Raw genomic sequence first — 56,691 nt, 5'->3', positions numbered from 1 at the left:
TTCCACGACGGAATATATTTGTGCACCGGGTCATCCAGCAGGAAACGCCCCTGCTCATACAGCTGCATCATGGCAATGGAGGTGACTGGCTTGGTCATGGAATAGATGCGAAACAGGGTGTCACGCTGGGCCGGCTTGTCCCGCTCCACATCCATCAGCCCCTGGGCCTTTACCCAGGCAATCTCGCCCTTGCGGGCCACCAGGGTAACCGTGCCCGGGAATTTGCCGGGGCGGATATAGTTCTCATCCAGATGACGGGTGATGTTCTCAAGGCGGTCCAGGGAAAGACCAGCGACTACATTCGGTTCTGACATGGAGGTTCCTGTTATTTTTCGAGGGTTGGTGACAAAACGCCGTTGAACCGGACTCACACCGGTACCATATCATTCAGGTAGCAGTCAGCTTATTTCATAGGGTAAAACAGGAGAAGCCCTTGCGCCTTGTTTTGACACTGTTTTTACTGCTGGGCACTGTGGCAGTAACCGGTTACGCCCATTGGCAACTGTATCGCCAGGTCAACGCCCTGCCCAGCCGTTTGCTTGGCCATATCCTGCTGGTGCTGGTGGCCACCGCCTTTGCCTGGGTGGTGTCCTCCGTCTATATGGGAGCCGAGGAAGGGGGCGAAATGGCAGCCTTCCTGATGGCGTTCGGGGTGGCTCATATGCCACCGGCCATCGTTCTGCTCCTGAAGCAGCAGGAAAAGAAATAAAGCCGGGATTGCACCAGCCCGCTGCCGCCCGTAAGATTGTCGATACTGTACATATAAACAGTATCGGGTGACCCTATGAAAAGCCGCGGCACGGCCATGAACCCCCACAATCGCTTCCAGCCACTGGCCACTGACCGTGAACGGGATGACGGCTGGTACCAGGATCCGGACGATGACCTTTGCCCGGACTCCATGGCCACAGAGGTGGTAGACGAACAGGTACGCACCATCATCAGCCGCAACCAGTCACCGGATGTGCCCTTTGACCGGTCCATCAACCCCTACCGTGGTTGCGAGCACGCCTGCATTTACTGTTTCGCCCGGCCCACCCATGCCTACTGGGATATGTCGCCGGGCCTGGACTTCGAGACCCGGCTGATCGCCAAGCCCAATGCCGCCGAACAACTGCGACGGGAACTTGACCACCCCGGTTACCGGCCGGCTACCATAGCCTTGGGCGTTAACACCGACGCCTACCAGCCGGTGGAACGCCAGCGCCGCATTACCCGGCAGTTGCTGGAAGTGCTGCTGGAATACCGTCACCCGGTATCGCTGATCACCAAGGGTGCGCTGATCCTGCGAGACCTGGACCTGCTGGAGGAGCTGGCAAGCCACGGGCTGTGCTCGGTCCGCGTCAGCCTGACGACCCTGGACAACTCCCTCAAGCGCACCATGGAACCGCGTACCGCGGCCCCTGCCACGCGCCTGAAGATCCTGCGGGAACTAACCGCAGCCGGTGTGCCCAACGGCATTATCATGGCCCCGGTTATCCCTTTCGTAAATGACCATGAACTGGAGCATATCCTGGAGGCGGCCGCCAACGCTGGCGCCAGCCGGGCAAGCTGGGTCATGCTGCGACTGCCCCTGGAGCTGGATGAGCTGTTCCAGGACTGGCTGCAGCGGCACTTCCCCCAGCGAGCCGGGCACGTCATGAACCGCATGCGCGACCTGCGCGACGGCAAGACCTACCAGAGCGAGTTCGGCAAGCGGATGACCGGTTCAGGGCCTTACGCGGACCTGATACGCCAGCGATTCAACCGTCAGGTTCGGGCCGTGGGCCTTAACCGGGGGGAGGAACCCGCCCTGCGCACCGACCTGTTCCGGCGGCCCGCAGGGGAGCAGATGGGGTTGTTCTGAACAAGCTCCCGGCAGACTGGCTGCCGGAAGACCGGATTTACCAGCGGTAGCTCAGGCTGCCAATAACGCTGCGGGACTCACCGTAGTAGCAGTAGTAGTCACAGCTGGCCACGTACTCCTCATCAGTCAGGTTGTTCACATTCACCTGGGCTCGCCAGTTCCGGCTGAAATCATAGCGAGCCATGAGGTCTGCGACGGTATAGGCGTCAACCTCAATCCTGGTAGCCCCCGAGGAGGAGTGGCCGACAGATTCACCATTGTAACGAAGCCCGCCACCGACGCTCAGCCCGGGCACCCAGGCAGCCAGGCTGTAGTCCGTCCAGATTGCAGCCCGATGCCGTGGTATCAAGGGCAGCTGGTTCAGCACCTCATCGTTTTTATCTTCCGCATCGGTATAGGTGTAGGCCAAGGTCAACTGCCACTCGTCCGTCAGGTAGGCATTACCCTCGAGCTCAAAGCCACGGCTCTGCTTTTCGCCTTCCTGAACCGTTCGCTGCCCTTCCTGTACAAGACTGTTTTCCTCTGTCAGCTCGTATACCGCCGCGGAAACATAACCGTCCAGCCAGGTGGGTGCGTACTTGACGCCAGCTTCCAGCTGCTTGCCTTCCAGGGGTTCATAGAGATCACCGTCGGTTTCCGTCGCCAGCAGGGGCTGGAAAGATTCGCTGTAACTTACATAGGGCGACAGGCCGTTATCCGCCAGATACATCACACCACCCGACAGGGACCACTGGCTATCGTCAGACTTCTGGGTATTCGCTCCCGTCTGTGCTTCTGTCTCGGCCCAGTCATGGCGTGCACTGGCCATGAGCACCCACCGGTCATCGATACGGAGCTGATTCTGGACGTACGCTCCGATCTGCTCCTTGTCCGTATCACTGTCCATCAGCTGAGTGTCGGTCACTGGGGTGTAGTTGCCATACACGGGATCAAACATGTCGACAGTGCCAAAGCCAAGAAAGTCGTCGTATTGCTCGCCCTCGCCTGAAAGGTTCTGATAGTCCACCCCAACCAACAGGATGTTTTCAGTCCGCTCGGTAAAGAAATGACCGGCAAGGCGATTGTCGACGGTCAACCCATCGGTTGTACCTTCACGATATACCACCCCCTGGACCACATTTCTCGGGTTGCCAGGGTCCTGGTACGAGGCATAGGAGCTGCGCAACTCCAGGTCCAGCCTGTTGTATCGCAGGTTCTGCAGGAACGACCACTGCTGGTTCAAGGCGTGTTCAAGCTCGTAGCCAACCGCTACCTGGGTACGCTCGTTCTTGTCATAGCCGGGTTGCCCCAGGTTGGTTGACGTATCCACCTTGCCATAGGGGGTGTCATCAACAGTGCCATAGGGCAGCTTGAAGGCGTTAACCGGTACGCCATCGTCCTTCTGCAGGCTCGACAGAAGTGTCAGTCGGGTCTGGTCGGTCAGCTCGACAGCGAGGCTGGGCGCCAGGTAGTAACGTTCATTCTCAGTATGGTCCAGGTCCCCTTCCCGGTCCTTGTATACGCCCACCAGACGGTAGCTGACCCTGTCTGTGAGCGGGCCGGTGGTATCGATGTTCAGCTGACGGTGATCCCGGTTGCCGGCCTGGACTTCCACGATGCCGGAGGCCTGATCGGACGGGCGTTTACTGACCGCATTGATAATGCCCCCGGTAGGCGCTTCACCATAGAGGATAGACGCCGGCCCCTTGAAGACTTCCACCCTTTCCAGGCCGAAGGTCTCGGGCAACCACTGGTAGTAACCCTCACGGTAAATCCGCAGACCGTCCTGGTAGGTGGCCTGGTCAAAACCACGCACCTTGAACCAGTCGGTGTCGTTGTCCGCACCATAGTGACCGGATACCACACCGGAACGGTAGCGGAAGCTCTCGTCCAGTGACTGCACATTGCGATCATCCAGCTCTTCACGGTTCACCACTGACGCAGGCTGGGGCGTTTCCGCAAGCGGCACATCCACTTTCAGCACGCTGCCGGTAACCTCAAGAGCATTCAGCCCAACGGGTTCCTGGTCTCCGTTTGATTGCGCCAACACCACGGGCGCAACCCCGGCGAATACCATTCCCAATCCCGTGAGACGAACAATCCCCTTCAGCCGCAAGCGACCGCCAGCCTGATCAGGCAGCATAAAACTTCTCCAGATTGTGAGCACAACAGGGGCTTTTGCCCCGGAACAACAACCGAAGACGAATACTAATGAGAATTACTATCTCTTGCAATAAAAACTCATCGGAGAAAGGCTTCCAGCAAACCCACCAGACTGACCAACAGCAGCACCACACCCAACACCCGGAAAAACACCGGGGTTTCCGCCTGCAGCATTCGCTGGTGCAGGCGCAGACCGATAACATGCCCGACGGCGGCGCAGGGCAGCAGCCAGAGGTGGTGGATCAACTGCAGGTCAACGTCAGCCCAGATAAAGGCGGCCATTTTGATCAGCACAAGGATGAACCAGAGCGCAAACAGCGTATCCCGGAGCTTGTACTTCTGCAGGTGCTGCGCGGCGACCGCAATGATCAGCGGCGCCCCGATCAGCGAGGTGCCGCTGATGTACCCCCCGACCATCAGGAACATGACATCCACGGCACGGCTTCTGCTGCGAAACGGCCGGTTGACAATGTAGGACAGGGAGTACACCGCCACAATCACAAAAATAATGGCGCTGAGAACCTGGGATGGAAGGGTAATCAGCCCGAACACGCCGATCAGCTTGGGTATGATCATCACCCCCAGCAGATACCAGAGATAGCGCCAGTCAACGGTACTGTCGTGGGGCTGCCCGGCAGACCTGCCGGAGCGGCGGTTATTCAGCCAGATGGTCAGGGAAGAGAATACCAGCAGGTGCACCGCGATAATGGGCAGAAACACCAGTGGTTCGTTGTGTACCAGCAGCAGGAATGGCAACGACAGAACCGCCCCGCCAAAGCCCAGGCCCGAGCGGACAAACCCGCTCCAGACAAAAATCAGTGCGATAAGAACATACTGGTAGGCGACCAGGGACGACATCGGGCACAGCTCCCGGGTTATACTCTGGAGAAACGGGCTGCTGATCATACAGTGTATCCCGCCGCGTTACAGGCTATCCGGCGACCGCAGTGGCTCTCACCCATCGCCCCAATGTTCACCTCATCCACAAGGAGGCCCCATGAACACGGATAACCCGAATGACCCACAGCAACCGGAAAACGCCCAGGACGAAGACGCCATTGCCTTTGCCGAGGGGATCTTCGACCTTGCCCGCAACGGTGGCGCCACCCTGCTGGCCCCGCTGCTTGAGGCCGGCGTACCGGTCAACATGCACACCAGCAATGGCGAGACCCTGCTGATACTGGCCACCCGCAATGGCCACCCGGAAACGGTTCGCCTGTTACTGGCCCAGGGTGCTCGCCCCGACCAGCCCGACAGCCGGCAACGCACCCCCCTGATGGAGGCGGCCATGGCCAACCGTACCGACCTGCTCGACTCCCTGCTGGCCGCTGGCGCCGACCCCGGACTCACCGATGGCGACGGCCATACCGCTCTGGACCTGGCCCGGAAGAACCTGGCCGCAGACACCACCTATCGTCTGGAACAGAGGAACTAGTGTCCCGGGGGGAACCCTGGGGACTGTCACATTTTTGCCCAATTACATTGTGCGCAATATAGTTGCAGGCAATCGTTTTGCCATGTAAGGTGTTCTCACTGTCAACGAGCCAAGGGGCTCAGCCCCAACCAATAAAAGGAGAACATCATGTCACTGGAAAAGGTTCTTTATACGGCGTCCGCTGAAGCCACCGGCGGCCGCGATGGCCGTGCCATCTCATCCGACGGCGTACTGGACGTTGCCCTCACCACTCCCCAGGCACTGGGCGGTGCTGGTGGTGAAGGCACCAACCCCGAGCAGCTGTTTGCGGCTGGCTACTCCGCCTGCTACATCGGCGCCATGAAGGTTGTTGCCGGCAAGGCAAAGCTGCCGATGCCCGAGGACACATCCGTGGAAGGCCTGGTGGGCATTGGCCCGATTGACGGCGGCTTTGGCATTCAGGTGGAATTGCGTATCTCGCTGCCTGGCATGGATGACGAGCAGGCACAACAGCTGATCGACATGGCCCACCAGGTGTGCCCCTACTCCAATGCCACCCGTGGCAACATTGACGTCACCCTTACCCGGGTAGACTGAAACCAGGCCTGGTCAGTCGTTTTACCTGACTATTCGCACAAGCCATCACCAGGACGCCGTTCTGGTGATGGCGCGGGCGGTTCACTTACCTAACGCGCCGCAAGTCGCTAAACTGCAGTAACCCCCACCCGGACGGAGACACCCCCCATGGTATGGATCAAGGCATTTATCAGCGGTTTCCTGGCCACCCTCGTTTTTCACCAGGGATTACTCGGCCTTTTCTACCTGGCGGATGTGGTTCCGATGGCACCATTCAACCTGGGGCCGGTACCACCGTTTGGCGCGCCCGCCGTATTGTCACTGGCGTTCTTTGGCGGGCTCTGGGGTATGGTCCTGTGGGCGTTGCTTGGCCGTCTCGGCAAGCTGGCATTCTGGTGCCTGATGGTCATCCTCGGCGCTATCGGCCCCACTGCAGTGGCCATGCTGGTGGTCTTTCCGCTGAAGGAAATGGAGGTAACCGCCCAGACCTGGATCGGGGGCCTGATTCTGAACGGCTTCTGGGGCCTGGGGGTAGCAGTCTTCCTGACCTTAATGGGCGCACGCAAGCTGTCGCAAGCCGACCACCAGGGGCTGTAACCGGCACCCTTCCAATGTAGCCAGTCCGCACCCTGGCACTATGGCATGTTTGTGGCCAGGGCTGATCGCGTCACCTCAGCTTTGCCATCAGCTTGCGCCAGGCGATAGGCAACTCGGTTTCCAGCTCACTCAATAGTGGGTCGCTTGGCGACAACAGCGGTACCCGCTGTCTGGAGGCCAGCAAGACAGTGTTGTTGGTTTTGCTGGTATAACTGAACAGGCTGCCGAATTGTTGCCGCAGCTGCCGGAAAAGTCTGCCCTCAGGGTCTGGCGGACGATGGTAGTTTATCGCCAGCCAGCCCCGATCCGACAGGGCCTGGTAACACAGATCAATGAAATGGCGCCGTGACTGGGCCGGGCTCATGCGATCAGCGCCATAGAGGTCCGCCATAATCAGGTCGGCACTGCCCTCGGCCATATCCTCCAGGGCCCCGCGAGCTTCCGCAATGGTGATGTGAATCCTGTCGGTCTGCGGCAGGCTGAAGTAATCCCGGGCCACCCGGACCACTTCCCTGCGCATGTCCACACCCTGGATCTCGCACTCCGGCAACAGGTGGTGGAGCGCCCCCACAAGGGTGCCACCCCCAACGCCCAGCACCACCGCACGAGCGGGTCGATGCCAGGCCACAGGCAGCAGCATGGCCCGGTTGTATTCATGCACCGGCAGCCATGGTCGGCGTCGGTCAACCTTGCTTTGCTCAAACACCGAGTCAAAGGTCAGCACCCGATGGCGGCGATAGTCAATCACCATAATCGGGCCGACGGCATCCCGGGTATGGTGTACCACATCGCCTGACAGGGACGGTCTCAACATGGCAGGTCAGTCGCACCTCGCTGGCGGGACGGTTGGTTGCTCGATTCCATATTGCCCAACTTTAACCCAGCCCCCGGGTTTTATTGCTAATCTTCATCACAAGATTCAGTAGCAAGCTGGGCGCAAAAGGATACTGCAGCAGGGCCATGGATGAATGCCCCCATTCAACCCAAACAGGCCGTTGAGGAGTTTTCCCATGGACCTGATCCGCATTCTGATCGCTATTCTTCTACCACCACTGGGCGTCTTCCTCCAGGTGGGCATCGGCAAACACTTCTGGATAAACATTCTGCTGACAATATTGGGCTATATCCCCGGTATTGTGCACGCGGTGTGGGTAATCGCGAAAAAATAATTCCACCAGTCGGGCATGGCTGCGCCTTGCGGCCGTGCCATACTCCCCTTTCGTTCAAACATCGGCAAACCCCGTTCTCTCGTATACAGTGGCGTCATAGCGTCCCGGAACACCTGCCCCGGAACCATGCATCAACCATAACGAGAGCCTCCATGACCGAACTTCAGATCGACATCGTTTCCGACATTGCCTGCCCCTGGTGTGCCATCGGCTATGCCCGTTTGCAGCAGGCCATGGAACAGCTGAAGGACGACATCACCTTCCAGGTCCAGTGGCACGCCTTCGAGCTCAACCCCGACGCGTCCGGCGATGGCCAGCCCATCCTCCAGGCCCTGGCGCGCAAATATGGACGCAGCCCCCAGGAAATGGAGGCGGCCCAGGCCGACATGATGCGCATCGCCACTGAGCTGGGTCTGAACTTTTCCCGCATGCAGGAGCGCTATACCCGCAACACCTTCGATGGGCACCGGCTGGTGAAATGGGCCGGGGAACACAACCGCCAGACGGAAATGAAAATGGCACTGTTTGACGCCTACTTCGGACACGCTGCCAATATTGCCGACCACGACGTACTTCAGGCTCAGGCGGAACGAATCGGCCTGGACGGCGACCAGGCCCGCGATCTGCTCAGCTCCGACCGCTACGCAGACGAGGTCCGGCAGGAGGAAGCCTACTGGCAACAGGCAGGCGTTACCGGCGTTCCCGCCTTTGTGCTCAATCGCCGGTACATGATCTCTGGCGCCCAGGAACCCGGTACGCTGGTGGAAGCCCTGCGCAAGGTCGCCAGCGAAGCCGCGGATGAGACCTGACAGGCCCCGACAGACATTTATGAAACCAGTTGCACAAAAACCCGCTCGCTGGTAATTTTGTGCAACTGGTTGCACCAGAGAGACAACGTCTTCCTGGTAGCGTCTGCCTAACCCCTTCCACCGCGCCCGTCCGTCGGTGGACCTGCTCAGGAGCTGTCATGTCATTACCGGATAACCTCAAGGGCCTGTCGCTGCCGGCAGTTGCCTCTCCCCTGTTTATCATTTCCAACCCGGATCTGGTCATTGCCCAGTGCAAGGCCGGCATTGTGGGGTCCTTCCCTGCACTCAATGCCCGCCCCGCCCACGTGCTTGAGGAATGGCTGGAGCGGATCACCACCGAGCTGGCCGAATATAACGCCCGGAACCCGGACAAGCCGGCGGCTCCGTTTGCGGTCAACCAGATCGTCCACCGCTCCAACGACCGGCTGGAACACGACCTGGACCTGTGCGCCAAATACAAGGTACCCATCATCATTACGTCCCTGGGCGCCCGGGAGGACCTGAACCAGAAGGTCCACGAATGGGGCGGTATCACCCTGCACGACGTCATTAACAACCGGTTTGCCAGAAAAGCCATCGAAAAAGGCGCCGATGGCCTGATTGCGGTTGCTGCGGGTGCAGGCGGCCATGCCGGAACCCAATCGCCGTTCGCCCTGATCCAGGAAATCCGTGAATGGTTTGACGGCCCGCTGCTGCTGTCAGGCTCCATCGCCAATGGCAACGCCGTGCTGGCCGCCCAGGCTGCCGGCGCCGACCTGGCCTATATTGGCTCTGCTTTTATTGCGACCCGGGAGGCCAACGCCGACGAAGCCTACAAGCAGATGATTGTCGACAGCGGCGCCGACGACATTGTCTACTCAAACCTGTTCACCGGCATACACGGCAACTACCTGAAAAAAAGTATCGAGGGTGCCGGACTGGACCCCAACGCCCTGCCTGAATCCGACCCGTCAAAGATGAACTTCGGTTCAGGTAGCAGCGCCAAGAGTAAAGCATGGCGAGATATCTGGGGTGCCGGTCAGGGTGTCGGCGCGGTCAAGGAAGTAGGCGACGTGAACAGCCTGGTTACGCGTTTGATCCGCGAGTATGGCCAGGCGCGCCAACGGCTGGCGCTGACTGACACTAACACCGAAGCTGTGACAGAACCCGCCTGATTGAACTCGACGGGGGCCATTCAGGCCCCCGAATTTACCCTCTGTCGCTCAATACAGCGACCAGAGCCACAAAGTTTGCTTAACAGATCCTGAAATTTTCGTCACCAACTTTCCCCGCCAACCTCCCCCCTTTTGCGAACCAGACCGCGTTTTATCGCCAGTTCGTGAAAGCCGCGACCAATCTCTTTGGTTACCTTTGCTGCGGGTAAGCAAAACCCGAAACAACAAACCAAGAGAACGTCTCAGGGAAACCCCATGATCAAAAAAAGCGTAAATTCGGCATTATCTATACTGGCAGCAGGCTCCCTGCTGTTTTCAGCCTCTGTTATGGCAGTCAGTGGCGGCGGAGACAACGGCACTCCACCAGACCCCTGCCAGACAGACTGTGGTTACGAGCGCGGGCCTGATCCCACCGAGCGCTTCCTGGAAGCTCGCGAGGGACATCTGTCGGTCCGCTCTGAGCGCGTATCCGGCCTGGTCAGCGGCTTCGGTGGTGGCAACATTCACTATCCCACAGGCACCTCCGGCACCATGGGCGCAGTCGTGGTCATCCCGGGCTTTGTTTCCGCCGAGTCGTCCATCGACTGGTGGGGCCCGAAACTGGCCTCCTATGGGTTTGTCGTCATGACCATCGATACCAACACCGGCTTTGACCAGCCACCCAGCCGCGCCCGTCAGATCAACGCCGCTCTGGACTACCTCATTGATCAGAATCGCTCCGCTACCAGCCCCGTCAGCGGTATGATTGATGAAGACCGCCTGGGTGTCATCGGCTGGTCCATGGGGGGAGGCGGCACGCTGCGAGTGGCCTCAGAAGGTCGCCTTCGCGCTGCCATCCCACTGGCACCCTGGGATACATCCAGCCGTTACGCCAGGGATGTTCGTACACCGACCATGATCTTCGCCTGTGGCGCTGATGTGGTGGCTCCTGTGGCCCTCCATGCTTCCCCGTTCTACAGAGCGATTCCCGATTCCACACCCAAAGCCTTCGTGGAAATCAGTCTGGGCACCCATTTCTGCGCAAACGGAGGTACGGTGTACAACGATGTTCTCGGACGTCTTGGCGTATCCTGGATGAAAGTCCACATGGACAACGACAAGCGCTATGAACAGTTTATCTGTGGACCCCGTCACGAGTCAGACCTGGATATCTCCGAGTACCGCGGCAACTGCAGCTAAAACTGCCGCAAACCCGTAAAACAACATACTGACCATCAGGCCTGGCCCTGTCGGACGACAGGGCCAGCTCAGTTACTCAGGAATACCAAGGAAGACCAGACCAAGGATGGCCACCCCACATCGGCAGCACTCATCACCCGGCCCACGGCTGTACGTCTGGAACCGGAACCTCCTGCATTTGCCCACGCTGGCCGCTCAACCGGCACCGCACCGGGTTTTCCAGGACAAGCTGTTGATCAGCCTGGATGGATTTCTCACTATTGTTGTTGATGGTCAGCGGCTAAGCACACGCAGTTGTCTTGTGCCCGCCGGCCATTGGCATGACACATCAACCGTTGATAGCCGTGATGCTGTGACAGCCACCTGGTTGCTGCAACCACTTTCCCAGGACCATCCGGCCCTGGTCAGCCTCATGAGCAGCGCCGGCAATGGTCTGTACTACAATCACCCGGAAGAAACCCGCCTGATTCGTGAACTGCTCGATGCTCGCGATGCCCCCAACCCTGCCAGCGACCGGATCCGCCAACAGATGCACCGGTGTCTGTTTCCGGACACCCTGGCATCAAAGGTTTTCAGGGTCTATGACCCGCGGGTGATCAGGGTAGTGCGGGAACTCCAGCGCACCGCCAGCATGAACATGCCGCTGGAAAGGTTCGCCACCGACGTTGGGCTGTCTGCCTCTTACCTGGAAAAACTGTTCAAGGAACAAACCGGCCTGCCGGTCACCCAGTACCGGCTGAGGTACCGGATCTATGTGGCGTCAATCCTGTTGGGCATGGGGTACTCGATTACCGACGCCGCCCACAAGGCGGGATTTTCCAGCTCTTCCCATTTTTCACGCACCTTCAGGACGCTGACCGGTGAGACCGCTTCGAAGACGTTTTTCAAGTCCGGCACCGAAACCCTGATCGATCAGCGAGCACTCAAGTCAGTACTGCAAGTGATTCGCGACGTGCCGGCATCCGGGGGACGGCCGCAGGTGGTATCAGAGTAGCGGCAGCGTTTCCCGGGCCCACCGCAGCCAGTCTTCCTCTGCCGAAATCCCCTTGAGCAGCACCCGGTGCTGCAGGCGCTGGCCCCGGGGCATGTCGGGCTTCGGGAAATCCCTGGCCTCAATGGCACGATAGCTGGCCAGTCGATCTTCATGCCAGGCAATCAGCCGCTCCAGCTCATGACGGACGCCAATGGGGCCCAACACCGCCTCGGCCCGTATCTTCACCATCAGCGCCTCATTGCTTACACCGGAACTGCCGGGCTCTGACGCCCAGCGCACCAGCTCGTCCTGCCCCTCGGGAAGAACATGGTACACCTTGCGTTTGCGGGTGCCGTCATCGCCCTTTTCTTCCACCTCCACCCAGCCGGCCGCCGCCATGCGGCCAAGCTCACGGTAGATCTGCTGGTGGGTCGCCTGCCAGAAATGACCGATGGATCGGTCAAAACGCCGGGCGAGCTGATAACCGGTGGAGGGCTTCTCGAGGAGCGAAGTGAGTAGGGCATGTTGAATCGACATGGCGGTGATTCTATCCGCAATGGGCCGGCGCGCCAATTCAGATGCCGGTAGTGCTGATCTGACCGAGCTATCCGCCCGACGTAGAATCAAACGACAGTGGAAAACACCACTGGCGAAATCCATGCCCAGATGGAAACTGGACGACACTCAACCCGCCAAACTTTGTGATGCAGTTACGCATGAGTGCCAATTCGTGAAAGCCGACGTTCTGACGGTACTCTAGAGTTCCCGCCAGCATACAGAAACCAAGACCAACAAAAACAGCCAGTTACATTACGGCACAGTTCCCTCTGGCTCACACCGGGCCGTTTGGCGGTTAATCTCTGGCGGGAAATATACAGGCTTCGGAAATTGTGAAGTGCATTGCCCACGCCTGACACGCTACTGCTATTACTAATCATGACAGGCGTCGTTGACAGTTTGTCTCTCGTCCACGGAATGAGGCGACAGGCATGCGACCCTCAATAACAAACGAAAGGATCTCCCGCTGAAAGGCATTCAGCAGGGCTATAAGATGACCAACAAGAACAATACCAACCACATTTCAAGCAAGACCCCCCGACTGTTCATCTGGAGTCGGGAAGTGATGTTCCTTGGTACCTACGTCAGCCGCCAGGAACCCTATCGAACAACGCAAGAGCTTATGGTGGTCTGCCTGCAGGGCACCCTCAACGTCAAGGCCGGTGAGGGCCCTCCCATTTCGACCCGAACCTGCCTCATCCCTCCCGGAATCTGGCTGGACCGTAAGCTGATTGAAAGCCGGCAGGCGGTGCTGGGCATCTACTTCCTGGCCCCGTTCTCCCAGGACCATGCCGCCCTGGCCAGCCACATGACAGAGGTTGGCCAGGGAATTTTCTGCCATCACGCGGATGAGTCGGCGGTGATACGAGCCATGATGAAAGTCAGGAACCAGTCCGTCATCACCACACAGGAGGCCCGCTCAATCATCCGTGACGCCCTGATACCCAAACCGCTACAGGGATTGGTGTTCCGGGAATACGACCCCAGGCTGCTGACAGTAGCCAAACGCATCCGCGCCGAACTCCATGATTCACCCACCCTCACTGAACTGGCGAATGAAGTAAACCTGTCGGAATCCCGCCTGGAGAAACTCTTCAAGGAACAGGCCGGCCTGCCTATCACCCAGTATCGGGTTCGGTATCGTGTCTTTATCAGCACCATTATCATGGCCCTGGGCTATTCGGTCACCGAAGCGGCCCTGCTTGCCGGGTTCTCCAACTCGGCTCACCTGTCCCGCTGCTACCGGCAGGTAAATGGCGTAACGCCCTCTTCAACCTTCCTGAATCCGCCCCACCTGGAGGCAATCCTCGATTCCTCTGCCACCAGTCTGGTGGCCCCCCTGCTGGAGGGCCAGCCAGCGATCTGACCGGGCAACTCCATTAGCACACCGACATGACGCCAAACTAACCTGATTAGTAATTTTCTGAGCCTGTTCAGGGCCTGATTCACATTCCATCCATTCAAAATGGTTACAACATCCATTTTGGTGCGGTGGTTCGCACGAACCACCCGTATCGGAGCGGTTACCGGTTTACTGAACACAATATTAAACAGCTGACAGAAACATCGTCATCCGCGCCGGTTTTGTGACCCCCCCAACATTCCTGCATTACCCGAACAGGCGGCTATCACCTTGTGCAAGCCCCATCCCGCCCCGCGCTATACCGTTCACCCGTCTCCGAGGCTCTGGTCTTACGCCCGGTGACCGCCCGGCAGTCATCTCAATGGGCCGGGCACTCACATTCAGGAAGACATGTTTCGACACGCTTGTGCTGTCCGCGTCGACATCAAAAGCGAGGAAAGAAAAATGACCGAACAATCCCCCAGATCCCGACGTCTACACGCCCGGTTCACCCCCCTGAACCGCATACACATCCGCCAGGTCAAGGAGATGTACGCCATCTTCAAGGCCCACTACGAGCACACTGACCTGGAAACCTTCATGGCCGACCTGAGCAAGAAAGATGGCGCCATATTGCTACGGGAACCGGAACAGGGCCGTATCGTGGGCTTTTCATCCATCGTTACCATGCCCATGGGTGAGAATGGCAACCAGGGCTCCGGCGTGTTCAGCGGCGATACCATAGTCATGCCAGAATACTGGGGCTCACGGGCCCTGCACTTCGCCTTCATGCGTTACATCATCCGCCAGAAACTGCGCCGGCCATCCACGCCACTGTTCTGGCTGCTGATCAGCAAGGGCTATAAGACCTACCTGCTGATGGCCAACAATTTCGACCAGTACTACCCCCATCCGGAAGAACGCCATGAAGACCTGGAACCGCTGGTCAAATCCTACTGCGAGCGGCTGTTTCCGGGTCACTATGACCCCGACACCCGGGTGCTGGATTTCGGTGAATCCGCCCAGCGGCTGCGCCAGGGTGTCGCCGCGGTGACCGATGAACTGGCCCGGGAGGTACCCAAGATCGATTTCTTCCGCCAGCGTAACCCCACCTGGAACCGGGGTACCGAGCTGCCCTGTATTGCCCTGTTGTCCTACACCACCATCTTCCGTGCCCTGTCCAAGTGGTGGCTGCAATCCTCGGCGAAATCCCTTGGCAAGATGGGCGGGCGCCTCAGGGCTCTGGGGGCAAGATGATCAGTACTCGTCTGGGCCATGGTGTTCTGCGGCAGATCCTGAGACCGGGCGAACGTCGTTTCCGGGCCCGGCAGTCCGACCTGGAAACCGCGCAGCGGGAACGTCTGGCCCGCATTCTCCGTCAGGTGAGCGCCGTCCGTGACCAGCAGGCGCTCTGGCACGGCGGCTGGCGGTGGGAGGACTTCGCTGCCAGCGAGCCGGTCACAAGCTATGATCAGTGGCGAGACCTGGTCTCCAATCAGATGGAGACCGGTCGTCAGCGCCTGACCAGCTCACCGGCGCAGCGTTACCAGCCCACCAGCGGGTCCAGCTCGGCCATCAAGTGGATACCCTACACCCGTCAGTTCCTTCAGGAGCTTGATGGCGCCATAGCGCCATGGATGTCGGACCTGTACCGCCAGTTTCCCGGCATTGCCCGGGGCAAACAGTACTGGTCGTTGTCCTGGCTACCCTCATCCATGCGCAAGCAGGGTAGTGATCAGCTCAACGATGACATGAAACTGCTCAGCACCGGCAAGCGGATCCTGATGGGACAAACCCAGGCGGTGCCGGATGGTGTCGCCCTGGCCCCCACGTCCGACGACTCCATGTTCGCCACGGTTGCCTGCCTGGCAGCCACTTCCGATCTGGCGGCCATGTCCGTCTGGAGTCCCACCTTTGCCCTGGGGTTGCTCAGTAATCTTGGAGCCTGGCGAGAAGCGTTGGTCGAGGTGCTGCGCACCGGTTCCTGGGGCGATCGCCAGCAGGCGCTGAAGCACCTGGAAGCGCCCCGGAATCCGGCAGCGGCCTCCCTGCTTGCCACCTGGGACGGCCGTGCCGACCCGGCATTCTTCCGGGAACTGTGGCCGCAGCTGGCGTTGGTCAGCGCCTGGGGAACCGCCTCGGCCGCCCCCTGGGCCAACGAGCTACGCAGGACCCTGCCCCAGGCCGGGTTTCAGGGCAAGGCGCTGTGGGCGACGGAAGGCGTGGTCACCATTCCCTACGGCGACCAGCATGTGCTGGCGGCAAATTCCCATTTCTACGAGTTCGAGGATTCAGACACAGGCCGGATTCATCCTGCCTGGGACCTGCAACCGGGGCAGCAGGTTTCGCCGCTGATTACCGCCGGCTCCGGGCTGCTGCGGTACCGGCTGGGGGATCTGGTCGAGGTCACCGGCCATATGGGCCAGTTGCCCTGCCTGCGCTTCCTGGGCCGGAGTAACACAGTGGACCTGGTGGGCGAAAAAATGGACGCGGTTACGGTTCAGCAGTGGCTCAACGACACGCCCTGGCCGGGAACAGCGCAGCCCGTGACGGTGCTGGGGGCAACCCACGGTGGCCACAGTGGTCGTCCCGCCTATGTGCTGGTGGTTAACCTGCCGCAAAAGGAATCACCGGAGCAGTGGGAAACCCGGGCCCGGTCCTGGGCACACTCGCTGGAGGATTACCTGCGCGCGAGCTTCCACTACCGTCTGGCGCGGGACCTCGACCAGCTTGAGCCGGTGCGCTGTGTCTGCATCCACGATGCCCACCGCCTGTACCTCGAGGCCTGCAAGGCGCGGGGCATGATCGAAGGGGATATCAAGGTGGAATCCCTGAAGCACTGGCCCGGCGACCTCCCTGCGGCCTTTGCACCTGCCCGTGTCGGAGAAAAGGAGGTTCTCCATGAAGCTTGAAGTCAGCCGCGCCCGGCCTGATGACAACGGGGATATCCTGTCGCTACTGTCGACGATCCCCCAGCCCGGCGCCATCAGCCTCAGTTTCGAGCGGTCACCAAACTATTTCCACGGGGCAGCCATCAGCGCTGAAGATCCGGAAGTGTTCATTCTGCGAACCCCGGAGCCGAAGGCGCAATCCACCCTGGGCATTTTCAATATCGGCACCCGCCGGCTGTTCATCAACGGCGAGTTACAGCGGGTACGCTACCTCCATGACCTGCGCCTGGACCCCAGCGTTCGCGGTACCCGGGCCCTGGGCATGGCGTTCCAGACCACCCGCGAGATGATGGCCGACGACGAACTTTTCCAGGCGGTCGTACTGGAAGAAAACCACTCGTTCCTGGCCACCATGATGCGCCCCCGCAAGCTCATGCCGGATCTGAGTGCCAAGGGGAGCATCGAGACCAGCCTGATTTACGGGCGGGCCTCCCGCAAGTTCCAGGCACCCTCGGTGGAGATCCGCCCGGCCACCCCGGAGGACCTGCCCGCGATGCAGGCCCTGCTGGATGAGGAGGGCCCGAAACGCCAGTATTTTCACTACCATGACCTCAATGAACTGAAAGACCCCGGCCCCTGGTACCGGGCGCTGTCGGTCAGTGACTACTACCTGATCTTTGAAGACGGGGAGCTGGCCGGCCTGGCCGGCACCTGGGACCAGAAACCCTTCAAGCAGACCCGGGTGGCCGCCTACAGCAAGCCGGTCAGGCTCGGGCGCCCGCTGTACAATATGTGGGCGAAAGCCACCCGTGGGATGCCACTGCCCAAGGTGGGCGGGTGTCTGAGCTACCTGACCCTGCACACCGTGGTGATCCGCAATCACGACATCAACCTGCTGCGGATGCTGGTCAACGCCCTGCTGCAGGGTCCCGCCCGGGACTACGACGCCATTGCCTGCGGGTTCTTTACCGCCGATCCCCTGAGCCACGGGCCCCGGTCCTTCCCCCGGCGGACGCTGCTGAGCCACCACTTCATTGGCACCTGGGGCCGGGAACACAGACCCTGGATCGACCCGAAACGGATTCCTCATGCCGATATTGCCAGGCTTTAGTTGCTGTCGCGTCGGGGTGGCGGCCATGGCCTCGCCGCATTCCTGGCACTGACTGCCGCTGTTCGAGCCCCGGCCTAGACAACACCCGACATCACTAACCACAGGAGAATTAAGGGGCGACCTTATCCGGCAGCGGCTGCCAGCCCGTCACTGACACCCGCTTCCCAGCTGGCCCGCAGTACATCGTTCTCGTAGGGGTTTTCTGCATGACCACTGTCGGCCGTCTGCAACCCTACACGGTAGGCTTCCTCCACCGAGTCCCGTTCCGACACGGTATGGCCCCTGACACGGAGCCGCCGTATCAGCTTCACCACATCCTCGGCGATCATGATCATCGACGGCACCATGAAGATGGTGGTGAGGCTGGCAAACAGCACACCGAAGCCCAGGGATATCGCCATGGGGACCAGGAAGGCCGCCTGGGGACTGGTCTCGAACGCCAGTGGCGCCACTGCCAGCGAGGTGGTCAGGGTGGTCAGCATGATCGGGCGTATACGCCCGGCCAACGCTTCCAGCAAGGCTTCCCGTTGGGTTTCATAGCGCGCCCGCAGGTGGTTGGCGTGGTCAATCAGCACCAGGTTGTCGTTGATCACCACGCCACTGACCGCCACCACCCCGATGATGGACCACAGGGTCAGCTCGAAACCGAGCAACATATGCCCCAGGAAGGCGCCCACCATACCGAAGGGTATCGCCATCAGGATCAGCAACGGCTGCCAGTAACGGCCAAACATCATGGTGAGCACGAAGAACATGGCCAGCAGGGCGGCACTGTAGCCAATGGTGAGATGATTGACGAACCTGGTGATGCTGATGGGTTTGCCGGCCACGGACCAGCGGGCGCCCGGCCATTGCTGGGCCAGTTCTGCCAGAAAACCCTCCTGCAGGAATGCCATCACCCGTCCGGGGGACGTCAGCCGGGTGTCGACATAGGCGGTGACCGACACACTGCGGTTGCGATCGTAATGCTGGATTACCGCCGGGCGTTCACGCCGTTGCGGCTCGGCCAGGGCCACCAGTGGTGCCACCGAGTCGTCCGACAGGCGGATGGGCAGCTGTTCCAGGTGACCGAGGCTGTTGCTCTGTTCCGCCGGCAACCGCAGCACCACGGGTACATCGTGGTCGCCCTGGGGCAACTGGTCGATGACAATGCCCTGGAAGGCCGACTGAACCTGGTCTCCCAGCTCGGCTTCTGTCACCCCACCCAGACGGGCGCCGGGGCGTACCGCCAGGTTGATCTCCGAGAAGCGGGAGCTCATGCCATTGGCCACTTCGAACACGCCGGATATCTCCCTCAGCTCCTGCTCCAGGGCCTGTGACATTTCTGCCAGTCGGTCGAGGTCCGGGTGATAGAGGTTCACGTGCAGATCCGGCAGCACCCGGTTGATGGTGGAGTGAAAGCGCATGGACACAGCACCGGCGATCTCCGGCTGGAGCCTGCGCCACTGTTCCCTTACCTGATCCGGAGTGACTGGCAGGTCGCCACCAACCATGGCCACGGTGACCCGTGCGCGGAGGTAGGCGCCAGGGTCGTGGGCGGTGGAGTGGTTGTTGCGCCGCCCCTGCTCCACGTAAATATCGTCAATAACAGGCTCACCGTGGTCCTTCTCCAGGGTACTGCTGAGGAACTGGGCGGAGACCTGCAAGGTTTCGGTGGCCCGCAACACCCGCTGGCTGCTGGTGCCCGGGGGGAACTCCACATCCACCATCACCTTGTTGCCGGTAACCTGAGACTGGAAGGTCACGCTCAGCCAGCCACTGTGAAGCAGCGCCACGCATACCCCGAACATTGACAGGAACAGCAACAGGACCATCATCCGGGCATTGAGGGCCGCGCCCATGAAGGGCAGAACCCGCCGCCGGATCTGGCCATCGAACCAACGGTTCACCCGCTGGCTGAACCTGCCCGACACCGCCCGGGAGCGACTCATGGAGTGGGCCAGGTGAGAGGGCAGGATCCACAGCGACTCCACCAGTGACAACGCCAGCACGGTGATCGCCACCACCGGTACCACCCGCATCAGGTCTCCCTCCGGGCCCGGCAGGAACATCATCGGCAGGAAACCGATGGCCGTGGTTACCACCGCCACGGTAATGGGCAGAGCCACCCGGCGCACGCCTTCCAGCACGGCGTCGATGCCCGGCCCCAGTCGCCGTGCCTGGTCGTCGACGCTCTCACCCACGATCACCGCGTCGTCCACCACAATGCCCAGCACCAGGATGAAGGCAAACAGGGAGATGGTATTGAAGGAAAACCCCGTCAACGGCAGGATGATGCAGGCACCCACCATGGCCACCGGAATACCCAGGCCCACCCAGGCCGACAAGCGCAGGCCGAAGAACAAGGCCAGCAGCAGGATCAGCATGATCAGGCCCTGCAACGCATTCTTCCACAGCAGGTCCGAACGATCCCGGTACTGGCGGGAATCGTCCCGCCACAGGATCAGCTCCATGTCCCGGGGGAGCGTGGCATCCCGCACGAAGCGGTGCACGGCTTCGGCGGTTTCCACCACATCCTGGTCGCCGATGCGGTACACATCCAGGGCCACCGCTGGGCGACCGTTGAACCAGGCCGCCATGGCATCCCGGGTGAAGCCGTCCCGCACAAAGGCAAAATCCCCCAGCACCAAGCGCTCCCCTTCCCCGGTCCGGCGCACGGTCACATCGCGGTAGTCTTCCGGGTCGGTCACCGCCTCCCCGGACAGGATCAGCGAGTTGGCACTGGGGCCCCGCAGCATGCCGCCGGAAGCCCGGCCCAGGTTGCGGGAGATGGCATCAGCGACGCCCGCAAACGTCAGGTCGTACCGGTACAGATCTTCCCGGGCAACCTCCAGGGCCACCTCCCGCGCCGGCAGGCCTTCCAGTTCCACGTCAACAATCGACGGGTGGTCCAGCAGCTGGTCCCGCAGCTGCCAGGCCACCTGATGCAGTGCCCGGGGCTTGGCGTCAGCCACTACCAGCAGGCGGGCGACCCGATTGCGATAGACGGCCTCTTCCACCACCGGTTCCTCGGCGTCCGGTGGCAGGGTGTTAAGGGTTTCCACCCGGGCCGCCATGCGGTTACGCACCTCGCCGGAGTCGTACCCTTCCACCACATCCACGGTGATGGAGCAGAGCCCCTCCCGGGATTCGCTGCGAATGTTGTCGATGCCTTCAATGGTATAAAGGGCGGTCTCCAGGGGCGAGCAGAGGGTCTGCTCGATCACTTCCGGGGACGCACCCTGCAGCTTTGCCACCACACCGATGCGATCCAGTGGCAGGTTGGGCAGCGTTTCCTGCCGGGTCTGGGGAATGGCCAGAAAGCCGCCCACCAGCAGCAGTAGCGCCAGCAGGTTGGCGACCGCCGGGTTGCGGGTAAACCACTCGATGCTGCGGAACATATTACACGTCCCTGACGATGCGGCCGGAGGTGGGCTCGTCGCTCTGCGCCGGTTGCGGATCACCCAGCACACGGATTTCCGACCCTTCCAGCAGGTGGTCGGAGCCCTTCTCCAGAATGCGCTGGCCGGCCTCCAGGCCCTCCGTGACATAGACCGACTCATCATCGCGATAAGCCCATTCCACCTGCTGACGACGAAGCCGGTTGGCTTCGTCCACAACCCATATCTCGTTGTTGGTAATCATGGCGGAGCGGGGGATGGTGGCCACCTCGGACAGGCGGCGACCCTGGATCTGTGCATCCACATAGACCCGGGGTTCCAGGGGTACGGAACCGGATTCCGGGTCCACTTCCGCAATCAGCCAGCTCATCTGGTTGCTGCTGACGCCACTCTCCCGACGGGTAATGACCGCATCCCAGTGGCGCTCCCTGCCACCAAAACTGCCGCTTAGCCGTACGGGTATCTCCAGGGCCTTGTCCGGTTCATCCGGGAAGACCGCCATCAGGTCCAACCATTCGTTGCGCACCGGCAGCCGCACCTCCATGCGCTGTGAACTGAACAGTTCCCCGAGGGATTCGCCGCCGCCAACCGTCTGCCCCACGGACACCCGTACCTGCTCCAACCGGCCACTGAACGGGGCCTTCATGGTGGCCCGCTCCAGATCACTGACCGCCTGATTCAGAGCCGCCCGGGCCATCTGCACCCGGGCCCGGGCCTCCCGCAGCTGGGGGACATTGAGAGCAAAGTCGGTAGCGTTACGGCTGGGGCTGCGGCGGGCAATGGTGGCCTTGGCCTGGGCCTGTTCCAGGTGCAGCTTGGCGGATTCCACATCGTGGCGACGCTGGGCCACGTCCAGCTCGAAGGGCTCCGGGTCCAGCCGGACCAGCACCTCGCCTTTCTCCACCCAGCCGCCGCTGGCCATGCTGTCGGCGACCTCGATCACCTCACCGCCGGCGCGGAAGGTGAGCGCCAGGCGATCCTGGGCACGGGCGGTTCCCTGACTGTGGAGTTTCAGTGTGACCGGCTCCAGCTCCACGGAGTGGATACGGAATTCCGGCGATTCCAGCCGGGGGGTATGGGTCACCGTATCGGGCGCACCCCGGTAGATAAACACCAGGGCCAGCACCAGCAGCGCCAGTACCCAGGCTGAGGCATAGCGGGGATCGCTGACCCAACGACCGAAAAAGGATGTTCCCTGATTCATTCCTGCGCTGACTCCTCCATGACATGTCAGGCGCCGGCATTACCTGAAGTGGCGCGGGGGCTCCTGAACATCGGATCTTCCGTTGACTTCCCTTTTGCGGGACCGGGATCACTCTGGAACTGCAGGGGGCCGGAATGGCCTCCAGAGTGCGGGCGATGCGTCGCCGGCCCGGTCCGACGATGCCATAACGCTACGGTGCGCTTGCCACATCCCCGGTCCGGGAGAGGCGATAACATATCAGGACAGCTATCGAATCAGCACCCCTGACTACCGGAAGTGAGTACCGGTTCCACATCCGTCATCTGCCATCCATATTTGCCCTCAAGAAGGGCATGTGGAGCATCTCACAACAGTCGGAAATCCTGACAGGCGCTGTGAGACTTTTGTCACTTATATCATAACGTTACGCTGACCATTTCGTGACCATACGGTAACTCTACGGTGCTTGTCCAAACGCTGAGATGAACCCCACAAATCCACCTTTATCTCCGTGGTACAAACCTTCCCACGAATCGTTACAGGGACAAACGCCAACAAGTGTCCCGTTCGGTTGATTCGCTGACCTACTGAGCCACTGAGAGCCTTGAGAGCAAGGCGCGGTGGCGAAGGTTTGGTGGTTCCAAATCGAGTCAGCGCAACGCGGCTATCAAGGCTCTCAGTGGCTCCCGAAGGGCGCGACGCTGGGGCCTCTGGCCGGTGTTGCCAGCCCTTGATGTGGAACCACCACACCTTCGGACTGGCGCCTTGGCCAGAGGCCCCAGCGTCACGCAGTAGGCCAGCGAATCAACCGCACGGGACACTAAACCTCTGAAGTGTCCTGATGCATTGTTCAGAGTTCGCCAAACCAAAAGGAGGTGGGTAATGCCCCAATTGTTCAGGAGCCTCGTCTCACGAGGTTATCTCTACGTCTTCCTGCTACTGGCCATTGTGGCCATCGCAGCCTTTGACTACGACAGCAGCCAGCTTTTCCTGTGGTTCCTGCTGCCCTACTATGCGTTGGGGCTGGTACTGCAGTTCGTGATGCCAAAGCACAAGAAACCCCTGGAGCAGGGGGAGCTGCTCACCGACGTCGTTTCCAACGGCTTCATGTTTCTGCTGAGCAGTGTCCAGAACCTGATGGTCACCCTGTTCTTCGGTCTGGCATCGTCCAGCCTGCTGATTCACTTCGGGCTGCTGAGCCCCTCCTTCGGGCTGTCCAACCTGCCCATGTGGGCCCAGGTGATCTGTGGCCTGCTGATCTTTGATTTCATGTTCTACACCACTCACCGCATGGCCCATACGGTTCCCGCGCTGTGGAAACTGCATTCCGTTCACCATAGCGCCCATCGGGTCACCCTGATGAATGCCTACCGGGTGCACCCACTGGACGTTCTGGTACGCCGCTTTATTCCGGTATTCGTGCTTCTTCAGTCCGGCATCAGCCAGGAGGGATTTGTGGCCGTGGCGGTGATCGGCAGCGTGCTGGCCACCATCACCCACCTGAACATCGACCTGAAGCACGGCGCCCTGAACTACCTGATCGGCACCAACGAGATCCACCGCTGGCACCACTCCACCAAAATGAGTGAAGCCAAGAACTTCGGCGGCATCATGATCTGGGATCACCTGTTCGGCACTTTCTACTACCCGAAAGACCGGGACATGCCGGAAAAGCTTGGCCTGTCCCATGAGCAGGATTACCCGCTGAACAACTACTGGCAGCAGCTGATATACCCGTTCCGTAAGCCCATCCGGAAACCGGAGAAAGCCGGGTCAGCCCAGGGCCAGGCGGACGCCCGCCCCAACCCGGTGGCTGCAGAAACGTAGCCGGAACGCACTCCCCCGGAAGCCGGGCTCCACAGTCTTCCGGGGGCGTCAGCACAAAGAAGCCCCGGAGAGCCGACGCTCCCCGGGGCTTTTTGCACTGTCACAACCCGGCCATTTCAGAGGCGCGCAAACTGCTCACGAAACGCCTTCAGCTCCCGCCGGGTAAGGATCAGATGAAGGTCCACACTATTGCCCTCCTCCGCAGTGGGCACGACCTTGATCATGCGGAAGGGGGCGGCGGTGGGGGTATACCAAGTGGGCGCGCCGGTACCGAAATCGGCATCATACACGGGCATGGCACAGTAATTGTTCTGCATGAAGCCTCCGTCCAGCCCCCGCAGCACCGACCGGGGCAGGATGCTGCCCAGTCGCTTTTCCTGCCGCTGGCGCTCCATGAAACCGAGGTAGCCGCGCCAGTCGACGGTGCCGGGCCGGTCAGTGGGCTGGCGCAGCTTCAGCGTCAGGGCGGGTACCGAACATTCCTGCAGGTCCCGGGCGGAGAACCCACGCTCTTCCTGACCGATAGCCACCCCGAACAGGCGCCGCGGTATCTCCAGCCCCCGCTTGAAACGGAAATCCACCACCACACCCACGTGCAGATCCTTACGGTAGCCCTGCACACGGGCAATCACCTTCAGGCACTGGGCCGTCAGCAGGTCCACGTCGCTGACCCTGGGACCCTCGGGACAGGCCTTGTCATAGCTGGCCCGCAACTCGTCCAGATAGCGGCCCGGAATTCGGTGGATCTCAAGCCGGTTGCGCATCACCTGCAGCGCCAAGCGTGCGTATAGCCCGAGCCGCTGCCACAGCCCGAACACCTGGACATCCTTGCGGGCGTATAGATGGCTGGCGTACTTCTGGCTGCGGTTGAGCAGGAAGTCCCGTTCGACGATGTCCTCCGGCTCCCCGAGCCCGCGGGCAGCCCGGGACCAGTCCTGCACAAACATCCACACGCTGCTGCCATCAATCAGGCAGTGGACCGGCGCCATGGTGCAGATGGCACCGCCATCTTCAAAACGGAATACCTTGACGCCGAACAGCGGCGTATCCGGTCGGTAGATGGTCCAGGGAAACACCTTGTCGTAGTACTTGCCGATAAAGGACTGGTGGGGGTAATCCGGCCCATAGTCCGGCATGGGCCCATCCACGTCATAGACCTCGAAGGGCACACCGGAATCGTCGGCGTCGATGTAGGGGTAACCCTCGGCGTCCTTTTTCAGGCGGCCGGCCACCAGCGGGTACGTCTTCAGGACCGTGGCCAGGGACTGCTCCATGGCCTCAGGATCCAGCCCCTGGGGGTAGACGTAGAACAGCGGCACCGTGATCATGCCGCCGAAGATGTCGGGGCCGGTCAGATACTGGCGACCGGCCCGGACGCCGGCGCGAACCTGTGTCCGTGACACCAGACGTTTCCTGATCTTTTCCATGGCAAATCCTGCTTCCTCGTCCTGAGCCCGGACACGAGTATAGGGAGAGCGGGGACTGTCGCAAGTGACGCCGGCGCAATGTGGGAACTTCATGGCAACCGCACGTTTACGAACGATTGGTAATGGAACTATGGGACCTGGCGCACTGATCCCGTTGCTTACTGTTGGTGGAATGCGATCCTGACTCACAGGCAAGGACTGGCCTATGGATACCATGACCGCGGTAAAGCTCCTCTCCACCGCCCTGCTGTTCCTGATGACCCTGGGTATGGGCATGACCATGTGCTGGAACGACGTGCGCCGGATTGTGCGCTACCCCCGGGCCGTCACCATAGGCGCGGTGAACCAGGCGGCAGTGCTACCCCTGGTGGGTTTTGGTCTGGTGCTGGCCTTCGACGTGCACCCGGAAATCGCCGTGGGGGTCATGCTGCTGACCTTCTGCCCCGGCGGGGTTGGCTCCAATATCTCCACCCTGCTGGCCCGGGGCGATATCGCCCTGTCGGTGAGTCTGACCCTGATCAGCGGGTGCCTGATCGTCATCACCCTGCCGGTGCTGACCAATGCCGCCATGGTGTATTTCCTGGGCGAGGGGCTCACCCAAACCCTGCCCGTGGGAGAGACCGCTTTGCGGCTGATCCTGATGGTACTGGTACCGGTGAGCCTGGGCATGCTGATCAACCACCGCTGGCCGGCCTTCACCGCCCGGGCCGAACGCTATGTGAAAACCAGCGGGTTCGTGTTGCTGTCACTGATGATCGTGGGCGTGCTGTTCAAGGAATACGACACCTTCATGGCCTACAGTCGGCAGGCCGGGGCGGTGGTCACGGCGCTGTGTGTGACCACCATGACCATCGGCTTCCTGAGTGCCCGGCTGTTCCGGCTCAACCGCGCACAGAGCACCAGTATCTGTATTGAGGTAGGCATCCAGAACACCCTGCTGGCGCTGGTGATTGCCGGCCTGCTGGACAAGGCCTATCTCACCATTCCGGCGGTCATCTATGTGGTGGTCAGTTCCGCCATGCTGCTGGTGGTCATCGCCTGGGCCAACCTGCCCCTGCGCAGGCCGGCGCCAGCAGCGGCCTCGGTCCGTGAGGGGAGGTCGTAACCGTTACCAGGGTAACTCGTCGCCATTGCTGTGCCAGAAGCCACCGGTATTCTCCAGATTCAGAGCCTCAATCCGGTCAGCCAGACCACGGGCGGCTTCCTCCGGCGAGATCAGGCCACCAAAGTTGACCATCCGGGTCTTCACATAGCCCGGATGGAGCTGGGCAACGGCGATTCCCCGGGGCTTCAGATCCACCGACAGGGACTTGCCAAAGGCATTCAGGGCCGCCTTGGAGGCTCGGTAGCCGTAACGGCCCCCGGAGTCATTGTCAGCGATTGACCCCATGCGGCTGGTGATATTGGCAATCTTGCCGCCTTCGGGAATCAGTTCCACCAGGGCTTCTGCGACCCGTAGTGGTGCGTAGGCGTTCACTTCCATCTGCGTGCGGATGGAATCAAAGTCGATACTGCCCAGTTGCTCGTCCTGAAGCAGGCCGGCATTGTTGATCAGCAGATCAATCTGCTCACCCGCCAGCGCCTGCTTCAGGCCCAGCACATCCGCTTCCCGGGTAACGTCGATGCGGTCGATCACTCGAGCCGCCACTGCTTCCAGCTCACCGGACGATTGTCGACACACGCCTATCACCTGCCAGCCGTTGGCGGCATACAGACGGGCCAGTTCCAGCCCGATGCCCCGGTTAGCGCCGGTTATCAGTACCTGTTTCATGCTTTCACCTCCGGTTTGCTATTTTATGGAACCACCGGGCAGGATAAGCGAGCACCATGAACGATCCAACCAGAGACTGGAAAAACCTGACACCGCAACAGGCCATAGAGCTACAGAGGCAGACCGCCGGGCAGGTTATTACCCGCGACCAGCTGCCAGAGATCACCACCGTTGCCGGGGTCGACGTGGGGTTCGAAAACCGGGACACCGCCCGCGCCGCCATCGTAGTCCTGCGGCTGAGCGATCTGAAACCCATCGACCACGCCATCGCCCGCCAGCCAGTGCCCATGCCCTACATCCCCGGCCTGCTGTCGTTCCGGGAATGTCCGGTGATCCTCGAGGCCCTGGGCAAGCTCGACCGCCAACCGGACCTTCTGCTGTGCGATGGCCAGGGCATTGCCCACCCCCGGCGGCTGGGGGTTGCCTCCCACACCGGCATCCTTACCGGCCTGCCCACCATCGGCGTTGGCAAGAGCCGCCTGACCGGCACCCATGCCCCCGTTCCGGATGACAAGGGCGCCTGGGTACCGCTGGAGGACAAGGGCGAAACCATCGGGGCCGTGCTGCGCACCCGCAAGGGCGTCAAGCCACTCTATATTTCGCCCGGGCACCGGATCAGCCTGCCCACGGCCATTCACTATGTCATGGCCTGCGTCACCCGCTATCGATTGCCGGAAACCACGCGCTGGGCAGACGGCATTGCGTCCGACCGGGGCCAGAAATGGCTGGACCAGTTACCAGTTAAACCTGACAGATAAGCCCTACTGACGGGACAGGCGCTCACGGGTGGCCAGCCGCCCTTCCCGACGTATTGCGGCACCGTCGTACCGGCGTTTCTCATCCTCTGATTCCGGCGCGACGGCCGGAACATCCACCGGCTTACCCTCATCATCCAGGGCCACGAACGTAAAGAAGGCCGACAGTATATGGCGCACGTCGCCGGTGTAACTGTTCTCTGCTTCCACCCGTGCCCCGATCTCCATGGAGGATCCCCAGCTGCGGTTCAGGGACAGGCTGAACAGCAATGTGTCATTGCCCTTGGCCGGGGCGCGGAAATGGATGGAATCCACCGCCGCCGTGACGCACACGCGCGCGGAATGCCGTTCGGCAACCACCAGGGCCAGTCGGTCACACTTGGCCATGATCATCCCGCCGAACACCGTATTCTGGGCGTTCATATCGTTCGGAAAGACTTTGTAGACGTGTTTATCGATGGCGGATGCCGCCACGGGCTTGCTGGTTTTTGAAGACATGCCTGGAGCGCTCTCCTGCTGCCGGAAAAGGAAAATCCATTTCACTACTATACGCTAGTGTGCCTTAACCCTGGTGTCCCGTTTGGTTATCCAGGCCCTCAGAAAACCTGGTCATACCTGATCCCGACTACAACGCCATTACACTTATTACACAATCAGCCCCTGAAACCACCTGAAAAGCCCTCAAACGCCTTGGTAAGTCAGTGGAGAAATATTCAATCTGGCAACCGTGAATGATGCACGTTTTGCTGCCAATTCGTGAAAGCCCAATCCTTGTACGTGTCGCTAATTTAGGTTCCGGGGGATGCGGTTCCCCGACAACAACTCACAACAAAGTACTGCAACAGGAATAACAATATGTTCAAGCACAATGCCAACAATTCTCTGCGGTCGCTGATCGCAGCCAGCTCCCTCCTGCTGTCCGCTACGGCCTTCGCCGCCGGCGGTGGTGGCGGCGACGATGGTGGCGACGGATGCACGAGTAACTGTGGTTTCGAGCGCGGCCCGGATCCCACGGTTTCCTTCCTGGAGGCTTCCCGTGGCCCCTACTCAGTTCGTACTGACAACGTGTCCAGTTTTGTAGGCGGTTTCGGTGGTGGCACCGTTCACTACCCCACAGGTACCACGGGCACCATGGCGGCTGTCGTGGTCATTCCCGGCTTCGTGTCTGCCGAGTCCTCCATAGAATGGTGGGGGCCAAAGCTGGCGTCCTATGGTTTCGTGGTCATGACCATCGACACCAACAGCGGGTTTGACCAGCCGCCCAGCCGCGCTACCCAGATCAACAACGCGCTGGATTACCTGATTGAGGAAAACGGCAGCAGCACCAGCCCCTACAGCGGCATGATCGACACCGATCGCCTCGGTGTTATCGGCTGGTCCATGGGCGGTGGCGGCACCCTGCGGGTAGCCGCCGAAGGCCGGCTCAAGGCAGCCATTCCGCTGGCGCCCTGGGATACCTCCAGCTTCCGGTTCCGCAGTATCACCACGCCGACAATGATCTTCGCCTGTGAGTCTGACATTGTCGCGCCGGTTGGCAGCCACTCGGAGCCATTCTACGAAGCCATTCCGGACTCTACCGACAAAGCCTTTGTTGAACTGAACAATGGCAGCCATTACTGCGGTAACGGTGGCAACAGCTACAATGACGTACTGGCACGCCTCGGTGTTTCCTGGATGAAGCTGCACCTGGACGACGACCAGCGGTACAACCAGTTTGTCTGTGGACCGAACCACGAGTCTGACTGGGACATTTCCGAGTACCGGGGCACCTGCCCTTACTGATGAAGCCCGGAGAAAAACAGTAGTATTCAACTGATCGAAACCATGCTGGCTACCTCCCTGCCAGCCTTGACGGGTCGTGGTTCGCCACGGCCCGTTTTTATTGTTACATCCGTTATAGCTCCAGATTTCTCAATGCTCGACAGCAGCCCCATATAGCAAAGTCCCTCCCTGCCCAAAAAGAGCGAGCGCTCGAAACACCAAATTCAAAGCCATTGCGAAACACAAGATACTCATCCACGAAATAATGTGATCGGCGCCTCCAGGGGTGCTAATTCGTGAAAGCTGCGTCTTGAGGACCGAACTAACGTTGACCTCGGGGATAGACAGATCCCCGCCAACAACACTCAAATAAGACAACGTTACAGGGAAATCTATATGTTCAACTCGATTGGAAAGAAATCAGCACTGTCGCTGATCGCAGCAGGCAGCCTCATGTTCTCCGCTTCTGCCTTTGCCATCATTGGTGGGGGCGGCACTGGCGGTGGCGGCGGTGGTGGCGGCGGTTGCGAAAGCGACTGCGGCTACGAGCGCGGCCCGGAGCCCACTGCATCCTTACTTGAATCCTCCAGTGGCCCCTTTAGCGTGCGCACCAGCAACGTGTCCGGCACTGTCCGGGGTTTTGGGGGTGGTACGATTCACTACCCCACCGGCACGAGCGGAACCATGGCTGCGATCGTCGTTATCCCTGGCTTCGTCTCCCCCGAGTCATCCATCGCATGGTGGGGACCAAAGCTGGCCTCCCATGGCTTCGTGGTCATGACCATCGATACCAACAGCGGGTTTGATCAACCGCCCAGCCGTGCTACCCAGCTCAACAACGCCCTGGATTACCTGATCGAGCAGAACAGCAGCAGCCGCAGCCCGATCAGCGGTATGATCGATACCGATCGCCTGGGCGTCATGGGCTGGTCCATGGGCGGTGGCGGCACCCTGCGTGTTGCAACCGAAGGCCGGGTCAGCGCCGCTATTCCTCTGGCGCCGTGGGATAGCTCCAGCCTGCAGTTCCGCAGCATTGACACGCCGACCCTGATCTTCGCCTGCGAGAACGATTCAACAGCACCGGTCAGAAGCCATGCCGATCCGTTCTACGAAGCAATTCCAGACTCTACCGCGAAGGCCTTTGTTGAACTGAATGGTGGCGGCCATACCTGCGCCAACGGCAGCAGCGGCTTCGGCGGAAGCTACAACGACGTATTGAGCCGCCTCGGTGTGTCCTGGATGAAGCTGCACCTGGACAAGGACCAGCGCTACAACCAGTTCGTCTGCGGCCCGCGCCACGAGTCCGACAGCGACATCTCAGAGTACCGCGGCACCTGCCCGTACTAAACCAACCGCGATTCCTGAAAGTTGCAGTACTGTCTATTACAGGCCTGAAGAATGAATAGCCTGAACCGGGCTACGGAGGATCCGTAGCCCGGCTTTTGATTCTGCCCCATCCATCCTGCCAATACGTGACCCTGCTTTGGCTTGCCCCAGTATCGTTCCAAACCCGACACTCCGTTTGACCGGGTGATGGAAATATCGAATGAACGAGGAAGTAACGTTCAGGCGACACGGGCCGGGTAGTCGCAAAACAGAATGCACTGGCCAGCGGTAAAAACTCCAATACCATTGTAAAAAATGCCAACCGGGGAATGACAAAGCCTATCTATCGTCTTCAATGGCATGTCGAAGTCGTTAAATATGCCGAAGCTCCCGAAATACTCTATGGCCTATCCGCTTGGCCGCCCTCTGGGCATCTCAACGGATGCCTGTCTGGCTCCATAAGCCACTGGGTTAATGCATATGCACTTAAATAAAACACAACTGATAATAATACATGTCGAGATGTTTTCTGGGTGCCATCGCATCCGAAAGGTCATAATTCATACACAATAACCCTTTGCTTTTTCTGTATTTTATTATTAATGAAAATATATTCATAAAGGGGCGCCTGCTGGAAGAAATAGAGGACCCTGCTCCGGGACACAATAACTGTCGAAATGCTTTGCGCCGCTTTTTGCTCCATATATTCTAACAAACTGTTTTAAAAGGAAAACAAAAACGGGCACGATTTTCGCTTATATGTTTGGCAAATGGCCTGAAAGACCGAGTCGGGTCATTGTTTCAACCCCATTCGTCATGCGGTGTTGAATAGAAGCCAAGGATCTCTGCAGTACTGGATTGAGACAGCCTGGTTGCTAAAAGAACTAGATGGACATGGTGCTTAACAACTGGAGAATAGTTATGAAAATGAAAATGATCGCCTCAGCAGTCGCTTTGTCTGTATGGGCAGGATACGCAGGCGCTGTCGTTGTTGTGGAAGACGGATACAACGACCTGTCGGACAGGCTGGCCGGCTTTGGTGCAACGGTTGATGCCAACGCGGATCAGCTTGCCGATGGCAACGACAGCCACTGGGAAATTCTCGGCGGCAACGCCACAACCACAATGGTTCTGGAGCTGGCCGGGAAGAAGGGCGTTAACACCTTTGGCATCTACGACCCGGCTGACAAGACCAACTTCTTCCAGCTCTTCTCTGGTGTGGATACCGTGTCTTCCCAGGTATCGCTGAGCATTGCCGGGGATGGCACTGTCACAGTTGGCGGCTCAGACCTGGGAGCCCTGAGCTCCACGACCTTTGGTTTTTACCTTGGCCGCAGTGATCCACTGTTCTATTCCGACAGCTCACTGAACCAGGGCGGAGAAGACCAGATGGCCGCCTTCAAGGGCGACGGAACCACGAACCTGACACTGCCAGTACCCATTGGCGCGACCACGTGGGAACTGGAGGACTACTTCCTGGCGTTTGAAGACCTGCCGTACGCCAGCGGTGACAAGGACGTTAACGATATGGTGGTGTATGTTCAGAGCATCACCACCGTGCCCGAACCCGGCACCCTGGCCCTGCTGGGTCTTGGTCTGGCCGGCCTGGGTGCTGCCCGTCGTCGCAGAGCCTGATATCACGGCCTGAGCCAACGGCACACAAACAAAGCCATAGGGCTACCGCCCTATGGCTTTTTTATTCCAGGTTTGCGACAACCGCCCCGAATGGGGGACGAGAATGCATCTTTGCTGTCTTCCCTGTAGAGCCCGCCACAGAGAGTGTGCAACCGGAACATGTTACGGGTCGGAGCGGGATTCTTCCGACGCTGGCGTGTCGCCTTCGAACCCTGAAGGGGTATCCACCACCCGTGCACGGAGTCGTGGCAGCTGTGAGGGATAGTGCTGCTGGATAAAGGACACCAGCCCTTCCCGGATGGCACATTTCAGGTCCCAGTTTTTGGTGGAGTCCGGAGCGCTCATCAGGAAACGGACCTGCAGCGCCTGATCACTGGAATCGGTCACCTGAACCGTCGCCACGTTGCCATCCCACTGTTTCGCCTTGTCCAGCAAGCGGAAGAATTCCTGTCGCAGGGGTTCAATCGGCATGGTGTAGTCCACCCAGATAAAGACCGTGCCCAGCAAATCCGCCGTATTCCGGGACCAGTTCTGGAAAGGGTTCTCGATAAACCACTGCAAAGGCACGATCAGACGACGCAGGTCCCACACCCGCAGGACCACGTAGGTTGCCGTCACTTCCTCGACCCAGCACCATTCACCCTGCACGTAAAGCACATCATCGATGCGAAACGGCTGGGTAAGCGCAATCTGCATACCGGCGAGAAGGTTACTGAGCACCGGCCGTGCGGCGAAACCCAGGATAATACCGCCAACACCCGCGGATGCCAGCAGACTGGCGCCCACCTTCTGTACCGGCTCAAAAATCATCAGCGCCGCACCAATGCCCATGATAATGATAAGGACATTCAGGCAGCGCACCAGAAAACGGGTCTGTGTCTCCACCTTCCGGGCTCTTTTCCACTGCCCCTCCAGCACCGGGTTGAGCAGCACAATGACCTCGCCAATAACAGAGGTCAGACGGACTGCGGCCCACGTCAGGGACAGAATCAGCAGCAATGTAACCGCCTGCTGCACTGCCCCCAGGAGCACCAGGTCATCCGGTGCGCCATTGAGCACAGCCTTGAGCACCAACAGACTGGTAACTACACCAAGCGCCCTGGCTGCCGCGTCCAGGAACAGTCGGGGGACAGTTCGCCGCTCTGAAAAATGGCGGATCAGGGCCAGCGACACCCGGTAAATGATGTAAGTTGCCAGCACCGCCAGCAACGCCGAAAGCCCCGGCAGCAACCATGCCTGTAACCCCGTTTCCACCGCTTTCAGCATTGCTCTTTCCTTTTGAATTGTTTGGCATACCTCTCGGTAAACGTAAGAGATGCGGCGCCGAAACGCCAGAGGCAACAGATGTCAGTAAACTGGATTAGTCCCACCCCCCTGCCCCCGAAACCTGCCCCCACATTCATTGCTATCCGGCAACGTCTCCTGAACGCGCCTTGAAATCACACGGGTCCGTCATAAGCTCAATAGGTATACGCAACATCTTTTGACCCTGAACTCATCATCAACCCACTGCGGAGAGTGACATGGCAGGAGCAAGCGGCAGTTACCACGAGCCCATAGAGCAACTGACCAACAAGACCAGGGACATGCATCGGGCCCTGGTTTCCGTGCAGGAAGAGCTGGAGGCCGTCGACTGGTACCAGCAGCGTGCGGACGCAACGGAGGACGAAGAGCTCAAGGGCCTGCTGCTCCACAACATGCGGGAGGAAATCGAACATGCCTGCATGGTGTTGGAATGGCTGCGACGCAACCACCCTGATTTTGCCGAACAGATGGACATCTACCTCTACACCAAAAAGCCCATTCTGGAGGCAGAGGAAGAAGACGCGGACCTCAGCGCCGCCGGAGAGGAAAGCCCCGGCAAATCGCTGAATAAATTCACCATCGGTTCCATGAAAGGTGAGTAAACGCCATGAATTATCTCAATCGGGAAAACGCCTCCTTTTCCAAAGACATCTGGGAGAGAATTGATGAAGCCGCCGTCGGTTCAGCGCGGGAAGTACTCACCGGACGTCGCTTCCTGGACGTGGACGGCCCCTATGGCGTAGGTCTGACCGCCATTGAAGTGGGCGAGGAAGGCTACTGCCGTCAGCCCGCTCCCGACGAAGCCGGCGCCGTACTCAGCCGCGCCAGCGCCATTCCCATGCTGCGCAAGGGCTTCGGCCTGAGCGTGCGCCGTATCGAGGGGTACGAGTCCATGGGCCAGCCCCTGGACCTGCGTTCCGTGGAGGACGCAGCTGAAGCGGTTGCCCGCCGTGAGGAAGAGTTCATCTACTACGGCCAGCCGGATTTTGGCCTGGAAGGCCTGCTGACGGCCAAGGGGCGCAATGAGGTCAAGTGCGAGGACTGGAGCAAGGTCGAACAGGCCCTGGAGAATGTGCTATCGGGGGTGAACCACCTGGACGACAACGGCTTTCACGGCCCCTATGCCCTGGTCCTGTCGCCCACCTGGTACAACCTGTTGTTCCGCCGTTATGAAGGCACCGACATGTTGCAGCTGGAACACCTCAAGCGTCTGTGTGAGGTCGGCGTCTTCAAGGCGGAAATTGAAGGGGCGGTTCTGGTGGATCCCCGGGTCGGCCGTATTATCGTCGGCCAGGACCTGATGACAGGGTATTCCTCCAACGACGGCATCCATCACCAGATGTTTGTCAGTGAGAGCCTGGCACTGCAGGTGGAGGAACCCGGGGCCATCTGCACCCTGACCCGGAAGAAATAAACCTGCCATGACGACCGAAGCAGATCTTTCCCGGGGACGCCGTGTTGCCAGGCAGGCACTGGCTGAGCTGGACGGACTGAGCCAGCGCCAGGCCGACTGCGGCGATGACACCCTGCGCTCGACCCTGCGGGACATCAGCCAGCGCAAATCAGGCCAGGCGTGGCGGATGATGGCGTGGTTGCAGCAACACGACAACCACCCGCCCTCATCGCAACGGCAACTGGCACCGGCGCCACAGCAACCGGACCAATCGTCGGCACCGGCAGAGCCCGGGCCGTCGGTCGTCACGGATTCCGTAACGGAGACGCCTTCTTTCGCAGCAACATTCGACGCGGCCCCGGTGATCGAACGCAGGGATGTCACGGCGGATCTGATCGTGTTCCGGGTTGCCCGGCCAGAGGGATTCCAGTTCTCGCCGGGCCAGTCGGTCAAGGTAGGTCTTGGCGATATCCGGCGTTCCTACTCCATCGTGTCCGCTCCCCATGAGCCCTTCCTGGAGTTCTTCGTGGAGCTGGCCCCCGGAGGACAGATGTCGGAACGACTACGACAACTTCAGGCAGGCGACACCCTCAGCCTTGGCAACCCCAAAGGTGGCCTGCGCTTTGATGACCGGGTGCAGAGCCACCTGATGATTGCCACGGTCACCGGCATCAATCCTTTCATCAGCATCCTGCGGGACTATCTCCACCGGGGGCAGCACGAGCATGGAATCGTGCTGATGCATGGCGCCAGCTACCAGGACGAGTTCGGCTACCGGCAGGAACTGGAGGCGCTGGCCGCTGCTCACCCTGACCTGCTGACCTACCTGCCCACGATCAGCCGTCCGGATGAGCCACGCAACCAGGGGTGGATGGGCGCTACCGGTCGTGTCGACACCCTGGTGGAAGACGTATTGAGCAATCATGGCCTGACCCCCGAAAATTCCCTAGCCTATGCCTGCGGTCATTCCGGCATGCTTGAATCCGTGGCCGGGCAGCTCCAGCCGCGAGGGTTCCGGCTGGAAACCGAGAGCTATGACTGATCTCCAGTGACGCGTTGAGCTACAGCGGCTCCATGACCGAAAGCGTGCGGAACTCATCCAGGGCAAACTGGTCAGTCATGCCGCTGACCATGTCCTGCAGCAGACGACAGCGACAGTAGCGCTCCCAGAGCTCGTCATCAGCCCCCGCGGGTGAGTCTTCCTTCATGATGAGGTAGGCCCTGACATGCTTGTCAGGCATTCGCTTGATCAGTCGGCTCTCCAGCAGGAAACCCTTGCGTTTACCCGCCAGCAGGTCATCAAAATGCGCCTTCGACAACATCAGCAGGGGCCGATAGTGTTCCAGCAGCCCCGCGATAATCCGGTAGCCCTGCAGTTCCAGGGTTTCCACCTCGGGTACAGAGAACACCTTTTTTACGGCCACCTGTTTCAGGGTCTCGATAACGCTGTGACACGGTGAATCGTCCTCCAGCAACGCCCGGTTCAGCCTGCCCTCGAAGACGTCATCAATATGATCGATAAAGGTTCCTGCGGCATGATCCACCAGGGGATGGATCAGCCTGACCCGTAACCACACAAAAAACTCATGCTCTGCATTGATGGGTTCGGCGTGGGCCCGGCCCAGCGCCTCTTCAATCAACTCATCAAACGACCGGAGCTTACCGAACACGTTGAAATGAGCTCCTTCGTAATCGTGGGGCCTCAGTTCCCTGAAAGCGGCCTTCAGCTCAGAGGCCACGTCCTCGAATGTCATAATGCCCTTGTCGACACTGTCCTCAAGGTCGGCAAGACAATAGGAGATATCATCCGCCGCTTCCATAATGTAGGCCAGCGGATGCCGGTGCCCGGGCTCCATCGCCAAAGCCTGCTGCATGTCAGCGACAAAGCCGGCTTCGGAGAAATAGTAGCCCGGCTTTTTCTGCAGGTAATCCAGGGGGGAGCCTTTGGCGGGCGCCGGCTCGGTCGCTGCACGGGTGTACTTGAACATGCCGGCCGCCTGCACAAACGTCAGATTGAGCTTTTGCAGGTGGCTGATCAGACGTATCGCCTGGGCATTGCCTTCGAAGCAGGACAACTCCCGCGACAGGGGTTCCTTCAGGGAGCCTGAGTCAGCGTCATCCCGGAATGGCTCAAGCTGGCGCAGGTTATCGGAGAACCAGCGGGAGATGGCGGCCTCCCCGAAATGTCCGAACGGTGGGTTCCCTACGTCGTGCATCAGGCATGACATCTCCACCAGGGTCTCCATCGCCCGATCCAGGCCCTCCAGACCATAACGTGCCGCATCACCAGCCAGCCGTTTGAAGATGGTACGGGTGATGTAGCGCCCGGTCTGCTGTACCTCCAACGAATGGGTCAGCCGGCTGCGCACCGCCGCGTTACGCTCCAGGGCAAACACCTGGGTTTTCTGCTGCAGACGACGCACGGCCGCCGAATTGATGATCCGGCCGCGGTCGCTCTCCAGTTGATCCTCCAGCTTTTCGATGCCGCAGGTTTTCAGGCTGAAATCAGACGCTGAGTTCTCCCGGGCAGGACGGTTATAGGGGCGTTTCAGGGAAAATCGGACAGCAAAGTCCGGGAACCTGGTCATAAGTGAGCTACCTGCCCGTGGCGAAGTTATGAGTCTTGGTGAGTATGATCGGTCGTACCACAGGATGACAAACCCATGGTCGCTATACCCAACGTTCAATCCAGTTGAATAAATCGGGCGGATTTATCCGTTATCACTCGCCGGACAGGATGACTATATTGAAGTCACTTAACCGACTCCGATATTCGGAGCGACATCCGATAGCCCATCAGAAAGGAAGCCCACACTATGTCGCTGAAGCTCCAGACCATCATCTGCAGTACCCGTCCGGGACGAGTTGGTCCGTCCCTCGGCCAGTGGTTCAACGATTTCGCCAATAAACAGGGCCAGTTCGAAAGCTCCCTGGTGGATGTGGCCGATTTCAATCTGCCGGTTTTCGACGAACCCAATCATCCGGCCATGCAGAAGTACGAACACGAACACACCAGGCAGTGGTCCAGGACCGTTGCGGAAGCCGACGCCTACGTGTTCGTAATTCCCGAGTACAACTTCTGTCCGCCCCCGTCCTTCGTCAATGCCATTGACTATCTTTACAAGGAGTGGAACTACAAGCCTTGCGGTTTCGTGAGCTATGGCGGTGCTTCCGGCGGTATACGTTCCGCCCAGATGGCCAAGCAGCAGGTCACGACAGTGCGCATGATGCCCATGGTGGAAGGGGTAATGGTGCAGATGGCGTGGGACCACCTGGACGACAACAAACGATTCCAGGCCCTGGACCTTCACACAGACTCGGCGACGTCCATGCTGGATGAAATGAAGAAATGGGCGACGGCCCTGAAAACCATGCGCGAGTGATCCGCACATGATAGCGGGAATATCAGCCGCTTCACTCTACGGCTGATATTCCTCATCCCACCAGAAACCTTACCAACGCCGCCGCGGCAATGCCGCTGGCAATCGCCGGCAACACCCTTCGTGATGCCAGCATGATAACCGTTGTGGTGGCCAGCGCGGCGATAGCACCAGCATCCCCGCCGAAGGCCATGGGCACGATAATGGCAATCAGCACAGAGCTGGCCATGGTATTGATGAAGCTCTCGATACGCGGATTGATACGCACGAACGACATGATGAACACGCCGCCGAAACGGGTTGCCAGTGTCACCAGCGCCATCAGCGCGATAATGGCCAGGATGCCGGTTGTGGTGGTTTCCAGGGTCATTCTTCCTCCGGCTGTTGCTCAGCGACCTTTCGGGGTTCCAGCCAGAAAAAACCGATAGCCCCGCCAGCCAGTGCCCCCACCACCACATGGGTGTTCGGCGGCAGCCAGTACCAGGCCATCAGCGATGCCGCCCCTGCAACCAGCCAGGCCACCAGGGTTCTCGGAGTCTTGCGCCCGCCAAGTGCCATGGCCAGCAGGAAGCACCCCAGCACCATATCCAGCCCCAGGCTGTGGGGGTCCCGCAGCAGCCCGCCAAAGTAGACACCGAGCCCGGTACCCAGAACCCAGGCAAGCCATAGGGCCAGCCCACCGCCCAGTATGACCTCCAGATTCCTGCGACCGTTCTGGTATTCCTGGGCCGATACCGCCCAGTTGGCATCTGTGAGCAACAATAACAGGCCATAACGGCGCGCCGGTGACATTTCCCGCAGCATGGGGTACAGCGAGGCTCCCATCAGCAAATGCCGGGAGTTGATGGCGAAGACGACCGCCATCATCGGTATCAGCGAGACTTCCTGGCCCCACATGTCCACGGCGGCAAACTGCGAGGCACCGGCAAACACCACCGTACTCATCAGCAGTGCCTGCAAGGGTTCCAGCCCCTTTTGCACAGCGGCGAGCCCGAACGCCGCCCCGAACGCCACCACAAACAGGGAGATCGGAAGCAATCGAAGAAACTCGGCTCGCACGCGGGTTGGCTGGAGCTGGTAAGCGTCACCATGGGAAGTCATATTAGGAATCTAACAGAATTTTCCCTGGCCAGGCACCGGATGTAGGTATATACCGCAGCCCGTCGCCAGGTTGGCCTGATTCTGAGCAGGATCAATGAAAAATCCTCCGGGTCGGTCCATAGTGGTCACATATCACTTATCAAGAACAACATCTGGGGCTCGTATATGAAACTTCGTTTTCTCGGTGGTGTTGGCACGGTTACCGGCTCACGGTATCTGCTCAGCGATGACAAGCACCGTCTGCTGGTGGATTGCGGCATGTACCAGGGCGTGAAGACGTTACGCCGCAGGAACTGGGCGCCGTTTCCGGTTGAGCCCCGCACCATTGATGCAGTGGTGCTGACCCACGCCCATATTGATCACAGCGGCTATTTGCCTGCATTGGTGAAAAACGGGTTCCGGGGGCGTATTTACTGCACCAAAGCTACCCATGAACTCTGCAAGGTATTGCTACCCGACGCAGGCTATCTTCAGGAAGAGGACGCTCGCTACGCCTTTCGCAAGAAGTTCTCCAAGCATGATAAACCCGAACCGCTGTTCACGGAGAAGGATGCCTACGAGGCCCTGAAGTATTTCGAATCACTGCACTACCATGAACCTTTTGAACCGGTACCGGGTTTCCGGGTGGAGTTCACACCCGCAGGCCATATCCTCGGCTCTTCCTGTGTGCACGTTACCCACTCCGACAATGACCGGACCGTGGTTTTCAGTGGTGACGTAGGCCGGCAGGACGATGTCATCATGCGACCACCGGAGCCCGTCCAGAAGGCGGATGTTCTGGTGTGCGAGTCCACCTATGGCAACCGTCTCCACGGCGAGACAGACCCGGAGCAGGTACTGGCGGAGATAATCGGCAAAACCGCCGCACGGGGTGGTGTGGTTCTGATGCCCGCCTTTGCCGTGGGGCGCGCCCAGATGCTCCTGTACCTGGTGCACAAGCTGATGGCAGAGAGCCGGATCCCGAAGCTGCCCGTCTACCTGAACAGCCCCATGGCGATTCGTGCTACCGAGATCTTCAGCCGCCACCACAAGGAGCACCGTCTGAACCAGGCCCAGTGCGAGCTGATTGACGAAAACACCCACTTCGTCCGCACGGTGGAGCAGTCCATCGAACTGACCACGAAAAAGTTTCCCGCCGTTATCATTTCCGCCAGTGGCATGGCCAGCGGAGGCAGGGTGCTGCACCACCTCAAGATGCTGCTTCCCAACCCCCGCAACAGCATCGTCTTCGCCGGCTTCCAGGCTCCGGGGACACGGGGGGATGCCATGGTCAACGGGGTTGAATCCGTGAAAATCCACGGGGAGTACTGGCCTGTGAAGGCCGAGATCCATAACCTAGACTCCCTCTCCGCCCACGGCGACTACGAGGAAATCCTTACCTGGCTGGGACAGGGCCAACTGAAGCCGGAAAGAGTCTATATCACCCATGGCGAGGTGGTAGCGGCGGATGTGATGCGAAAACACATCCGCGAACGCCTGGGCTGGAATGCCGAAGTGCCGGAACTCTACGAGGAAGTGGATATCTAGTGTCCCGTGCGGTTAATTCGCTGACCTACTGAGCCACTAGGCACTACAGTTCTTTCACGTTGGGCGGGGACCCGACTTTGACATCCCGGAGGTGCTCCTGGGTCAGGCCCCGGAAAAGTGCGAACATCATGCCGAATACGAGGATGAACATGGGCAGACCGACCACGGTGATCACCTGTTTGAGCGCGGTGAGCCCGGCTTCTCCAGCCAACACGATAAGCATGGCCGCCAGGACACCTTCCGACACCCCCCAGAAGACCCGCTGACGCCTCGGCCCCGGGTCAGAGGTACCGGTGCAAAGCATGTCGACCACCAGCGAGGCGGAGTCTGACGACGTGGCAAAGAAAATCGCCACGATCACGACCGCAAGCCCCTGGATCAGCGTTGACGCCGGAAAGTTTTCGAAAAAGGCAAACATCGCCAGCGGGACACTCTCCTCCACGGCCTGCGACAGTGCCCCTGCCTGGGCACCCAGGGCGGCCCGGGCCTCTGCGCCAATGCCGTCGATTTCCATGGCAGACCAGCCGAATATCGCGAACCAGACCAGCGTGAAGATGGAGGGTGCGAACAACACCCCCAGCACAAACTCACGAATCGTACGGCCCCTGGATATCCGGGCGACGAAAATGCCGATGAACGGGGACCAGGTCACCGTCCAGGCCCAGTAGAAGACTGTCCAGCTACCCTGCCAGCCCCATCCCCCCTGTTCGTGGGTATATTCCGCCAGCGCATCGTTCCAGAACGCCATAGGCAGGATATTGGTGATATAGATGCCGAACGTTTCCACTGCGGCACGAAGCAGGAAAACCGTCGAACCGGTAAAGAGAACAAAAAACATCAGGCCCACTGCCATGCCAATATTGATGTTTGACAGGACCTTGATGCCCTTATCCAGGCCGGCAACAATCGAGCACACCGCCACGATCTCCAGCACCAGGATTATCAGCAATTTGGCACCAACCGATTCCGGCACGTCCAGCAGTTCGGTCAGGCCGGCGTTGATCTGTTGGGTACCCAGGCCGATGGAGACGGCCACCCCGAACAATGTGCCCAGTACGGCGAAGATATCGAGGGTTTTGCCGACCCGCCCATAAATGCGATCGCCGATCAAAGGGTAAAACACCGAACTGAAACGCATCGGCAGATCATAACGGTAGATAAAGTACGCGAAAGCCAGACCCGGCAAGGTGAAAATTGCCCATGTGTGGAGGCCCAGATGGTAAATGGCGAAGCCCATGGCATCATCGGCGGCTTCCACCGTGAAGGGGTCAACGTCGGGACGCGGTGGATTGGAGAAATGGGTAATCGGCTCAGCTACGCCCCAGAACATCAGCACAGTGCCGATGCCGCCAGCGAAAAGCATGGTGAACCAGGAAATGTTGCCGTAGTCAGGTCTGGCGTCGTTGCCGCCCAGGCGGATGCTGCCATAACGACTGATCGACACCCATAGCAGGAACGCCAGCCAGCTTGTCACGCCAAGAATGAAAAACCACCCCAAGTTAGCGGCGATCCACGCCCGCCCCGCGCCGAATGCATCGCCAATGGGGCCTGGGGCAATCAGGATCGCCGCCAGAAACACCACCATGGTGCCGGCGGATACAAAAAAAATGGTCGGATCGGTTCGAAGCCCGAGTTTTCTGGCAAGTTCTTCCATCACATGCCCTCCCCTTGTTGGTAAAGGTAGGACCTTGGAAAAGCATGGGCCAGTTCATTAGCAATATGTCATGCGTTTGCTGCCCGACGAATCGGTCGCAGTCGTCCTCAAGAATACTATTACCATAAAGTTCACATGTGTACTATATTTAGTCCACACGCGTAGTAATTGAGAAATCCATGGACAAACGCCTTTTTTACCTGCTGAACAAAGCACGCCATCGGGTCTACAGGGTTGCTGACCAACACTGCGAGGAAGCACTCGATGTTTCAGTAACCCAACTGGGGGCACTACTGGTGATCGCCGGTAACGAGGGCTGCCAGTTCAAGGAAGTGGCCGACACCCTGAACCTGAACAACTCCGCCATCACCGGCCTGGCGGGCCGCATGGAACGGCGGGGGTTACTTGAGCGACGGGCCTGTGAACAGGACGGCAGATCCTCACGCCTGTACCTGACCGACCTTGGGCGCCAGAAACTCGATAGCGCCAGACCGCTGATCCAGGCACTGAACGAACGCATGACCGAAGGATTCAGTGACGAGGAAGTGACCGTGATACTGCGGTTTCTCAATCGTCTCGTGGATGAATTCTGACACTCCATAACGCAAGGAGGCCGCCGATGAGCGCCCGGGAAGCCACACTGCACGATGTCATCCGACAGGATATTCCACTGACCACCGATGGCGGCCACCGCCTCGATGTGCGGGTGTTTCCGTCAACCGGTTCCCGCTCGGTGGTGATCATTGCCGGCGCCATGGGCGTGAACCAGCATTGCTATGAAAAATTTGCCCGGTTTCTCTGCGATCAGGGGCATACCGCGATCACTTTCGACTACTTCGGAACTGGTGGCTCACTGCATACTGCGGTAAGGCATTGCCCGGTCCGGGTCACTGAGTGGGCCACGGAGGACTGCCGGGCCTTGATCCGCCTGGCTCGGGAGCGTTTCCCGGAACAGCGGCTGCAGTGGATTGGCCACAGCGTCGGCGGCCAGCTGCTGGGCCTGACCCCCAACGTGAACGAGCTGGACAACATTGTCACCATTGCCTGCGGCAGTGGCTATTGGTTGGAGAACGCCCCTCCCACCAAACGGGTAGCCTGGCTACTGTGGTATTTCCTCGCACCGGCCAGCCTGGGATTGTTGGGGTACTTCCCTGGTAACCGCCTGAACATTGTCGGCGACCTGCCCCCCAACGTCATTCGCCAGTGGCGGCGATGGTGCCTGAACCCGGAGTATGCTGTCGGAGCCGAAGGCCCGCCGGTTCGGGAGCAGTTCGCCAGTGTCCGTGTACCGATCACCACCGTTGCCTTCACCGATGATGAGATGATGTCCCGGCGCAACACCGAATCCCTCCATGGGTTCTACTGTAACGCCCCCGTCACCATGGCGTTTATCGCCCCGGCCGATATCGGCGAACAGCGGATAGGACACCTGGGCTGGTTCCGGGAGCGTTTCCGTGAATCCCTCTGGCAGGAACGGTTACTGCCCCTGTTCGCCTGAACCTGCCTGTCTAACCAAACAGCACCACATGCATCAGACGTCCCGGGAGCAGGGTGAAGACACCTGCCCCGATGACGGCGTAAAAGAACAACGACGACATAATGATGCCATGGCGTCGCATATTGCCCTGCCTTGCCGCATGAATCGCCCAAACCAGAGCGATCAGCGTTGTCACCGAGAGGATATGGATCGGGCTCCACAAGCCCACCAACCGGATCTGGTGAATGAAAAACGATGAAAACGCGGTCACGGCCATGGCAAGAATCCAGGTCCACCCCATGAGCCGGTGCATAGGTGTGCCCCTCTTCAGGGCCAACTGAAGCACCCCGATCACCAGAGCAAGCATGACCGCAGCCACATGGACCTGTATAGGCAGGCTCGCTGCCAGTAATGCATCCAGATTCATCTCTCTTTCTCCTTGATATGCGCTTTTTTGCATAATAGCCACAGCAACACCAATATGCAACAATGCGCATAACAATTCCATAGGAGCTTCCATGTCACTCAAATATGCCGTGCTGGCCGCCCTCCACGAACAACCGGCAACCGGCTATGACCTCACCCGGAACTTTCGTACCCGCATGGCCAACGTGTGGAACGCCAGCCACCAGCAGATCTACCGGGAACTGGCGAAAATGACAGAGGAAGGTTTGCTGGAGGTTGAGGAGGTACCACAGGAGAGCCGGCCAGACCGGAAGCTTTACCGTCTCTCGGACGCCGGTACAGCTTCCCTGGCCACGTGGCTTGCGGAACCACAGGGGCGACCGCCCACCCGCGACCCGCTACTGGTCAAACTGTTCGGGGGTGACCTGGTGGATCCGGCATCCCTGCGGGAAGAAATCGAGCGGCACCGACGGAACTGGCAGGAAGAACTGGGGCGCTATCAGGACATCGAAGCCGAATACTTTTCCAAACCGGAGCAGGTCCCCTTCCGTTTCCGGTTGCAACACCTGGCGCTGAGAAAGGGCATCCTGGCCATGGAAGCCAACCTGGCCTGGGCAGATGAGGTGGCTGGGGTACTGAAAGATGAACTGACAAGCAGGCCGTAGGCGTATATAAGCGGATTTTGATCACCAGGGCCTTTCCCCCTCTGATACCATAATCAGCAGACGATACGTCCGTTTTGCCACATAACGACCCCCCATTAGCTGTCGAGGAGACCCCCAATGAAATCCCGCGCCGCTGTCGCCTTCGGGCCCAATAAACCCCTTGAGATTGTCGAAGTCGATGTGGAGCCACCCAGGGCTGGCGAAGTGCTGGTGCGCATTGTCGCCACCGGCGTCTGTCACACCGATGCCTACACCCTGTCCGGCGCTGATCCGGAAGGCCTTTTCCCGACCATTCTGGGTCATGAAGGAGGCGGCATTGTCGAAGCCGTTGGCGACGGCGTGACTTCCCTGGAAGTGGGCGACCACGTGATCCCGCTGTACACCGCCGAATGTGGCGAATGCAAGTTCTGCACCTCTGGCAAAACCAACCTGTGCGGCGCGGTACGGGCCACCCAGGGCAAGGGCGTAATGCCGGACGGCACCAGCCGTTTCAGCTACAACGGTCAGCCTTTGTACCACTACATGGGCACCTCCACCTTCTCCGAATACACCGTGCTGCCGGAAGTGTCACTGGCGAAAATCCCGAAAGAGGCGCCACTGGACAAGGTCTGTCTGCTGGGTTGCGGCGTTACCACCGGTATCGGGGCGGTGCTCAACACCGCCAAGGTCGAGGAAGGCGCCACGGTGGCTATCTTCGGTCTGGGTGGCATCGGCCTGGCCGCCATCATCGGCGCCAAAATGGCCAAAGCTGGCCGCATCATTGCCATTGATATCAATCCGTCGAAGTTCAAGATCGCCGAGGAACTGGGCGCCACGGACTTCGTCAATCCGAAGGACTATGACAAGCCGATCCAGGAAGTGATCATCGAGATGACCGATGGTGGCGTGGACTATTCCTTCGAATGCGTGGGCAACGTCAACCTGATGCGTTCGGCCCTGGAGTGCTGTCACAAGGGCTGGGGTGAATCCATCATCATCGGCGTGGCCGGCGCCGGGGAGGAAATCAGCACCCGCCCCTTCCAATTGGTGACAGGACGGGTCTGGAAAGGCTCCGCCTTCGGCGGGGTAAAGGGTCGCACCGAGCTACCGGACTACGTCAGGAAGGCCGAAAGCGGCGAGATTCCACTGGATACCTTTATCACCCACAATATGAAGCTGGAAGACATCAACGAGGCCTTCGAGCTGATGCATGAAGGCAAGAGTATCCGGACCGTCATCCACTACTGATCGATCCGGGCCGCGGGCAGTCCGCCGGGGAGTTTACCCCGGCGGATCTGATACTGCCTCCTACCCGTTTGCAGCGGCCGGGTAACGGCGATGACTGACCTTCGCCAGCACAACGGCGGGAATAATCAGCACCGCACTGATCATCGACAGTTGCAAATTAGTGAGAGGAATCGGCCCTCCACCGGGCACCGCCAGCAACAGCCCGCCGACGATCAACGCCAGCCTGACTGGCCATTGCAGAACCCCACTGGCCGCCAGATTTCCTACCCCCAACAACCAGCCCTGCATGGCACCGGCAATCAGCACAACGCCGGCCAGAGCCTGCAGGATAACCACCAGCACCTCATTCCAGACACCCTGGAAGATCAATGCCGGATTGAGCACGAACAGGAACGGAATGAAATAGATGACACTGCCCAGGCGCATGGCCTGGAATCCGGTTTCCATGGCGCGGGCCCCTGCGACGGTGGCGGCGGCAAACGCCCCCAGGGCTACCGGTGGCGTGATGAAACTGAGCATGCCCCAGTAGAGGATAAACAGGTGTACTGCCAGCGGGTCCATACCGCCACCATTGATCAGTGCCGGCGCCAGCGCCACGGCCAGGAAGATATAGGCCGCCGTCACGGTCATACCGATACCCAGAATGAAACTGGTTACCGCCCCCATCATCAGCAACACCAGCGTATTGCCCCCGGCCAGATAGATCAGGTCGTTGGCTATGGTGCCGGAGAGACCGGTTACCGACAGGGCGCCGACCAGTAGCCCCACCCCTGCCAGAATGGCAATCAGCTCCGCGAATAGCTTGCCCGCGTCAAAGAAGAAGTCCTTTACGTCCTGCCACCCCCAGCGCTGGTAAGGCAATACCTGGTTAATCACCAGCAAAAGCGCCGTGGCATAGAACGGCGCGGTGGCTTCCTGACGCAGGAAAAACAGCAACCAGATCAGCAGCACAAACACGAATATGAAGTACCAGCCTTCCTTGAGCGTCGTCTTCAGCGATGGCAGCTCATCCACCGGCAATCCCTTGAGGTCATGGCGGGCGGCGTAGGCGTCGATCTGGATAAACAGACCCAGAAAATACAGCACCGATGGCACCACCGCTGCCAGCGCAATGGTGCCGTAGGGAATGTTCAGAAACGCCGCCATGATAAAGGCGGTAGCTCCCATAACCGGCGGCATCAGCACCCCCCCGGTCGAGGCGCAGGCTTCTACCCCCGCCGCGTAGGACCTGCCGAACCCGACCCGGCGCATGGCGGGAATCGACATCACGCCGGTGGTCATCACATTGGTGATGACACTGCCGCTCATGGAACCCATCAGGCCGCTGGAGAACACCGCCACCTTGGCGGGACCGCCACGAACATGGCCTAGCAGGGCGAATGCCAGATTGATAAAGAATTTGCCACCGCCGGTCCTCTGCAGGGCGACCCCGAATAGCAGGAAGCCGATGACCAGGTTGGCAAACGCCTGCAGGGGAATGCCCATGACCCCTTCACGGCTCATGGCCATATAAATGGCCGTTTGCGACGGTGACGACGGGAAGCCCTGAATGGGGCCCGGCATCACGTCGGCAAAAATCGGGTAGAGGCTCGCAAGCCCCACGATAATGGCAATGGGCAGGCCGCCGGCCCGGCGGATTGCCTCAAGCACCGTCGCCCAGAACAGGAAGCTCATGACAACCGCATACTGGGGTGCAGCGTATTCCCAGCCACGATCCAGGATCTGCTCCGCGTTGATCACGAAAAACCCGCAGATACCGATCGACGCCAGAAACAGCAGGATGTCGTACCAGGGCACTCGATTGCGGGCGGAATGGCGGTTGAAGGGCCACAACACGAATACCAGCGGCAGCATCAGCGCCACCACCGTGTAGAAGAACTGACTCTCCACCTGCGTAACCACATTGATCAGTTGCAGGTTGAACAGGTAATCGATGGCAAACAGTGTCAGCGCCACTGTGGCAAGGCGGGGAACCCACGGCCAGAAGCCGCCAGGGCGCCGGATACCGGCCACTTTCTCCCGGTCCGGGGAGGTGGTTTCAGGGGGTTGGGTCATTGTGCAGCAACTCCGTCGGAAGTCTGCGGCGGGAGGCCGTCAAACCTCCCGCCACCAAAGAAGCCATCGGCCGTGAACTCAACGGAAAATCGGATTCATCCCCGCTCCCGTCAATGCTTCGGCCCTGGCTTCCATCCAGGCGCTGCGGAAGGCATCCTCATCATCCGGCGTGTCGCCGGCGGTAAAGGTTTCCCAGGTATCCAGCAGGATGTTCTGACGACGCACCAGCATGTCCTGGTGTTGCTGCATCTCGTCGGTCCAGTGACCGATCTCCTTGTAGTACTCCACCACGGCGTCATGGAATGGAATCACCCACTGCATGTTCTGGTTTTCCAGGGCGTAACCTTCGTTACCCGGGGCGGCATCCTTGTACTTGTCATAGTCCTCGGTGAAGATCTTCACCATGCTCTTGACCAGGGTGTCGTTGGTACCGGCATTGGCTACCATGATCGGGTAGGGATAGCTGGAGCCGATCCACGGGTCATCCTCACTGATACCAGCGCCAGAGGTGACCTTGTGGGGCTGGAAGTAGGGTGCAACTTCTTTCAGCCGGGCCCAGCCTTCCTTGTTTTCCGGGTCCAGGGTCAACCAGGTAATGCCGCGAGGGCTCGCCGCGAGCTGCTGGGCACCACTGGCCACGGTCACGGTAAATGCAGTATCCGTCTGACCGGCGACGATGCCATCGAATGAGCGACCGTAGCCCGGAAACTCGACACGCTCCACGTCATCCCAGGTCAGATCGCCGAAGGCGAGCATGGCTTCAGTGCCAATGTTAAGTGCGTCATCGCCACGAATGTACGACACCCTTTTGCCCTTGAGATCGGAGGGGACTTCCGCATCGATATCCCCCGCCACCGCAATGCTCAGACCGAAGGTTGCTATGGAGGTGGTGACCACCCGGATGGGCTGGGGTCCCCAGTTTCTGTCGGCAAACAACAGCACACCCTCGGCACCGTAGAAGGAGGCAATGCCACAGGCGCACAAGGGAACCCGTCCCGTCTTGAGGGGTGTCATACGGGAAACATCGTTGTCACCGGGCAATATACGCAAAGAGACACCGTATTCGTTCTGCAGCAGATTGCCGATGGATACCATCTGACTGTAACCGGCGGAGCCGGTGCCGTAAGCGGTCATTCCGAGGGTGTCCGGCAGTTCAATATCATCAGCACTGAAAGCCAGGGTGGGAATTGTCGCCAGCGCGAAGGCGAGCAAGTGCCGTTTGAAATCAGGCATTGGTTTTTCCTCTTGATATTGTTGTATTTTTGATTCAAGTGTCCGCTTTGCGGAGTGTTATTTTTGGAACGGAGGGTTGCATGCCGTTACAGAATCGCCTGTCAGCGAGCTGAGCGTTGAACAACGCCCAGGCCAACGAAAAGAGTAGCAGTGATTTACGGTTAAGCGAGAAATGGCGGCCGGGAGGCCATTTCTCGCTATGCACCTTCCGCGCGGTCCAGATATTGTCGCCTTTCTCCATGACGCAGACGCCCGCCCCCCGTTCAATGGCTCAGGCCCATGAGGATTCGCGTGCAACAGTTGCCCCTACAAGGCGGCAATAACTGTCTCGCAGACCTCATCCTGGTTCAGCCCAGACGCCTTCACCCAGACATCGCAGTAATGTTGATAGAGTGCGAATCGCTCCTGGAACAGGTCGGTAAAGGACTGCGCCGGGCCTCTGGAAATGCCTCTGAGACTATGATCCCCGATACGCCGCATCATTTCGTCCAGGGGAATATCCAGGAATACCACCTCACCATCCTGCTTCAGGTGCGCCATAGCCTGCTGGCTATATACAGCACTGCCTCCCGTGGAAATGATGTGCCGCTCCACGGCAAGCTCCAGCAGAACCTCTTCCTCAATGGCGCGCAGGGCCAGATAGCCCTCGGCGTCCACAATCTCCTGCAGGGTGCGGCCAGCCTTTTGCTGTATCAGCAGATCCGTGTCCACGAAACCGAAGCCCAGGCGCTTGGCCAGCAGCACGCCAACCGTGCTTTTGCCACTGCCTGGCATGCCGGTAAGCACAATATTATCCGGTCTGTTCGCCATTATCGGTCTCCATGAACACTGAACCAGCACTGTCCCGTCAGAAGGGACGAGGGCACCGGCCGCCAGCCTGATCGGACATTTTACAATGTTCTACAAGTCAGCAACGAACCGAACCGTAATGGCGTCGTAAATCATGCGGTCATTCCCGAGCCCCCGAAAGGGGCCTGACCACTGAAAAGGAAGTGTCGATGTCCGGCCACTACGATTACGGCCTTGTTGTTGTGTCTTATTTCGTCGCAGTGCTGGCAGGATACAGTGCCCTGTATTTTGGCGCACAGCTTACACATGCGCTTTCCAGGCGCACGCTGTGGCTGGGCCTGGGGGCTCTCACCATGGGTACCGGCGTGTGGACTATGCACTTCGTGGGCATGCAGGCCCACAAAATGGAGATCTCCCTGAGCTATGACCTGTGGCTGACACTCCTGTCCTGGCTGGCCGCTGTCATCGCTTCGGGGCTGGCTCTCCAGCGCATCGGTCTGCCAAGGATTTCGCCGCTGCAGATCGGTGCAAGCACTGTCTTTATGGCGTCCGGTATTGTGATTATGCACTACCTGGGCATGGAAGCCGTGCGCCTGACGCCGGGACTGCAGTACCACTGGCCCTGGGTTGCGGTCTCCGTTGTTATCGCCCTTGCGGCCTCGGCGGGTGCCATGATTCTCTGTCGTCAACTGGCGGATGCCGAGGGCGATCACGCAAACGTATTCCATTCCGCCGCCGCCCTGGTCATGGGAGCGGCGATCAGTGGCATGCATTACACCGGCATGTTCGCAGTTACCTACCCCGTCGGGTCAGCACCTCATCCCGATAATCTGCTGACCGGCGACTGGATGGGCATTCCGCTAGCTGTCACCATCAGCGCCCTGCTCGTACTGGCGATGGTGGTCATCATCCTGGACCGCCGCAACGCCCGGATTGCTGCAGAGCAGGCCGAGGCCCATCGGGAACGACTGGAGCAGATGGCCTTTGAAGATACCGAAACCGGCCTGCCCAACCGGTCAGCGCTGGACCAATACCTGCTGGATTGCATCGTTCGCGCAGGTCGGGAAAAGCGCACGTTCGCCCTGCTGTATCTGAATATTTCAAATTACCGTGACCAGGCGCCCGCGAAAAGCAGCCGTGAATGCAATCAATGGTTGCCCGGCGTTGCCCACGCCCTGAAACAGCTTGCCGCAGAGAATACTGCCGGCTGGTGGCTGGCCCGGTATTCCGACAGTGCGTTTGCACTGGTAATCGAGGAGCCACACAGCAACGCCCAACAGCCACTGTTCAGGCGTATCCAGGAACTGGTGACCAATGCTCTGAGCATTGGCGAGCACCTGCAATGGGAGGCCGGCCACAGTCTGTTCCCGGACAGCGGGTCCTCAAGCCGCTCCCTGATCCGTGGTGCGATGGTCATACGCAATCCGGGCCAGATCGGTGACTTTTCCCGACCGCCCAGGTTCGCAGATATCAACGGCGACACATCACCGGAGAACGTTAGTGAGCTTCCGCTGACAGAACGGGTTTGAATGGCGTGATGGCCCGGCAGGGCGGCGCTATGCCGCCAGTTCCTCGCGCATCACGTTGAGCAGACCACCCTTGAGCACCATCCGGATCTGGCGGTCACTCAGGTCATGTCCCAGTTCGTAGCGTTTCCCGCTGCGGGCGTTTTTCGCCACGATCTTGTCGCCGGACTGCAGGGCTGAGGCCAGGTCGTTCAGCTCCAGTTCATCGCCCTGCTCGATGTCGTCGTAGTCCCTGTCGCTGGTGAATTTCAACGGCAGTACGCCAAAGTTGCACAGGTTCTGCCAGTGAATGCGGGAATAACTCCTGGCGATGACCGCCCGCACCCCCAGGTAACGCGGGGCCAGTGCCGCATGCTCGCGGCTTGAACCCTGGCCGTAGTTTTCTCCGCCCACAATCAGCGAGCCCGATTCCTGGTGCTGTTTCGCCCGCTCCGGATAGGACGGGTCTACCCGGGTATAGGTGAACTCGCTGATGGCCGGAATATTGCTGCGAAACGGCAGGATTTTCGACCCCGCCGGCAGGATTTCATCGGTGGAAATATCATCACCCACCTTCAGCAGCACCGGTGCTGCCAGGCTGTCCGGCAGGCCGTCAAACTGCGGCAGAGTGCTGATGTTCGGCCCCTTCTCCACCACGCTCAGTTCCGGATGCCGGGCCGGCGGGCGGATATTGCGGTCCTCTACATGGAATGTACGGCTGTCGTCGAACACCGGGTAATCCATCTCCAGGTCCCGCGGGTCGGTAATCACGCCCATCAGCGCCGAGGCTGTGGCCGTCTCGGGGCTGCACAGGCACACCTTGTCTTCCTGTGTACCGGAGCGCCCGGCGAAATTCCGTGGCACCGTGCGCAGGCTTATCTGGTCTGTCGCAGGCGCCTGGCCCATGCCGATACAGCCGTTGCAACCGGTCTGGTGCAGGCGGGCGCCAGCGCCAAGCAGGTCTGCCAGGTGACCAAGCCCGGCCAGGTTTTCCAGCACCTGTCGCGAGGTGGGGTTAATGTCAAAGGACACCCGTTCGTGCACCTGACGCCCCTTTACCATCATGGCGGGCACGGCAAAGTCCCGCAGGCCCGGGTTGGCGGAAGATCCGATATAGGCCTGGTAGATCGGTTCCCCGGCCACCTCGCGAACCGGCACCACTTTCCCGGGGCTGCTGGGAAGAGCCATCAACGGCTCGATCTTCGCCAGATCAATCTCTTCATGCTCGTCGTAGGTTGCCCCGGCGTCGGCGGTTAACGGCTCGAAATCGTCTTCCCGATCCTGCTGCCGCAAAAAGGTTCTAACGGCCTCGTCCGCCGGGAAAACGGTGGCCGTGTGGCCCATCTCCTGCCCCATATTGGCAATCACATGCCGGTCCATGGCGGACAGGTGCCTGAGGCCCGGGCCGTAATATTCAAAGACTTTCCCCGCCCCGCCTTTCACGCCATGACGCCGAAGCATCTCCAGGATCACATCCTTGGCACTCACCCAGTCCGGCAGTTTGCCGGTCAGTTTAACGCCGACGACTTTTGGCATGTTGAGATAGAACGGCTCGCCACAGATGGCCATGGCCACGGCCAGGCCACCGGCCCCCATGGCCAGCATGCCCAGGGAGCCAGCGGCGCAGGTATGGCTGTCAGAACCCAGGAGCGTCTTGCCGGGTTTTCCGAAACGCTCCATATGCACCGGATGACTGACCCCGGAGCCGGGTGGACTGAACCAGATACCGAATTTTTCGCAGGCACTGCGCAGGAACAGGTGGTCATCCGGGTTGCGGTTATCCACCTGAAGGAGATTGTGGTCAACATACTGGGCGGAAAGTTCGGTGCGGACCTGGTCCAGGCCCATGGCCTCCAGCTCCAGCATTACCAGGGTGCCGGTGGCATCCTGGGTCAGGGTCTGGTCGATTTTAAGGCCGATTTCCCGGCCTGTTTTCATCTCGCCCGACACAAGATGTGACTCGAACAGTTTCCGGGTGACATTAAGCGGCCGGGTCTTGCTCTGCTTCGTCATTGGAGCTACCTCCCTTCGCGAACCAGATGGCCAGTGTCCCGTTTGACGGATGCGTTGGCCTGCTGCGGGACAAGGGAACACTCAAGCCAGGAATTTGCGATTTGCTTGCCTACAATATGTACGACAGATTCCGCATCCACAACCTCGTCGGGTGGAATTTCCGGGGTCATGCCACCCGGAACAGTGGCACCAGCTCGGGTGAAAAGTGGGAGACGTTAACCCGCAGACGGTTCTCCGAGCCGTTCGTCACACTGAATGAACTACCCGGCATCAACAGCACGTTGCGTGCGGCCAGTTCCTGGATCAAAGGCGCCAGGTCGTCCATTGACGGGTGGTGAATCCACAGGAACATGCCCCCCGCCGGCTCTATCTCAAACTGCCAGCCAAGCTTGCGCAGTGCCTGTTGGGTCACTTCCTGCTGAACCATCAGTTTACGCTGGATAGATTGCATGTGCTTGAGGTAGGAGCCGTCGGTCATGATGGTATTGACGAACCGTTCGCAGAACCCCGGCACAGCCACCGACGTCAGCAGCTTCAGCTCCACCAGCGAGGCGATGAGATTCAGGTTACAGGCCAGGTAACCGATGCGCAGAGAAGCCGACAGCGACTTGGAGAAACTGCCGATGTAGATAACCCGGTCCAGGCCATCCAGCTCGGCAAAACTCTGGTGAGCGCCGGCGGCGAAATCCCCATAGACATCGTCCTCCACGATCGTGAAGTCATGTTCGATGGCCAGGCGCAGGATCTCGAACGCGACCCGCGCACTGAGACAGCCCCCGGTGGGATTATGGAAGGTACTGTTGCAATAGAACGCCCTTATCCGGTGCTGCTTTGCCAGCCGGGCCAGCGCATCAACATCCGGGCCATCAAGGCCACGGGGAACCCCCATTACCCGCCCTCCGGCCAGGGCAATCAGCTTGATCAGGTTGCCGTTACCGGGCTCATCAACCAGCACCACGTCGCCGGGCTTGATCAGCAGGCGGGTCACCAGATCCAGCGCCTGGGTCGCCCCCAGTGTGGTGAGCACCTGAATGGGCGATACATCGAGACGGATCTTGCTGCTCAGGTGCTGGCACAGCTGAAGCCGCAGCGGACGGTAGCCCTGGATATCGCCATATTCCACCAGAGACCGTCGCTCGAGGCGGGCCGTTCTTCGAATGGAGCGGGTCAGGATATCGGTGTCCCGCCACTTGGTCGGTAGCCAGCCACAGCCGAGTTTGACCGCGTCCGGGTTGCTCTGCAGCAAACGGAACAGGGGATCACTGGACATCTCGAAAGACGACGCAAACGCCAGCGCCCCCGAGGGGCTGTCATGGCCGGAGCGCGTGACAAAGTAGCCGCGCCCCTGCTGAGCCTCTATGTACCCTTCGGCCACCAGCCGTTCATAAAGCTTGACCACCGTGTGGTGACTGGCCCCTTCCGTCCTGACCACATGACGGATTGACGGTATGCGCTGACCGAGCTTCCAGTCGCCATTTTCCAGTCGCGTTCTGAACCTGTTGTAGAGCGCCTGATGATCCATGAACCCGCCTCTTCCCTGCCTTGTCTGCTGCTCGGGTAACTGTTCGCGAATTTATCCTAACAGTTGGCGGAAGTGTTAAACCACTGTGTGCCTTTCAGGACGATAAAACTGTCACGCTAAACACCCAACGTCAGAACAACAATCAAAGGAAGATGATGTATGTCGAGCCCGGAGCAACTCAGTTATACCAATAATCGTGGCTTTACCAACCAGAAACTGGAGGGCGTGGAACTGAAATGGGGACAGGCGGTTACCGTTGTCGAACGGCTGATCATGGCGGCGCTGATGGAGTGCTGTTCGGTCACCCTGTACGACAAACTGAAATACGCGAAAATCATCGATGACCTCAAGGAGACGTGCACCCATGACCTGATCACGTTTTCCCGCAAGGACCCTTCGGCGGGCGGTGAAATCGAGGTCCTGGCCAGGGCCTCCACCTCCTATACCGCCGTGCTGCACTATCGCATCGCACACTGGATCTATCAGAACCTGCAGGAACCCGAAAAGACCATGCTCGCCGCGCTGCTGTCACGGCGGGGCAAACTGCTGTCCGGCGCTGAAATCCATTTCCGGTGCTCTATTGGTCAGCGCTTTGTGCTTGATCACGGCTACGG

52 protein-coding genes (2 of these 52 running past the window's edge) are annotated in these 56,691 nt (G+C 59.7%); 31 read left to right on the top strand and 21 right to left on the bottom strand.

Going from position 1 to position 56,691, the window contains the following annotated elements; all coding sequences use genetic code 11:
* A protein-coding gene (locus tag ACFOZ5_RS04090; RefSeq protein WP_379885589.1) for a serine hydrolase domain-containing protein crosses the window boundary here: on the bottom strand, positions 1-314 show its start. It extends 901 nt beyond the left edge of the window; 314 of the gene's 1,215 nt are visible here — the first part of the coding sequence; the start codon lies at positions 312-314; its stop codon lies off the left edge, out of view.
* A 119-nt stretch (positions 315-433) separates the two neighbouring features.
* Here ACFOZ5_RS04090 and ACFOZ5_RS04085 point away from each other — a divergent pair, with 119 nt between their 5' ends.
* Together ACFOZ5_RS04085 and ACFOZ5_RS04080 are read left to right on the top strand one after the other, a co-directional pair.
* Positions 434-709 carry a hypothetical protein gene (locus ACFOZ5_RS04085; RefSeq protein WP_379885587.1) on the top strand — a complete coding sequence of 92 codons (276 nt, stop codon included), beginning with the start codon at positions 434-436 and terminating at the stop codon, positions 707-709.
* A 75-nt stretch (positions 710-784) separates the two neighbouring features.
* The gene (locus ACFOZ5_RS04080) at positions 785-1,846 is read left to right on the top strand and encodes a PA0069 family radical SAM protein (protein WP_379885585.1); all 1,062 of its coding nucleotides are present in this window, start codon (positions 785-787) and stop codon (positions 1,844-1,846) included.
* A gap of 37 nt (positions 1,847-1,883) precedes the next feature.
* Here ACFOZ5_RS04080 and ACFOZ5_RS04075 read toward each other — a convergent pair whose 3' ends face one another.
* Positions 1,884-3,968: a TonB-dependent siderophore receptor gene (locus ACFOZ5_RS04075; RefSeq protein ID WP_379885583.1), complete on the bottom strand. Its 2,085-nt coding sequence runs from the start codon at positions 3,966-3,968 to the stop codon at positions 1,884-1,886.
* 98 nt (positions 3,969-4,066) lie between these two features.
* Positions 4,067-4,846: a TSUP family transporter gene (locus ACFOZ5_RS04070; RefSeq protein ID WP_379885581.1), complete on the bottom strand. Its 780-nt coding sequence runs from the start codon at positions 4,844-4,846 to the stop codon at positions 4,067-4,069.
* Between the two features lie 139 nt (positions 4,847-4,985).
* Here ACFOZ5_RS04070 and ACFOZ5_RS04065 point away from each other — a divergent pair, with 139 nt between their 5' ends.
* From ACFOZ5_RS04065 to ACFOZ5_RS04055, 3 genes are all read left to right on the top strand, one after another.
* Positions 4,986-5,423 carry an ankyrin repeat domain-containing protein gene (locus tag ACFOZ5_RS04065; protein ID WP_379885579.1) on the top strand — a complete coding sequence of 146 codons (438 nt, stop codon included), beginning with the start codon at positions 4,986-4,988 and terminating at the stop codon, positions 5,421-5,423.
* A gap of 147 nt (positions 5,424-5,570) precedes the next feature.
* Positions 5,571-5,999, top strand: coding sequence for an organic hydroperoxide resistance protein (locus ACFOZ5_RS04060; protein ID WP_379885577.1), 429 nt, complete (start codon positions 5,571-5,573; stop codon positions 5,997-5,999).
* Between the two features lie 147 nt (positions 6,000-6,146).
* On the top strand, positions 6,147-6,575 hold the full coding sequence (locus tag ACFOZ5_RS04055) for a hypothetical protein (RefSeq protein ID WP_379885575.1): 429 nt from the start codon (positions 6,147-6,149) through the stop codon (positions 6,573-6,575).
* 70 nt (positions 6,576-6,645) lie between these two features.
* On the opposite strand, the gene ACFOZ5_RS04050 is transcribed toward ACFOZ5_RS04055, so the two are convergent.
* Positions 6,646-7,389, bottom strand: a complete 744-nt coding sequence (locus ACFOZ5_RS04050; protein WP_379885573.1) for a spermidine synthase — start codon at positions 7,387-7,389, stop codon at positions 6,646-6,648.
* Positions 7,390-7,585: 196 nt separating this feature from the next.
* On the opposite strand from ACFOZ5_RS04050, the gene ACFOZ5_RS04045 reads away from it, so the two are divergent.
* The 5 genes from ACFOZ5_RS04045 to ACFOZ5_RS04025 all read left to right on the top strand — a co-directional run bounded on the left by ACFOZ5_RS04045 (position 7,586) and on the right by ACFOZ5_RS04025 (position 11,880).
* The gene (locus ACFOZ5_RS04045; protein ID WP_379885572.1) at positions 7,586-7,744 is read left to right on the top strand and encodes a YqaE/Pmp3 family membrane protein; all 159 of its coding nucleotides are present in this window, start codon (positions 7,586-7,588) and stop codon (positions 7,742-7,744) included.
* 152 nt (positions 7,745-7,896) lie between these two features.
* Positions 7,897-8,553, top strand: a complete 657-nt coding sequence (locus tag ACFOZ5_RS04040; protein ID WP_379885571.1) for a DsbA family oxidoreductase — start codon at positions 7,897-7,899, stop codon at positions 8,551-8,553.
* Between the two features lie 158 nt (positions 8,554-8,711).
* Positions 8,712-9,707, top strand: a complete 996-nt coding sequence (locus tag ACFOZ5_RS04035) for an NAD(P)H-dependent flavin oxidoreductase (protein ID WP_379885570.1) — start codon at positions 8,712-8,714, stop codon at positions 9,705-9,707.
* A 255-nt stretch (positions 9,708-9,962) separates the two neighbouring features.
* A complete protein-coding gene (locus ACFOZ5_RS04030; RefSeq protein ID WP_379885569.1) occupies positions 9,963-10,886 on the top strand; it encodes an alpha/beta hydrolase family protein in 924 nt (307 codons plus the stop codon).
* Between the two features lie 106 nt (positions 10,887-10,992).
* The gene (locus ACFOZ5_RS04025) at positions 10,993-11,880 is read left to right on the top strand and encodes a helix-turn-helix transcriptional regulator (RefSeq protein WP_379885568.1); all 888 of its coding nucleotides are present in this window, start codon (positions 10,993-10,995) and stop codon (positions 11,878-11,880) included.
* On the opposite strand, the gene ACFOZ5_RS04020 is transcribed toward ACFOZ5_RS04025, so the two are convergent.
* Positions 11,872-12,396, bottom strand: a complete 525-nt coding sequence (locus ACFOZ5_RS04020) for a PadR family transcriptional regulator (protein WP_379885567.1) — start codon at positions 12,394-12,396, stop codon at positions 11,872-11,874. The genes ACFOZ5_RS04025 and ACFOZ5_RS04020 overlap by 9 nt on opposite strands.
* 514 nt (positions 12,397-12,910) lie before the next feature.
* Between ACFOZ5_RS04020 and ACFOZ5_RS04015 the strand changes: the two genes are divergently transcribed.
* From ACFOZ5_RS04015 to ACFOZ5_RS04000, 4 genes are all read left to right on the top strand, one after another.
* Positions 12,911-13,783 carry a helix-turn-helix domain-containing protein gene (locus tag ACFOZ5_RS04015; protein WP_379885565.1) on the top strand — a complete coding sequence of 291 codons (873 nt, stop codon included), beginning with the start codon at positions 12,911-12,913 and terminating at the stop codon, positions 13,781-13,783.
* Positions 13,784-14,224: 441 nt separating this feature from the next.
* Positions 14,225-15,016: a hypothetical protein gene (locus tag ACFOZ5_RS04010; protein ID WP_379885564.1), complete on the top strand. Its 792-nt coding sequence runs from the start codon at positions 14,225-14,227 to the stop codon at positions 15,014-15,016.
* Entirely contained in the window at positions 15,013-16,671 is a 1,659-nt protein-coding gene (locus ACFOZ5_RS04005; RefSeq protein WP_379885562.1) for a GH3 family domain-containing protein, read from the top strand. Before ACFOZ5_RS04010 ends, ACFOZ5_RS04005 begins: the two co-directional genes overlap by 4 nt.
* Positions 16,661-17,761 (top strand): hypothetical protein, encoded by a 1,101-nt coding sequence (locus tag ACFOZ5_RS04000; protein ID WP_379885561.1) that lies wholly within the window; start codon positions 16,661-16,663, stop codon positions 17,759-17,761. The genes ACFOZ5_RS04005 and ACFOZ5_RS04000 overlap by 11 nt, the downstream gene beginning before the upstream one ends.
* 122 nt (positions 17,762-17,883) lie before the next feature.
* On the opposite strand, the gene ACFOZ5_RS03995 is transcribed toward ACFOZ5_RS04000, so the two are convergent.
* Complete coding sequence (locus tag ACFOZ5_RS03995) at positions 17,884-21,141, bottom strand: efflux RND transporter permease subunit (protein WP_379885560.1); 3,258 nt, start codon at positions 21,139-21,141, stop codon at positions 17,884-17,886.
* Position 21,142: 1 nt separating this feature from the next.
* Complete coding sequence (locus tag ACFOZ5_RS03990; protein ID WP_379885559.1) at positions 21,143-22,345, bottom strand: efflux RND transporter periplasmic adaptor subunit; 1,203 nt, start codon at positions 22,343-22,345, stop codon at positions 21,143-21,145.
* Positions 22,346-23,206: 861 nt separating this feature from the next.
* On the opposite strand from ACFOZ5_RS03990, the gene ACFOZ5_RS03985 reads away from it, so the two are divergent.
* Positions 23,207-24,151, top strand: a complete 945-nt coding sequence (locus ACFOZ5_RS03985; RefSeq protein ID WP_379885558.1) for a sterol desaturase family protein — start codon at positions 23,207-23,209, stop codon at positions 24,149-24,151.
* 116 nt (positions 24,152-24,267) lie between these two features.
* Here ACFOZ5_RS03985 and ACFOZ5_RS03980 read toward each other — a convergent pair whose 3' ends face one another.
* A complete protein-coding gene (locus ACFOZ5_RS03980) occupies positions 24,268-25,578 on the bottom strand; it encodes an acyltransferase (RefSeq protein ID WP_379885556.1) in 1,311 nt (436 codons plus the stop codon).
* Positions 25,579-25,783: 205 nt separating this feature from the next.
* Between ACFOZ5_RS03980 and ACFOZ5_RS03975 the strand changes: the two genes are divergently transcribed.
* Entirely contained in the window at positions 25,784-26,683 is a 900-nt protein-coding gene (locus ACFOZ5_RS03975; RefSeq protein ID WP_379885555.1) for a bile acid:sodium symporter family protein, read from the top strand.
* A gap of 3 nt (positions 26,684-26,686) precedes the next feature.
* Here the strand turns inward: ACFOZ5_RS03975 and ACFOZ5_RS03970 are convergent, their stop codons facing one another.
* The gene (locus tag ACFOZ5_RS03970; protein ID WP_379885554.1) at positions 26,687-27,349 is read right to left on the bottom strand and encodes an SDR family oxidoreductase; all 663 of its coding nucleotides are present in this window, start codon (positions 27,347-27,349) and stop codon (positions 26,687-26,689) included.
* A 56-nt stretch (positions 27,350-27,405) separates the two neighbouring features.
* Here ACFOZ5_RS03970 and nfi point away from each other — a divergent pair, with 56 nt between their 5' ends.
* Positions 27,406-28,107 carry a deoxyribonuclease V gene (gene nfi / locus ACFOZ5_RS03965; protein ID WP_379885553.1) on the top strand — a complete coding sequence of 234 codons (702 nt, stop codon included), beginning with the start codon at positions 27,406-27,408 and terminating at the stop codon, positions 28,105-28,107.
* A 3-nt stretch (positions 28,108-28,110) separates the two neighbouring features.
* On the opposite strand, the gene ACFOZ5_RS03960 is transcribed toward nfi, so the two are convergent.
* Entirely contained in the window at positions 28,111-28,602 is a 492-nt protein-coding gene (locus ACFOZ5_RS03960) for an acyl-CoA thioesterase (protein WP_379885552.1), read from the bottom strand.
* 357 nt (positions 28,603-28,959) lie between these two features.
* Here ACFOZ5_RS03960 and ACFOZ5_RS03955 point away from each other — a divergent pair, with 357 nt between their 5' ends.
* The 3 genes from ACFOZ5_RS03955 to ACFOZ5_RS03945 all read left to right on the top strand — a co-directional run bounded on the left by ACFOZ5_RS03955 (position 28,960) and on the right by ACFOZ5_RS03945 (position 32,826).
* Positions 28,960-29,886, top strand: a complete 927-nt coding sequence (locus ACFOZ5_RS03955) for an alpha/beta hydrolase family protein (RefSeq protein WP_379885551.1) — start codon at positions 28,960-28,962, stop codon at positions 29,884-29,886.
* Positions 29,887-30,261: 375 nt separating this feature from the next.
* On the top strand, positions 30,262-31,212 hold the full coding sequence (locus ACFOZ5_RS03950; protein WP_379885550.1) for an alpha/beta hydrolase family protein: 951 nt from the start codon (positions 30,262-30,264) through the stop codon (positions 31,210-31,212).
* Between the two features lie 900 nt (positions 31,213-32,112).
* Entirely contained in the window at positions 32,113-32,826 is a 714-nt protein-coding gene (locus ACFOZ5_RS03945) for a PEP-CTERM sorting domain-containing protein (RefSeq protein ID WP_379885549.1), read from the top strand.
* Between the two features lie 162 nt (positions 32,827-32,988).
* On the opposite strand, the gene ACFOZ5_RS03940 is transcribed toward ACFOZ5_RS03945, so the two are convergent.
* Complete coding sequence (locus ACFOZ5_RS03940; RefSeq protein WP_379885548.1) at positions 32,989-34,092, bottom strand: mechanosensitive ion channel family protein; 1,104 nt, start codon at positions 34,090-34,092, stop codon at positions 32,989-32,991.
* Between the two features lie 257 nt (positions 34,093-34,349).
* On the opposite strand from ACFOZ5_RS03940, the gene ACFOZ5_RS03935 reads away from it, so the two are divergent.
* From ACFOZ5_RS03935 to ACFOZ5_RS03925, 3 genes are read left to right on the top strand one after another with little or no spacing between them, the layout of a single operon-like run.
* Positions 34,350-34,733 carry an encapsulin-associated ferritin-like protein gene (locus ACFOZ5_RS03935; RefSeq protein WP_379885547.1) on the top strand — a complete coding sequence of 128 codons (384 nt, stop codon included), beginning with the start codon at positions 34,350-34,352 and terminating at the stop codon, positions 34,731-34,733.
* Between the two features lie 5 nt (positions 34,734-34,738).
* Positions 34,739-35,545: a family 1 encapsulin nanocompartment shell protein gene (locus ACFOZ5_RS03930; protein ID WP_379885546.1), complete on the top strand. Its 807-nt coding sequence runs from the start codon at positions 34,739-34,741 to the stop codon at positions 35,543-35,545.
* A 7-nt stretch (positions 35,546-35,552) separates the two neighbouring features.
* The gene (locus tag ACFOZ5_RS03925; RefSeq protein ID WP_379885545.1) at positions 35,553-36,566 is read left to right on the top strand and encodes a ferredoxin--NADP reductase; all 1,014 of its coding nucleotides are present in this window, start codon (positions 35,553-35,555) and stop codon (positions 36,564-36,566) included.
* Positions 36,567-36,585: 19 nt separating this feature from the next.
* Here the strand turns inward: ACFOZ5_RS03925 and dgt are convergent, their stop codons facing one another.
* Positions 36,586-38,112 carry a dGTPase gene (gene dgt / locus ACFOZ5_RS03920; protein WP_379885544.1) on the bottom strand — a complete coding sequence of 509 codons (1,527 nt, stop codon included), beginning with the start codon at positions 38,110-38,112 and terminating at the stop codon, positions 36,586-36,588.
* 228 nt (positions 38,113-38,340) lie between these two features.
* On the opposite strand from dgt, the gene ACFOZ5_RS03915 reads away from it, so the two are divergent.
* Complete coding sequence (locus ACFOZ5_RS03915; protein ID WP_379885543.1) at positions 38,341-38,907, top strand: NADPH-dependent FMN reductase; 567 nt, start codon at positions 38,341-38,343, stop codon at positions 38,905-38,907.
* A 52-nt stretch (positions 38,908-38,959) separates the two neighbouring features.
* Here ACFOZ5_RS03915 and ACFOZ5_RS03910 read toward each other — a convergent pair whose 3' ends face one another.
* Both ACFOZ5_RS03910 and ACFOZ5_RS03905 read right to left on the bottom strand, forming a co-directional pair.
* Positions 38,960-39,274: an AzlD family protein gene (locus ACFOZ5_RS03910; protein ID WP_379885542.1), complete on the bottom strand. Its 315-nt coding sequence runs from the start codon at positions 39,272-39,274 to the stop codon at positions 38,960-38,962.
* Positions 39,271-40,005 (bottom strand): AzlC family ABC transporter permease, encoded by a 735-nt coding sequence (locus ACFOZ5_RS03905; RefSeq protein ID WP_379885541.1) that lies wholly within the window; start codon positions 40,003-40,005, stop codon positions 39,271-39,273. Before ACFOZ5_RS03905 ends, ACFOZ5_RS03910 begins: the two co-directional genes overlap by 4 nt.
* Positions 40,006-40,170: 165 nt before the next feature.
* Here ACFOZ5_RS03905 and ACFOZ5_RS03900 point away from each other — a divergent pair, with 165 nt between their 5' ends.
* Positions 40,171-41,532: an MBL fold metallo-hydrolase RNA specificity domain-containing protein gene (locus ACFOZ5_RS03900; protein WP_379885540.1), complete on the top strand. Its 1,362-nt coding sequence runs from the start codon at positions 40,171-40,173 to the stop codon at positions 41,530-41,532.
* Positions 41,533-41,575: 43 nt separating this feature from the next.
* Here the strand turns inward: ACFOZ5_RS03900 and ACFOZ5_RS03895 are convergent, their stop codons facing one another.
* The gene (locus tag ACFOZ5_RS03895; RefSeq protein ID WP_379885539.1) at positions 41,576-43,186 is read right to left on the bottom strand and encodes a BCCT family transporter; all 1,611 of its coding nucleotides are present in this window, start codon (positions 43,184-43,186) and stop codon (positions 41,576-41,578) included.
* A gap of 179 nt (positions 43,187-43,365) precedes the next feature.
* On the opposite strand from ACFOZ5_RS03895, the gene ACFOZ5_RS03890 reads away from it, so the two are divergent.
* On the top strand, positions 43,366-43,779 hold the full coding sequence (locus ACFOZ5_RS03890; protein WP_379885538.1) for a MarR family winged helix-turn-helix transcriptional regulator: 414 nt from the start codon (positions 43,366-43,368) through the stop codon (positions 43,777-43,779).
* Between the two features lie 26 nt (positions 43,780-43,805).
* Positions 43,806-44,684 carry an alpha/beta hydrolase family protein gene (locus tag ACFOZ5_RS03885; RefSeq protein WP_379885537.1) on the top strand — a complete coding sequence of 293 codons (879 nt, stop codon included), beginning with the start codon at positions 43,806-43,808 and terminating at the stop codon, positions 44,682-44,684.
* 10 nt (positions 44,685-44,694) lie between these two features.
* On the opposite strand, the gene ACFOZ5_RS03880 is transcribed toward ACFOZ5_RS03885, so the two are convergent.
* A complete protein-coding gene (locus ACFOZ5_RS03880) occupies positions 44,695-45,171 on the bottom strand; it encodes a DUF2306 domain-containing protein (RefSeq protein ID WP_379885536.1) in 477 nt (158 codons plus the stop codon).
* A 10-nt stretch (positions 45,172-45,181) separates the two neighbouring features.
* Here ACFOZ5_RS03880 and ACFOZ5_RS03875 point away from each other — a divergent pair, with 10 nt between their 5' ends.
* Positions 45,182-45,733: a PadR family transcriptional regulator gene (locus ACFOZ5_RS03875; protein ID WP_379885535.1), complete on the top strand. Its 552-nt coding sequence runs from the start codon at positions 45,182-45,184 to the stop codon at positions 45,731-45,733.
* Positions 45,734-45,850: 117 nt separating this feature from the next.
* On the top strand, positions 45,851-46,960 hold the full coding sequence (locus ACFOZ5_RS03870; protein ID WP_379885534.1) for an S-(hydroxymethyl)glutathione dehydrogenase/class III alcohol dehydrogenase: 1,110 nt from the start codon (positions 45,851-45,853) through the stop codon (positions 46,958-46,960).
* 60 nt (positions 46,961-47,020) lie between these two features.
* On the opposite strand, the gene ACFOZ5_RS03865 is transcribed toward ACFOZ5_RS03870, so the two are convergent.
* The 3 genes from ACFOZ5_RS03865 to ACFOZ5_RS03855 all read right to left on the bottom strand — a co-directional run bounded on the left by ACFOZ5_RS03865 (position 47,021) and on the right by ACFOZ5_RS03855 (position 51,058).
* A complete protein-coding gene (locus ACFOZ5_RS03865; protein ID WP_379885533.1) occupies positions 47,021-49,015 on the bottom strand; it encodes a TRAP transporter permease in 1,995 nt (664 codons plus the stop codon).
* A 78-nt stretch (positions 49,016-49,093) separates the two neighbouring features.
* Complete coding sequence (locus ACFOZ5_RS03860) at positions 49,094-50,248, bottom strand: TAXI family TRAP transporter solute-binding subunit (RefSeq protein WP_379885532.1); 1,155 nt, start codon at positions 50,246-50,248, stop codon at positions 49,094-49,096.
* Positions 50,249-50,554: 306 nt separating this feature from the next.
* On the bottom strand, positions 50,555-51,058 hold the full coding sequence (locus tag ACFOZ5_RS03855; RefSeq protein WP_379885531.1) for a shikimate kinase: 504 nt from the start codon (positions 51,056-51,058) through the stop codon (positions 50,555-50,557).
* Positions 51,059-51,246: 188 nt separating this feature from the next.
* Here ACFOZ5_RS03855 and ACFOZ5_RS03850 point away from each other — a divergent pair, with 188 nt between their 5' ends.
* Positions 51,247-52,566 (top strand): MHYT domain-containing protein, encoded by a 1,320-nt coding sequence (locus ACFOZ5_RS03850; RefSeq protein WP_379885530.1) that lies wholly within the window; start codon positions 51,247-51,249, stop codon positions 52,564-52,566.
* 27 nt (positions 52,567-52,593) lie between these two features.
* Here ACFOZ5_RS03850 and ACFOZ5_RS03845 read toward each other — a convergent pair whose 3' ends face one another.
* On the bottom strand, positions 52,594-54,555 hold the full coding sequence (locus ACFOZ5_RS03845) for an aconitate hydratase (protein ID WP_379885528.1): 1,962 nt from the start codon (positions 54,553-54,555) through the stop codon (positions 52,594-52,596).
* Between the two features lie 166 nt (positions 54,556-54,721).
* Positions 54,722-56,077 (bottom strand): aminotransferase-like domain-containing protein, encoded by a 1,356-nt coding sequence (locus ACFOZ5_RS03840; protein ID WP_379885527.1) that lies wholly within the window; start codon positions 56,075-56,077, stop codon positions 54,722-54,724.
* Between the two features lie 159 nt (positions 56,078-56,236).
* Here ACFOZ5_RS03840 and ACFOZ5_RS03835 point away from each other — a divergent pair, with 159 nt between their 5' ends.
* Positions 56,237-56,691, top strand: partial view of a serine O-acetyltransferase gene (locus ACFOZ5_RS03835; protein WP_379885526.1) — the 5' portion only. 274 nt of this gene lie beyond the right edge of the window; 455 of the gene's 729 nt are visible here — the first part of the coding sequence; its start codon is at positions 56,237-56,239; the stop codon falls past the right edge of the window.

Source organism: Marinobacter lacisalsi, from assembly GCF_042651045.1.
Lineage (GTDB): Bacteria > Pseudomonadota > Gammaproteobacteria > Pseudomonadales > Oleiphilaceae > Marinobacter > Marinobacter lacisalsi.
The sequence above is the reverse complement of the archived record's forward strand: the minus strand, read 5'-3'. Positions and strand labels throughout refer to the sequence as shown.

Coding starts and splice junctions, on each gene's coding strand:
- ACFOZ5_RS04055 (WP_379885575.1), top strand. CDS start 6,147: ATGGTATGGATCAAGGCATTTATCAGCGGTTTCCTGGCCACCCTCGTT.
- ACFOZ5_RS03910 (WP_379885542.1), bottom strand. CDS start 39,274: ATGACCCTGGAAACCACCACAACCGGCATCCTGGCCATTATCGCGCTG.
- ACFOZ5_RS03905 (WP_379885541.1), bottom strand. CDS start 40,005: ATGACTTCCCATGGTGACGCTTACCAGCTCCAGCCAACCCGCGTGCGA.
- ACFOZ5_RS04040 (WP_379885571.1), top strand. CDS start 7,897: ATGACCGAACTTCAGATCGACATCGTTTCCGACATTGCCTGCCCCTGG.
- ACFOZ5_RS04060 (WP_379885577.1), top strand. CDS start 5,571: ATGTCACTGGAAAAGGTTCTTTATACGGCGTCCGCTGAAGCCACCGGC.
- ACFOZ5_RS03975 (WP_379885555.1), top strand. CDS start 25,784: ATGGATACCATGACCGCGGTAAAGCTCCTCTCCACCGCCCTGCTGTTC.
- ACFOZ5_RS04000 (WP_379885561.1), top strand. CDS start 16,661: ATGAAGCTTGAAGTCAGCCGCGCCCGGCCTGATGACAACGGGGATATC.
- ACFOZ5_RS04025 (WP_379885568.1), top strand. CDS start 10,993: ATGGCCACCCCACATCGGCAGCACTCATCACCCGGCCCACGGCTGTAC.
- ACFOZ5_RS03985 (WP_379885558.1), top strand. CDS start 23,207: ATGCCCCAATTGTTCAGGAGCCTCGTCTCACGAGGTTATCTCTACGTC.
- ACFOZ5_RS03925 (WP_379885545.1), top strand. CDS start 35,553: ATGACGACCGAAGCAGATCTTTCCCGGGGACGCCGTGTTGCCAGGCAG.
- ACFOZ5_RS03955 (WP_379885551.1), top strand. CDS start 28,960: ATGTTCAAGCACAATGCCAACAATTCTCTGCGGTCGCTGATCGCAGCC.
- ACFOZ5_RS04050 (WP_379885573.1), bottom strand. CDS start 7,389: ATGTTGAGACCGTCCCTGTCAGGCGATGTGGTACACCATACCCGGGAT.
- ACFOZ5_RS04020 (WP_379885567.1), bottom strand. CDS start 12,396: ATGTCGATTCAACATGCCCTACTCACTTCGCTCCTCGAGAAGCCCTCC.
- ACFOZ5_RS03860 (WP_379885532.1), bottom strand. CDS start 50,248: ATGCCTGATTTCAAACGGCACTTGCTCGCCTTCGCGCTGGCGACAATT.
- ACFOZ5_RS03865 (WP_379885533.1), bottom strand. CDS start 49,015: ATGACCCAACCCCCTGAAACCACCTCCCCGGACCGGGAGAAAGTGGCC.
- ACFOZ5_RS03915 (WP_379885543.1), top strand. CDS start 38,341: ATGTCGCTGAAGCTCCAGACCATCATCTGCAGTACCCGTCCGGGACGA.
- ACFOZ5_RS03990 (WP_379885559.1), bottom strand. CDS start 22,345: ATGAATCAGGGAACATCCTTTTTCGGTCGTTGGGTCAGCGATCCCCGC.
- ACFOZ5_RS04010 (WP_379885564.1), top strand. CDS start 14,225: ATGACCGAACAATCCCCCAGATCCCGACGTCTACACGCCCGGTTCACC.
- ACFOZ5_RS03950 (WP_379885550.1), top strand. CDS start 30,262: ATGTTCAACTCGATTGGAAAGAAATCAGCACTGTCGCTGATCGCAGCA.
- ACFOZ5_RS03960 (WP_379885552.1), bottom strand. CDS start 28,602: ATGTCTTCAAAAACCAGCAAGCCCGTGGCGGCATCCGCCATCGATAAA.
- ACFOZ5_RS03945 (WP_379885549.1), top strand. CDS start 32,113: ATGAAAATGAAAATGATCGCCTCAGCAGTCGCTTTGTCTGTATGGGCA.
- nfi (WP_379885553.1), top strand. CDS start 27,406: ATGAACGATCCAACCAGAGACTGGAAAAACCTGACACCGCAACAGGCC.
- ACFOZ5_RS03900 (WP_379885540.1), top strand. CDS start 40,171: ATGAAACTTCGTTTTCTCGGTGGTGTTGGCACGGTTACCGGCTCACGG.
- ACFOZ5_RS03880 (WP_379885536.1), bottom strand. CDS start 45,171: ATGGAATTGTTATGCGCATTGTTGCATATTGGTGTTGCTGTGGCTATT.
- ACFOZ5_RS04045 (WP_379885572.1), top strand. CDS start 7,586: ATGGACCTGATCCGCATTCTGATCGCTATTCTTCTACCACCACTGGGC.
- ACFOZ5_RS03895 (WP_379885539.1), bottom strand. CDS start 43,186: ATGGAAGAACTTGCCAGAAAACTCGGGCTTCGAACCGATCCGACCATT.
- ACFOZ5_RS03850 (WP_379885530.1), top strand. CDS start 51,247: ATGTCCGGCCACTACGATTACGGCCTTGTTGTTGTGTCTTATTTCGTC.
- ACFOZ5_RS03930 (WP_379885546.1), top strand. CDS start 34,739: ATGAATTATCTCAATCGGGAAAACGCCTCCTTTTCCAAAGACATCTGG.
- ACFOZ5_RS03870 (WP_379885534.1), top strand. CDS start 45,851: ATGAAATCCCGCGCCGCTGTCGCCTTCGGGCCCAATAAACCCCTTGAG.
- ACFOZ5_RS04035 (WP_379885570.1), top strand. CDS start 8,712: ATGTCATTACCGGATAACCTCAAGGGCCTGTCGCTGCCGGCAGTTGCC.
- ACFOZ5_RS04070 (WP_379885581.1), bottom strand. CDS start 4,846: ATGTCGTCCCTGGTCGCCTACCAGTATGTTCTTATCGCACTGATTTTT.
- ACFOZ5_RS04005 (WP_379885562.1), top strand. CDS start 15,013: ATGATCAGTACTCGTCTGGGCCATGGTGTTCTGCGGCAGATCCTGAGA.
- ACFOZ5_RS04065 (WP_379885579.1), top strand. CDS start 4,986: ATGAACACGGATAACCCGAATGACCCACAGCAACCGGAAAACGCCCAG.
- ACFOZ5_RS03935 (WP_379885547.1), top strand. CDS start 34,350: ATGGCAGGAGCAAGCGGCAGTTACCACGAGCCCATAGAGCAACTGACC.
- ACFOZ5_RS03940 (WP_379885548.1), bottom strand. CDS start 34,092: ATGCTGAAAGCGGTGGAAACGGGGTTACAGGCATGGTTGCTGCCGGGG.
- ACFOZ5_RS04075 (WP_379885583.1), bottom strand. CDS start 3,968: ATGCTGCCTGATCAGGCTGGCGGTCGCTTGCGGCTGAAGGGGATTGTT.
- ACFOZ5_RS03855 (WP_379885531.1), bottom strand. CDS start 51,058: ATGGCGAACAGACCGGATAATATTGTGCTTACCGGCATGCCAGGCAGT.
- ACFOZ5_RS04030 (WP_379885569.1), top strand. CDS start 9,963: ATGATCAAAAAAAGCGTAAATTCGGCATTATCTATACTGGCAGCAGGC.
- ACFOZ5_RS03980 (WP_379885556.1), bottom strand. CDS start 25,578: ATGGAAAAGATCAGGAAACGTCTGGTGTCACGGACACAGGTTCGCGCC.
- ACFOZ5_RS03885 (WP_379885537.1), top strand. CDS start 43,806: ATGAGCGCCCGGGAAGCCACACTGCACGATGTCATCCGACAGGATATT.
- ACFOZ5_RS03845 (WP_379885528.1), bottom strand. CDS start 54,555: ATGACGAAGCAGAGCAAGACCCGGCCGCTTAATGTCACCCGGAAACTG.
- ACFOZ5_RS03875 (WP_379885535.1), top strand. CDS start 45,182: ATGTCACTCAAATATGCCGTGCTGGCCGCCCTCCACGAACAACCGGCA.
- ACFOZ5_RS03995 (WP_379885560.1), bottom strand. CDS start 21,141: ATGTTCCGCAGCATCGAGTGGTTTACCCGCAACCCGGCGGTCGCCAAC.
- ACFOZ5_RS04015 (WP_379885565.1), top strand. CDS start 12,911: ATGACCAACAAGAACAATACCAACCACATTTCAAGCAAGACCCCCCGA.
- ACFOZ5_RS03840 (WP_379885527.1), bottom strand. CDS start 56,077: ATGGATCATCAGGCGCTCTACAACAGGTTCAGAACGCGACTGGAAAAT.
- ACFOZ5_RS03890 (WP_379885538.1), top strand. CDS start 43,366: ATGGACAAACGCCTTTTTTACCTGCTGAACAAAGCACGCCATCGGGTC.
- ACFOZ5_RS03970 (WP_379885554.1), bottom strand. CDS start 27,349: ATGAAACAGGTACTGATAACCGGCGCTAACCGGGGCATCGGGCTGGAA.
- dgt (WP_379885544.1), bottom strand. CDS start 38,112: ATGACCAGGTTCCCGGACTTTGCTGTCCGATTTTCCCTGAAACGCCCC.
- ACFOZ5_RS04080 (WP_379885585.1), top strand. CDS start 785: ATGAAAAGCCGCGGCACGGCCATGAACCCCCACAATCGCTTCCAGCCA.